This is a genomic window from Streptomyces carminius, from assembly GCF_002794255.1.
Taxonomy (GTDB): Bacteria; Actinomycetota; Actinomycetes; order Streptomycetales; family Streptomycetaceae; genus Streptomyces; species Streptomyces carminius.
In genome coordinates this window covers 2501-60171 of the sequence record NZ_PGGW01000018.1, presented here as the reverse complement: position 1 = coordinate 60171, position 57671 = coordinate 2501, and the positions used below count along the sequence as shown (strand labels likewise).

Annotated in this window: 43 protein-coding genes, 2 pseudogenes and 1 riboswitch (2 of these 46 running past the window's edge); of the genes and pseudogenes, 23 read left to right on the top strand and 22 right to left on the bottom strand. The window is 72.0% G+C overall.

The annotated features are described in order from the left end of the window. On the top strand, positions 1-153 hold the 3' end of the coding sequence (locus tag CUT44_RS06305) for a GyrI-like domain-containing protein (protein ID WP_199185631.1). It extends 402 nt beyond the left edge of the window; only the last 153 of its 555 coding nucleotides appear in the window; its start codon lies off the left edge, out of view; it ends in the stop codon at positions 151-153. A gap of 59 nt (positions 154-212) precedes the next feature. On the opposite strand, the gene CUT44_RS06300 is transcribed toward CUT44_RS06305, so the two are convergent. The 3 genes from CUT44_RS06300 to CUT44_RS06290 form a co-directional block, all read right to left on the bottom strand. Next, positions 213-1631, bottom strand: a complete 1419-nt coding sequence (locus tag CUT44_RS06300) for an Nramp family divalent metal transporter (RefSeq protein ID WP_456300516.1) — start codon at positions 1629-1631, stop codon at positions 213-215. Beyond that, on the bottom strand, positions 1624-1959 hold the full coding sequence (locus CUT44_RS06295) for a hypothetical protein (protein ID WP_100201164.1): 336 nt from the start codon (positions 1957-1959) through the stop codon (positions 1624-1626). Before CUT44_RS06295 ends, CUT44_RS06300 begins: the two co-directional genes overlap by 8 nt. Positions 1960-2058: 99 nt before the next feature. Further along, on the bottom strand, positions 2059-2967 hold the full coding sequence (locus tag CUT44_RS06290) for a manganese catalase family protein (protein WP_100201163.1): 909 nt from the start codon (positions 2965-2967) through the stop codon (positions 2059-2061). A gap of 270 nt (positions 2968-3237) precedes the next feature. Here CUT44_RS06290 and CUT44_RS06285 point away from each other — a divergent pair, with 270 nt between their 5' ends. The 4 genes from CUT44_RS06285 (at position 3238) to CUT44_RS06270 (ending at position 8419) form a co-directional block, all read left to right on the top strand. After that, a complete protein-coding gene (locus CUT44_RS06285) occupies positions 3238-4053 on the top strand; it encodes an AfsR/SARP family transcriptional regulator (RefSeq protein WP_100201162.1) in 816 nt (271 codons plus the stop codon). 160 nt (positions 4054-4213) lie between these two features. Continuing rightward, positions 4214-5551: an APC family permease gene (locus CUT44_RS06280; protein ID WP_100201161.1), complete on the top strand. Its 1338-nt coding sequence runs from the start codon at positions 4214-4216 to the stop codon at positions 5549-5551. Between the two features lie 90 nt (positions 5552-5641). Next, entirely contained in the window at positions 5642-6865 is a 1224-nt protein-coding gene (locus CUT44_RS06275; protein ID WP_233221261.1) for a PP2C family protein-serine/threonine phosphatase, read from the top strand. Positions 6866-7191: 326 nt separating this feature from the next. After that, positions 7192-7349, top strand: a riboswitch (cyclic di-AMP (ydaO/yuaA leader). Positions 7350-7360: 11 nt separating this feature from the next. Beyond that, positions 7361-8419, top strand: a complete 1059-nt coding sequence (locus CUT44_RS06270) for a M23 family metallopeptidase (protein WP_100201160.1) — start codon at positions 7361-7363, stop codon at positions 8417-8419. A 327-nt stretch (positions 8420-8746) separates the two neighbouring features. Here CUT44_RS06270 and CUT44_RS06265 read toward each other — a convergent pair whose 3' ends face one another. Further along, positions 8747-9493 carry an antibiotic biosynthesis monooxygenase gene (locus CUT44_RS06265; protein ID WP_100201159.1) on the bottom strand — a complete coding sequence of 249 codons (747 nt, stop codon included), beginning with the start codon at positions 9491-9493 and terminating at the stop codon, positions 8747-8749. 138 nt (positions 9494-9631) lie between these two features. Between CUT44_RS06265 and CUT44_RS06260 the strand changes: the two genes are divergently transcribed. Then, on the top strand, positions 9632-10822 hold the full coding sequence (locus tag CUT44_RS06260; protein ID WP_100201173.1) for an epoxide hydrolase family protein: 1191 nt from the start codon (positions 9632-9634) through the stop codon (positions 10820-10822). Between the two features lie 84 nt (positions 10823-10906). Here the strand turns inward: CUT44_RS06260 and CUT44_RS06255 are convergent, their stop codons facing one another. Continuing rightward, positions 10907-11395 carry a glutathione peroxidase gene (locus tag CUT44_RS06255; RefSeq protein WP_100201158.1) on the bottom strand — a complete coding sequence of 163 codons (489 nt, stop codon included), beginning with the start codon at positions 11393-11395 and terminating at the stop codon, positions 10907-10909. A gap of 286 nt (positions 11396-11681) precedes the next feature. Between CUT44_RS06255 and CUT44_RS06250 the strand changes: the two genes are divergently transcribed. After that, positions 11682-12269 carry an ATP-binding protein gene (locus CUT44_RS06250; protein ID WP_100201157.1) on the top strand — a complete coding sequence of 196 codons (588 nt, stop codon included), beginning with the start codon at positions 11682-11684 and terminating at the stop codon, positions 12267-12269. 90 nt (positions 12270-12359) lie between these two features. Here the strand turns inward: CUT44_RS06250 and CUT44_RS06245 are convergent, their stop codons facing one another. From CUT44_RS06245 to CUT44_RS06235, 3 genes are read right to left on the bottom strand one after another with little or no spacing between them, the layout of a single operon-like run. Beyond that, positions 12360-12566: a DUF397 domain-containing protein gene (locus tag CUT44_RS06245; RefSeq protein ID WP_100201156.1), complete on the bottom strand. Its 207-nt coding sequence runs from the start codon at positions 12564-12566 to the stop codon at positions 12360-12362. Beyond that, positions 12566-12778: a DUF397 domain-containing protein gene (locus tag CUT44_RS06240; RefSeq protein WP_100201155.1), complete on the bottom strand. Its 213-nt coding sequence runs from the start codon at positions 12776-12778 to the stop codon at positions 12566-12568. Before CUT44_RS06240 ends, CUT44_RS06245 begins: the two co-directional genes overlap by 1 nt. Then, complete coding sequence (locus CUT44_RS06235) at positions 12778-13623, bottom strand: helix-turn-helix domain-containing protein (RefSeq protein WP_100201154.1); 846 nt, start codon at positions 13621-13623, stop codon at positions 12778-12780. The genes CUT44_RS06240 and CUT44_RS06235 overlap by 1 nt, the downstream gene beginning before the upstream one ends. A 215-nt stretch (positions 13624-13838) precedes the next feature. On the opposite strand from CUT44_RS06235, the gene CUT44_RS06230 reads away from it, so the two are divergent. From CUT44_RS06230 to CUT44_RS06215, 4 genes are all read left to right on the top strand, one after another. Continuing rightward, positions 13839-14471 carry an ATP-binding protein gene (locus tag CUT44_RS06230; protein ID WP_100201153.1) on the top strand — a complete coding sequence of 211 codons (633 nt, stop codon included), beginning with the start codon at positions 13839-13841 and terminating at the stop codon, positions 14469-14471. 56 nt (positions 14472-14527) lie between these two features. Beyond that, positions 14528-14947 carry a very short patch repair endonuclease gene (locus CUT44_RS06225; protein ID WP_100201152.1) on the top strand — a complete coding sequence of 140 codons (420 nt, stop codon included), beginning with the start codon at positions 14528-14530 and terminating at the stop codon, positions 14945-14947. A gap of 59 nt (positions 14948-15006) precedes the next feature. Beyond that, positions 15007-16044 carry a DNA cytosine methyltransferase gene (locus CUT44_RS06220; RefSeq protein ID WP_269846169.1) on the top strand — a complete coding sequence of 346 codons (1038 nt, stop codon included), beginning with the start codon at positions 15007-15009 and terminating at the stop codon, positions 16042-16044. A gap of 155 nt (positions 16045-16199) precedes the next feature. Then, positions 16200-17315, top strand: coding sequence for a DNA cytosine methyltransferase (locus CUT44_RS06215; protein ID WP_100201151.1), 1116 nt, complete (start codon positions 16200-16202; stop codon positions 17313-17315). 141 nt (positions 17316-17456) lie between these two features. On the opposite strand, the gene CUT44_RS06210 is transcribed toward CUT44_RS06215, so the two are convergent. Genes CUT44_RS06210 through CUT44_RS06200 form a run of 3 tightly spaced genes read right to left on the bottom strand, consistent with a single transcriptional unit; the run spans position 17457 to position 21441 of the window. Continuing rightward, a complete protein-coding gene (locus CUT44_RS06210) occupies positions 17457-18353 on the bottom strand; it encodes a DUF6339 family protein (protein ID WP_100201150.1) in 897 nt (298 codons plus the stop codon). Then, on the bottom strand, positions 18353-19324 hold the full coding sequence (locus CUT44_RS06205; protein WP_100201149.1) for a hypothetical protein: 972 nt from the start codon (positions 19322-19324) through the stop codon (positions 18353-18355). Before CUT44_RS06205 ends, CUT44_RS06210 begins: the two co-directional genes overlap by 1 nt. Beyond that, positions 19321-21441 (bottom strand): helix-turn-helix transcriptional regulator, encoded by a 2121-nt coding sequence (locus CUT44_RS06200; protein ID WP_100201148.1) that lies wholly within the window; start codon positions 21439-21441, stop codon positions 19321-19323. The genes CUT44_RS06205 and CUT44_RS06200 overlap by 4 nt, the downstream gene beginning before the upstream one ends. An 850-nt stretch (positions 21442-22291) precedes the next feature. Between CUT44_RS06200 and CUT44_RS34815 the strand changes: the two genes are divergently transcribed. The 5 genes from CUT44_RS34815 to drmB all read left to right on the top strand — a co-directional run bounded on the left by CUT44_RS34815 (position 22292) and on the right by drmB (position 34698). Next, a complete protein-coding gene (locus CUT44_RS34815) occupies positions 22292-22579 on the top strand; it encodes a helix-turn-helix domain-containing protein (RefSeq protein WP_408646715.1) in 288 nt (95 codons plus the stop codon). Positions 22580-23002: 423 nt separating this feature from the next. Next, positions 23003-27685, top strand: coding sequence for a DEAD/DEAH box helicase (locus CUT44_RS06195; protein WP_233221260.1), 4683 nt, complete (start codon positions 23003-23005; stop codon positions 27683-27685). Next, positions 27682-29604 carry a UvrD-helicase domain-containing protein gene (locus CUT44_RS06190; RefSeq protein ID WP_100201146.1) on the top strand — a complete coding sequence of 641 codons (1923 nt, stop codon included), beginning with the start codon at positions 27682-27684 and terminating at the stop codon, positions 29602-29604. The genes CUT44_RS06195 and CUT44_RS06190 overlap by 4 nt, the downstream gene beginning before the upstream one ends. 8 nt (positions 29605-29612) lie before the next feature. Next, positions 29613-32843, top strand: a complete 3231-nt coding sequence (locus CUT44_RS06185; RefSeq protein ID WP_100201171.1) for a helicase-related protein — start codon at positions 29613-29615, stop codon at positions 32841-32843. Between the two features lies 1 nt (position 32844). Continuing rightward, a complete protein-coding gene (drmB, locus tag CUT44_RS06180; protein ID WP_100201145.1) occupies positions 32845-34698 on the top strand; it encodes a DUF1998 domain-containing protein in 1854 nt (617 codons plus the stop codon). 18 nt (positions 34699-34716) lie between these two features. Here drmB and CUT44_RS06175 read toward each other — a convergent pair whose 3' ends face one another. The 3 genes and pseudogenes from CUT44_RS06175 to CUT44_RS06165 all read right to left on the bottom strand — a co-directional run bounded on the left by CUT44_RS06175 (position 34717) and on the right by CUT44_RS06165 (position 37248). Continuing rightward, on the bottom strand, positions 34717-35970 hold the full coding sequence (locus tag CUT44_RS06175; RefSeq protein WP_233221259.1) for a PrsW family intramembrane metalloprotease: 1254 nt from the start codon (positions 35968-35970) through the stop codon (positions 34717-34719). Positions 35971-36110: 140 nt separating this feature from the next. Next, positions 36111-36284, bottom strand: a pseudogene (locus tag CUT44_RS33850) (alpha/beta hydrolase); the annotation flags it as partial. Positions 36285-36342: 58 nt separating this feature from the next. Next, on the bottom strand, positions 36343-37248 hold the full coding sequence (locus CUT44_RS06165) for a helix-turn-helix transcriptional regulator (protein WP_100201143.1): 906 nt from the start codon (positions 37246-37248) through the stop codon (positions 36343-36345). A 158-nt stretch (positions 37249-37406) separates the two neighbouring features. Between CUT44_RS06165 and CUT44_RS06160 the strand changes: the two genes are divergently transcribed. Genes CUT44_RS06160 through CUT44_RS06150 form a run of 3 tightly spaced genes read left to right on the top strand, consistent with a single transcriptional unit; the run spans position 37407 to position 38643 of the window. After that, positions 37407-38189, top strand: a complete 783-nt coding sequence (locus CUT44_RS06160) for an SDR family oxidoreductase (protein ID WP_100201142.1) — start codon at positions 37407-37409, stop codon at positions 38187-38189. 44 nt (positions 38190-38233) lie between these two features. Continuing rightward, positions 38234-38383 (top strand): short-chain dehydrogenase/reductase, encoded by a 150-nt coding sequence (locus CUT44_RS06155; RefSeq protein ID WP_100201141.1) that lies wholly within the window; start codon positions 38234-38236, stop codon positions 38381-38383. A gap of 29 nt (positions 38384-38412) precedes the next feature. Beyond that, positions 38413-38643 (top strand): tautomerase family protein, encoded by a 231-nt coding sequence (locus CUT44_RS06150; RefSeq protein ID WP_012013599.1) that lies wholly within the window; start codon positions 38413-38415, stop codon positions 38641-38643. A 354-nt stretch (positions 38644-38997) separates the two neighbouring features. Here CUT44_RS06150 and trmB read toward each other — a convergent pair. From trmB to thyX, 3 genes and pseudogenes are all read right to left on the bottom strand, one after another. After that, positions 38998-39723 (bottom strand): annotated as a pseudogene (gene trmB, locus CUT44_RS06145) (tRNA (guanosine(46)-N7)-methyltransferase TrmB); the annotation flags it as partial. Positions 39724-39898: 175 nt separating this feature from the next. After that, complete coding sequence (locus CUT44_RS06140) at positions 39899-41242, bottom strand: alpha/beta hydrolase (RefSeq protein WP_199185629.1); 1344 nt, start codon at positions 41240-41242, stop codon at positions 39899-39901. Positions 41243-41354: 112 nt separating this feature from the next. Further along, entirely contained in the window at positions 41355-42140 is a 786-nt protein-coding gene (gene thyX, locus CUT44_RS06135; RefSeq protein WP_100201140.1) for an FAD-dependent thymidylate synthase, read from the bottom strand. Positions 42141-42484: 344 nt separating this feature from the next. Between thyX and CUT44_RS06130 the strand changes: the two genes are divergently transcribed. Continuing rightward, positions 42485-43000 (top strand): hypothetical protein, encoded by a 516-nt coding sequence (locus tag CUT44_RS06130; RefSeq protein WP_100201139.1) that lies wholly within the window; start codon positions 42485-42487, stop codon positions 42998-43000. Here the strand turns inward: CUT44_RS06130 and CUT44_RS06125 are convergent. The 3 genes from CUT44_RS06125 to CUT44_RS06115 all read right to left on the bottom strand — a co-directional run bounded on the left by CUT44_RS06125 (position 42982) and on the right by CUT44_RS06115 (position 47267). Further along, the gene (locus CUT44_RS06125) at positions 42982-44103 is read right to left on the bottom strand and encodes a helix-turn-helix domain-containing protein (protein WP_100201138.1); all 1122 of its coding nucleotides are present in this window, start codon (positions 44101-44103) and stop codon (positions 42982-42984) included. The two genes, CUT44_RS06130 and CUT44_RS06125, sit on opposite strands and share 19 nt — an antisense overlap. A gap of 260 nt (positions 44104-44363) precedes the next feature. Beyond that, the gene (gene lhgO, locus CUT44_RS06120) at positions 44364-45656 is read right to left on the bottom strand and encodes an L-2-hydroxyglutarate oxidase (RefSeq protein WP_100201170.1); all 1293 of its coding nucleotides are present in this window, start codon (positions 45654-45656) and stop codon (positions 44364-44366) included. Between the two features lie 111 nt (positions 45657-45767). Then, a complete protein-coding gene (locus CUT44_RS06115; protein ID WP_100201137.1) occupies positions 45768-47267 on the bottom strand; it encodes an MFS transporter in 1500 nt (499 codons plus the stop codon). 655 nt (positions 47268-47922) lie between these two features. Between CUT44_RS06115 and CUT44_RS06110 the strand changes: the two genes are divergently transcribed. Then, entirely contained in the window at positions 47923-50178 is a 2256-nt protein-coding gene (locus tag CUT44_RS06110; protein ID WP_100201136.1) for an asparagine synthase-related protein, read from the top strand. 184 nt (positions 50179-50362) lie between these two features. On the opposite strand, the gene CUT44_RS06105 is transcribed toward CUT44_RS06110, so the two are convergent. Beyond that, positions 50363-52345 carry an NPCBM/NEW2 domain-containing protein gene (locus CUT44_RS06105; RefSeq protein ID WP_233221258.1) on the bottom strand — a complete coding sequence of 661 codons (1983 nt, stop codon included), beginning with the start codon at positions 52343-52345 and terminating at the stop codon, positions 50363-50365. A gap of 984 nt (positions 52346-53329) precedes the next feature. Next, positions 53330-54187, bottom strand: a complete 858-nt coding sequence (locus CUT44_RS06100) for a TetR/AcrR family transcriptional regulator (protein WP_100201134.1) — start codon at positions 54185-54187, stop codon at positions 53330-53332. A gap of 332 nt (positions 54188-54519) precedes the next feature. On the opposite strand from CUT44_RS06100, the gene CUT44_RS06095 reads away from it, so the two are divergent. Both CUT44_RS06095 and CUT44_RS06090 read left to right on the top strand, forming a co-directional pair. Then, positions 54520-55932 carry an NAD(P)/FAD-dependent oxidoreductase gene (locus CUT44_RS06095; RefSeq protein WP_269846167.1) on the top strand — a complete coding sequence of 471 codons (1413 nt, stop codon included), beginning with the start codon at positions 54520-54522 and terminating at the stop codon, positions 55930-55932. 232 nt (positions 55933-56164) lie between these two features. Further along, on the top strand, positions 56165-57671 hold the 5' portion of the coding sequence (locus CUT44_RS06090) for an ATP-binding SpoIIE family protein phosphatase (protein ID WP_199185628.1). The gene runs 275 nt beyond the window's last position; the window shows 1507 of its 1782 coding nt (coding positions 1-1507); it begins with the start codon at positions 56165-56167; its stop codon lies beyond the right edge, outside the window.

Below are 57671 nucleotides of genomic sequence, written 5' to 3'. Positions count from 1 at the left end.
TGGGCCGCCGGGCGGGGCCTGGAGTGGGACATGGCGGAGACGGCCGCGGGGCAGCGGTGGGGATGCCGGCTGGAGAGCTACCTGACCGATCCGCGGGTGGAGCCCGACATGAGCCGGTGGGAGGTGGAGCTGGCCTTCCGGCTGGCCCGCTGACGGCCGCCGGCCCGGTCCGGCCCCTCCGTGCCGGGCCGTGCCGTGCCGTGCCGGACGGTTCAGCCCAGCAGCACGTCCTGGACCAGGAAGAGGTTCAGCCCGGTGATCGCCAGGGCCACGACCGTGCCCAGGGCGGTGGTGACGGGCCGGTTCACCAGGGCGCCCATGATGCTCCGCCGCGCGGTGAAGACCACCAGCGGGATCAGGGCGAAGGGGATGCCGAAGGACAGCACCACCTGGCTGAGGACCAGGGCCTGGGTGGGATCGACGCCCAGGGCGAGCACGGCCAGGGGCGGGCCCATGGTGATCAGGCGCCGCAGCGTCAGCGGGATGCGGCGGCGCAGGAAGCCGCGCATGATGATCTGCCCCGCGAAGGTGCCCACCCCCGCGGAGGCCAGCCCCGAGGCCAGCAGGGCCAGGGCGAACGCCAGCGCCGCGCCGGTGCCGAGGGTGGCGCCCAGGCCGTGGTGGAACTGCTCCAGGGTCTCGTAGGTGCCGGACCCGCCGTGGAAGGCCGCGGCGGCGACGGTGAGCATGGTCGCGTTGACCAGGCCGGCGGTGCCCAGGGCGATCAGGATGGCGGTGCGGTTGGCCCGCAGCACCGTCCGCTTGCGCTCCGGCGTCGCGCGGCCGTACCCGCGGCTGAGGGAGGAGTGCAGGTAGATCACGTGCGGCATCACGGTGGCGCCGACCATGCCGGTGGTCAGCAGGACGCTCTGGGTGTCGGCGAACCGGGGCCGCAGCCCGGTCAGCGCTCCGCTCCACGATCCCGCCCGCAGGCTCTGGTAGAGGAACCCGGCGAGGATCACCAGGAGGAAGCCACCGATCACCAGCTCGAAGCGCCGCCTGCCCTCGGGGGCGAGGGCCAGCAGCACCAGGGAGGCGGCCCCGACGATGAAAGCGGCGGGCACCAGGGGGATGCCGAACAGCAGGTACAGGGCCACCGCGCCGCCGACGAACTCGGCCAGGTCGGTCGCCATGGCGACCAGCTCGGCCTGGACCCACAGGCCCCGGCACACCGGCCGGGGGGTGTGCTCGCGGCACAGCTCCGGCAGGTCGCGGCCGGTGGCGACGCCGACCTTGCAGGCCAGGTACTGGACGAAGATCGCCACCACGTTCGCCAGGGCGATGACCCACAGCAGCAGGGGGCCGTACAGGGCGCCCGCGGACATGTTGGTGGCGAAGTTCCCCGGGTCGACGTAGGCGACCGACACCACGAACGCCGGGCCGAGCATCGCGACCACGGTCCGCGCGCCGGGGCGGGGCGACCGGTCACCGGAACCGGGGCCCGGGCCCGGGCCGGGAGCGTCCGGAAGAGGCCGCGTGGTGGACGGTGCGGCGGGGGGCGCGGTGTCCGCCGCAGCCGGTGCCGCAGCCGGTGCCGGGTCGGGGCCGGGAGTGTCCGGCGGGTCGAGCAGCGGCGCGGCGGCGGGAGGGGCGCCCCGGAGGCGGTCGCGGGGCTGGCGCGGGTCAAGCACCGGTACCGCCCCCGTTCCCGCTCCCGGTGGAGCCGCCCCGGACGGCGGGCGGCGGGGCGGTCCTCCGCCGTGTCCCGGGCCGCGGCCGTGTCCCGGGCCACCGCCGCGGGACGGGCGGCCGCAGGGCGAGCAGCCGCAGGACGACGGCGGCGAGCAGGACGGCTGCCAGCAGGCGCTCGGCCGTCCCCCCGGCGCCGGCGCCGACGGCCGCGGCCGCGGCGTACAGCGCCAGGAGCGCCGCGGTGACCGGACCCGGGGTGTGCCGGACGGCCGTCGCCGGGGCCGCCCGGTCCGCGGGATCGCGTACCGCGGAGTCGCGTGTGCCCATGATCTGTTTCGCTCTCTCCTCGCGGGCGGCCCGCGGACCCGCGGTCCGCGGGGTGGAACGGGGGCGGGCCCGTCCCGCGCGGGACGGGCCCGCCCCGCCTCACTCGTCGGGCGAGAGCGCGCCCCTGATCTTGCCCTTCAGGCCCACCTCGGTGCCCAGGGCCGGGCTCTTGGGCTCGCCGTAGGAGCCGTCGTAGGTGGCGAAGAGCTTCGGGTCGGGCGGCGGGGGCGAAGCCTTCTCGCCCAGCGGCTCGGGGTCGGAGAGCACGGTGAACTCGTGGTCACCGTCCGGGGTCGGGCCGGAGGCCCACAGCCCGGCCGCGGCGGCGTCGCCGTCGGACAGGTGCCACAGGCTCGCGGCGTGCTCGCGGTGCTCCTCGTCCGTGAGGGTGCCGGGGACGACGACGTCCTCCAGGTTGTCCTCGCGGAGCTGCTCGATGGCGGCCAGCCACAGGTTCTGGTGGTAGGTGTCCCGGGCGAGGTTGAACTTCAGCATGTCCTTCACACCGGGGTCGTCGGTCATGTTGTAGATGCGCGCGGCCTGGAGCCGGCTCTGCGCCTCGGCGGCGACGTTGGCGTAGAAGTCGGCCAGCAGGTTGCCGCTGGCCACCGCGTAACGGCCGTTCCACGGGTAGCCGTTGCTGTCCGAGGGGAGGGCCGCGCCGCCCGCGATGATCGCCTGCTGCGGGTCCATGCCGCCCATGACGGCGCCCACGGCGGGGTCGGAGACGGCGACCTTGGTGGTCTCGGTGTTGGGAGCGCCCTCCAGGAGCCGGGCGACCATGGTGGCGAGCATCTCCACATGGCCGATCTCCTCGGTGGCGATGTCCATGATCAGGTCCTTGTACTTGCCCTTGACGCGGCAGTTCCAGCCCTGGAAGAGGTACTGCATCGACACGGTCATCTCGCCGTACGCGCCGCCGACGAGTTCCTGGAGCTTGCGGGCGAGAACGGGGTCGGGCTTCTCCGGCTTGGCGTCGAACTGCAGCCGCTGGGTGTGTCGGAACATCGGTGCTCTCGCTTCCCGGCCGGGTCGGGCCCGGCCTTCGGAGGGTCGGAACGCGCTGTGTACGCAGGTCCGTTGCGCACGGAACGCCGGTGCGCTCCGTCCCTCCGGACGCTAGGGAGCGCCCGTCACCGCGCCGTCTCCGCGGAACGGGGCGAGGGATATGTCAGAACATGGCAGCAGAGAGTGTGACAAATCGCCGGACGGGAACCTCCGCGTCCGACCGATCCGGAGACCGGCCGGGCCGGCGCCCCCACCCGGAGAGCCCCCACCATGACGACTTCCTTCACCCTCACCTCCTGGCAGCCGCACCCGGACCCGGTGGACCGGGAGGTCTGGCTGACCCTGCTGGGCCGCTTCCACCTGGAGATACGTTCCCGGCGCGTGGTCCTCAGCCCGTCCGTGCAGCGGCTGTTGGCCTTCCTGGCGCTGCACCGCGAGGGGGTGGCCAGGCCGGTCGTGGCCGAGACCCTCTGGCCCGACCTGGCCGTCCGGCGCGCCGGGGCGAGCCTGCGCTCCACGCTGTGGCGGCTGTCCCGGTGCAGCGGACCGTGCGAGCTGGTCCGCCCCGGCGACGCGACCCTCTCCCTCGCCCCCCGGGTCGGCGTCGACCTGCACCTGGCGGAGCGGAGCGCGGCCCGTCTCACCGCGCCGCCCGGCGGTGGTGACGCCGGCGGTGACGCGCGGGCCGCCGGTCCGGTGCCGCGGTACACGCTCGACTGCCTCGGGGAGGACCTGTTGCCGGACTGGACCGAGGACTGGCTGCTGATCGCCCGGGAGCACTTCCGCCAGACCCGGCTGCACGCGCTGGAGGCGGTGTGCCGACGGCTGCTGCGCGCCGGCCTGCGCACCGCGGCCATGGAGGCGGCCATGGCCGCGGTGGAGGCCGAGCCGCTGCGGGAGAGCGCGCACCGCCATGTCGTCCGGGTGCACCTGGCGGAGGGCAACGCCGCCGAGGCGCTGCGGCACTACGAGTTCTTCCGGCTGCTGCTGCGCAGGGAGCTGGGGCTGGCGCCGTCCGCCGAGTTCCGGCGTCTGATGGCGCCCTGTCTGGGCCGTCCGCTGGACCGCGGTCCGGCCGTGCCCTGACGGCCCGGCGCCCGGCGCCCGGCGCCCGGCGCCCGGCGCCCGGCGCCCGGCGCCCGGCGCGCGGCGCCCGGTGTGCGGCGTACGGTGCGGGCCGGATGCCGTTCACCGGGGGCGGGTACGGTCCTGCCGACGGGAGCGCGGACGCGAGGAGGAGCGGGCGATGGGCGAATCACCGGCGGTGCCGGCCGGGGCACCGGGAGCACCGGGAGCGCCGGGCCCGCCGGACGGCCCGTCCCCCCGGCTGCGGCGGCGGCTGGGCACCGGCGACGCGGTGGTCGTCGGCCTCGGCTCCATGATCGGCGCGGGCGTCTTCGCGGCCTTCGCCCCGGCGGCCCGCGCGGCCGGCTCCGGGCTGCTGCTCGGTCTGGCGCTGGCGGCGGTGGTGGCGTACTGCAACGCCACCTCCTCGGCCCGGCTGGCCGCCCGTTACCCGGACTCCGGCGGCACCTACGTCTACGGCCGCGAGCGGCTGGGCGAGTTCTGGGGCTATCTGGCCGGCTGGGCCTTCGTGGTCGGCAAGACAGCCTCGTGCGCGGCGATGGCCCTGACGGTGGGCCTGTACGCGTGGCCCGAGCGGGCGCACGCGGTCGCGGTGGCCGCGGTGGTGGCGCTGGTCGCCGTCAACTACGCGGGGATGCGGAAGACCGCCTGGCTGACCAGGGCGATCGTGGCGGTGGTGCTGGCGGTGCTGGCCGCCGTGGTGGTCGCCTCCCTCGCCTCCGGCGCGGCGGACGCGGCCCGGCTCTCGCTGAACGCGGACGGCGCGGACGACGGCGCGGGCATGACGCCCGGCGGGGTTCTCCAGGCGGCCGGACTGCTGTTCTTCGCCTTCGCCGGTTACGCGCGCATCGCCACCCTGGGGGAGGAGGTGCGCGATCCGGAGCGCACCATTCCGCGGGCGATCCCGCTGGCGCTGGGCATCACCCTGGCCGTCTACGCCGCCGTCGCGGTGGCCGTGCTGAGCGTGCTGGGCAGCGCCGCCCTGGGCGGGGCCACCGCGCCGCTGGCCGACGCGGTGCGCGCCGCGGACGCCGACTGGCTGGTGCCGGTGGTACGGGTGGGCGCGGCGGTGGCCGCGCTCGGTTCGCTGCTGGCGCTGATCCTGGGGGTCTCCCGCACCACCCTGGCGATGGCCCGCGACCGGCACCTGCCGCCCGTGCTGGCCGCCGTCCACCCGCGCTTCGGTGTGCCGCACCGCGCCGAGCTGGCGGTCGGCGCGGTGGTGGCGGTGGTGGCGGTCACGGCGGACGTGCGCGGCGCGATCGGCTTCTCCTCCTTCGGGGTGCTCGCCTACTACGCGATCGCCAACGCCTCCGCCCGGACCCTCACCCCCGCCGAGGGCCGCCCGGCCCGGATCGTCCCCGTCGTCGGGCTGGCCGGGTGCGCGGTGCTGGCCCTGGCCCTGCCCGCGGTCTCGGTGCTCTCGGGCGCGGCGGTGCTGGCCGCCGGTGCCGCGGTGTACGGGGTGCGCCGTACGGCCGCCGCCCGGCGGCGCTGACCGCTCCGGGCCGCTCCGGCCGGCACCGCCCGGCGCCTGCCCGTACTGATCGACTCGCCGGGCCGCGGCGGGTCGGGAAGAGTGGGAGAGGTGCACGGCGATCGACGGCATGCGACGGACAGCGGCCGGGAACGGGCCCGCGCCATTCCGGGTGTCGGCCGCCCGCCGTGGCTGCTGCCGCTGGTGCTGCTGGTGGCCGGGCTGGCCGTCAACCTGGCGACGTCGCCCAGTCTGCTGCTGGGAACGGCGTTCGGTGCCGCGCCCCTGGCCGCGGCGGCGCTGTGGACGGCGCGCGGCACCCTGCTCACCGGGATCGCGGCGGTGCTGGCGTACGCCGCCGTGCTGCTGCGGGGCGGCCCCGGCTGGACGGAGGGGCTGCTGAGACTGGGCGCGGTCGTCGCCTTCGGTGTACTGGCCCTCGCCGTCAACCACGCCCTGCGCCACGGCGAGCAGCGGTTCGCCTCGGTCCGCCAGGTGGCCGAGGCGGTCCAGTTCGCCGTGCTGCCGGTGCCGCCCGGCCGGATCGACGGACTGACGCTCGCGGTGCGCTACGAGGCGGCCCACGCCTACGCCCGGATCGGCGGCGACCTGTACGGCGCGCAGCGCACCCCGTACGGGGTGCGGCTGCTGGTGGGCGACGTGTGCGGCAAGGGGCTGGACGCGGTGGCCACGGTCACCGTGGTGCTCGGCGCCTTCCGGGAGGCGGCCGAGACCGAGCCGGAGCTGGCGGCGGTCGCGGACCGGATCGACCACGCCCTCCTGCGGGAGCGGTCCCAGCGGGCCGGGCAGCCGGACTGCCTCCCGGGCGGGGACGCCGGGCGGTCCGTGGAGTTCGTCACGGCCGTGCTGGCCGAACTCCCGCCGGGGCCGGCCGGGGAGCCGGAGAGCGTGCGGATCGTCAGCCGGGGCCATCCGCCCCCGCTGCTGCTGTCCGCCGGCGGGGCCCCGGTACGGACCCTGGAACCGGACTCGTACGCGCTGCCGCTGGGGCTGGGGGACATGGCGGGCCCGGCGGCCGTGCCACCGGAGGGCCCGGACGGCGGTACGGGCCCGGTCCCCTTCCCGCCCGGCGCGCTGCTGCTGCTCCACACCGACGGGGTGACCGAGGCCCGGAACGCCGAGGGCGTCTTCTACGACCCGGTGGCCCGGCTGCGCGGCCGCCGCTTCCCCGGCCCGGGCGCCCTGCTGGACGCCCTCGTCGCGGATGTCCACGCGCACGCGGACGGCCGCACGGACGACGACATGGCGCTGCTGGCGGTCATGCGCGGCCCCGCGCCGCCCCCGTCCCCGCCCCGCTCCGGCGAACCCGGGTGACCCCGTGAATCACGTGAACCCGGTGACCCTCGGTGCCATCGGTCGCGGCGCCGACGGTCACGCTGCGTATCCCCGTCGTGCACACATCCGTACCATCTGACCGACCCTCAGGCGAGTGACTTACGTCTCTTCGATCCGCAGGGGGTGGCAACTCGCCCGATTTGGGCGGGAGATGCCCCGTTAAATCCCTGTCGAAATTACTCACCATGTGAAGGAGGGACTTGGAATCCCGGCTGCCCCTCTATTAACGTTCGATAACGCAGCGCGGTCGTCACTGCCGTCGAAAGAGGCGGCACCGTGCGCCGTCGCCGAATCCTGACCGTGCGACTCCGCCACCGCGGAGCCCGCGCCCAGGGAACCGGGGAACCACTTATTGGGGTGAATCGGGCAAGCGCGTGCACGTGCATCCGCATGTGCGAGCCCGTAGGAGACCTTCCTGCTCCGAACCCGTCAGCTAACCCGGTAGGCGAGAAGGAAGGAAAGGAGAGCGCCTCCGTGGCGTCCAGCAGCCCGGCCCCCGAGGTCTCGTACGACCCGCACAGCGGCACCTTCACCCCGTTCGGCCCGGACGGCGACGAGGAGCGGCGGGTGTGGAACCCCACCGAGGAGTCGGTCCGCCCGGTCCGCGGCCGGCACCGTGTCGTCAAGCAGCGCAACGGCATGGCGCGCAGTGGCGCGGTCCTCGGCGTCGGCATGATCGCGGCGGTCGGCGCGGGCGGCATGGCCACGGCCAAGGTGAAGTCCCCGGCCGCCATCGCCATGCCCGACCTGGACCTGGACTCCGTTCCCGGCGTCGGCGCGCTGATAGACGGTGACGACACCGGCACCGACACCGTCCCGGTCTCCGAGGAGAGCACCGCCAACCCCCTCGACCTCGACCAGGCTTCGCCGCTGGGCACCAGGGACGCCGACCAGGACGCGCCGGTCGTCACCACCGCGAGCCTGACGACGGACGCCGGCGAGGCGCTCCGGGCCCGCATCCTCCAGCAGGTCGACCAGCAGCAGACGGGCGCCACCCAGGTCGCCCTCCAGGCCGCCGCCGACCAGGCCGCGGCCACCGCCGCCGAGGAGGCCGCCGAGGCCGAGGCCGAGGCGAAGCGCAAGGCCGCCGAGGAGGCCAAGCGCAAGGCCGAGGCCGAGCGCCTGGCCAAGCTCGCCGCCAGCCACACCCTCCCGCTCTCCTCGTTCCAGCTCTCCTCCCAGTTCGGCGCCTCCGGCTCGATGTGGGCGAACAACCACACCGGCCTGGACATGGCCGCCCCGTCCGGCACCCCGGTCAAGGCGGTGCACACCGGCGAGATCGTCGAGGCGGGCTGGGCCGGCTCCTACGGCTACCGCATCATCCTCCGGCTCGACGACGGCACCGAGATCTGGTACTGCCACCTGTCCTCGATGACCAAGACCAGCGGCAAGGTGACCACCGGCGACGTGATCGGCCGCGTCGGCTCCACCGGCAACTCCTCCGGCCCGCACCTCCACCTGGAGGTCCGTCCCGGCGGCGGCGACCCGATCGACCCGCTGACCTGGCTGCGCGGCAAGGGCCTCAAGATCTGAGCCGACCGGTTCCGGAACCGCAACCGTTCCGGACCCGGCGCGGGTCCTTCCGCTCCTTCCCCTCCTCCTCCCCTCCTTTTCGACCACCCCCCACCACCAGCGCCGCCGCCTCGCACACCGCCGGTGTGCACGTCGGCCGGCCCAGGAGGGGACGAGGCGGCGGCGTACGGGCACCGCACCTGCCCACCTGCCCCGGCGGCCCTGGTGATCCACCCCCCGACACCAGGGCCGTCGGTCCTCCCCGCGCCGCGGCCCGCCGGTCCGCGCCCCCGCCCTGCCACGGCCGTCCCTGCTGTCACACCCGTCCCAACAGCCCCGGCGCCCCGGTCATTCCCGGCCCGCGGGCCGTTCGGCGGTGAACGCGAGCCGGTAGCGCCGTACGTCGCTGCGCACCAGTCCGGGGAAGTTCCGGACCCGGTGCCACTGCGGGGTGGGCGAGCCGACCCCCTCGCCCGCCGCCGCCAGGGCGTCGAGGTGGGCCCGCTCGCTGACCCACTCCGCGTAGTTGACGACGCGGGTGCCGTCGGTGGAGAGGTGGAAGTGCCCGGAGATGCCGCCGGCCGGCGGGGCGGGATCGGTGGCCAGTGCCTCGCCGACGGCGTCCACCCAGGCCCGCTGCCGCGCCTCGTCGGGACCGTCGAACGTCACGTCCACGATCACCACGCAGCCCGGCTCGGGCCGTTCCCCGTGCCCGTGCCCGCTCCCGTCCGCGTCCCCGGCCGTCCCGAAGCCGCGGTAGTACCGGGTGCGGACCAGGTCGAGCCGCTCGATGCCCGGCACCGCGCGGTCGATCTCGTCGTTGCGGTGCGCGCGCCGGTCGCGCACGAAGTCCTCGTACGCCCGCTCGTCGGCCCACTGGGAGTAGTGCAGCAGCGTCCGGCCGTCGGTCCCGGCGTACACGCTGTACGACAGCAGCCCCGGCAGCGGCCAGGGCCGCCCCGTCCAGACGGCCTCGATCGCCGCGACGGCGGCGCGCTGCCGCTCGGGCGTGCCCACGTCCCAGAAGCTGAAGAACGGGGCGCCGACACCGGGGCGGGCGGGGTCGGGGTGGGTGAGCGGCCTGGTTCCGGGCATGGCGGGATGCCTCCTCGCTGAAGCGGTGGTCCTCGTCCGTACGCGCCCACCCTCACGCCTCAAGTACGCTTGAGGTCAAGCAGGTTGATCGGCCAACGAGGACAGAACCTTTCCGCAAGGCTCCGTAGCGTGCCGGACATGGCAGCGAACAGGACAGCCGCAACCACCGACCCCCCTTCCCTCCGCCCGTTCCGCGTCGAGATCCCCGACGCCGAACTGGCCGACCTGCGTGGGCGGCTGGCCCGCACCCGCTGGCCTGCCGACTCCCCCGAGCCCGGCTGGGGCCGCGGCGTGCCCCTGCCGTACCTGCGGGAGCTGGCCGAGTACTGGCGCACCGGCTACGACTGGCGGGCCCGGGAGGCAGAGCTGAACGCCGTCCCGCAGTTCACCACCGACATCGACGGGCAGACCTTCCACTTCCTCCACCGCCGCTCGCCCGAGCCCGGCGCCCTGCCGCTGCTGCTGTGCCACGGCTGGCCCGGTTCCCCGGTGGACTTCCTGCTGATCGCCGACGCGCTGGCCGACCCCCGCGCCCACGGCGGCGACCCGGCCGACGCCTTCCACCTCGTCGCCCCGTCCATGCCCGGCTTCGGCTTCTCCACGCCGCTGTCCGGGCCGGGCTGGGGCGTGCACCGCACCGCCGCCGCCTTCGACGGGCTGATGCGCCGCCTGGGCCACGACCGGTACGGCGTCCACGCCTTCGACGTCGGCAGCGGCGTCGCCGACACCCTGCGCCGCACCGTCCCCGAACGCCTGGCCGGCGTCCACCTCGCGCTCGCCGGGAGCGACGACATGCTGGGGGTGCTCTCCGCCGGGGGAACGGTCGGCGTCCGCCCCGGCCCGGCCTTCGGGGTGGACGGCATGGGCTCGTACCAGCTCCAGTCCACCCGCCCGCAGACCCTCGGCTACGGGCTGGCCGACTCCCCGGTCGCGCAGCTCGCCTGGATCGTGGAGAAGTTCCACGAGTGGACCGACCCGGCCGCCGAACTCCCCGAGGACGCCGTCGACCGCGACCAGCTCCTGACGAAGGTGACGCTCTACTGGCTCGGCGCCCTGGGCGCCTCCACCGCCCACTTCACCTGCGAGTCCCGCCGCGAGCTGGCGGGCCTGGCCGCGGTGCCGCCCGGACCCGGCAACCCGGCCACCGCCGGTGTGCCGCTCGGTGTCGCGGAGTTCGCGGCCGACCCGGCGGTGCGTCCCCTGGTCGATCCGGACGGCGTCACCGCGCACTGGTCGAGCTTCGAGCGGGGCGGCCACTTCCCGGCGATGGAGCAGCCCGAACTGCTCACCGCCGATCTGCGCGCGTTCTTCGCCGGACTGCGGGGGTGAGCCGTACCCCGCGCCGGCGCGGCGCGGCGCGGCGCGGCGCCCCGGACCACCGGTCCGGGGCGCCGCGCCCGCGTCCGCGGCTCCTCAGGCGGGCAGCTGCTCCTCGATCGCGGCGGTGACCTCCGCCGCCTCCGGGTCGGTGCGGGGCCGGAACCGGGCGACGGGCGTACCGTCCGCCGCGACCAGGAACTTCTCGAAGTTCCACTGGACGTCCCCGGCCTGCCCCCCGGCGTCGGCCAGCTCGGTCAGCTCGGCGTAGAGGGGGTGCCGGCCGTCCCCGTTGACCTCGGCCTTCTCCAGCAGCGGGAAGGTGACGCCGTAGGTGGCGGAGCAGAAGGTGCCGATCTCCTCGGCGGTGCCGGGCTCCTGGCCCGCGAACTGGTTGCAGGGCACGCCCAGCACGGTGAAGCCGCGGTCGGCGTACTGCTTCTGCAGCCGCTCCAGGCCCTCGTACTGCGGGGTCAGCCCGCAGCGGGAGGCGACGTTGACGATCAGCAGGACCTTGCCGCGGTACTCGGCGAGGGAGGTGGGCTCGCCGGAGAGGGTGCGCAGGGGAATGTCGTAGAGGCTCATAACCCCCTGTCTAACAGAGAGCGCACCCCCCGGCCGCCGTGAATTCCCCCACCCCGGGCGGGCATTTCCCCAACTCCCCACCCCGTACCGAACGTTCTACCGATTCCCCCAGGTCAGGAACTTCTTAACAGAAGGCGTCCTGGGTAGGAAGGTTTGTGAAGGTTCCATATTCAAGCAGCTCATGACAGTGTGTCCCGTGTCATACTCACGCTGCGTTATCACTCAGCGCACCTGATCGGTCACTCTCACCGGTGGGTCCTCGCCCGGGCTCGAAGGGACGGCATGCATGCGCCTCAGGCACTGTCTGGTCAGGAAACGGTGGGAGCTTTCCTTTCCGGCAGAGCCGCAGCGGGTGGCCGAACTCCGCCGCGCCCTCCGGAAGCAGCTGACGCTCTGGGGCTTCCCCGAACACGTCGACGCGGCCCAGTTGTGCGTGAGCGAACTCGTCGCCAACGTCATCCGGCACATCGGCACCGGCACACCGGTCACCCTGGCGGTCTCGGCGAGCCGGCGGCGGCTCCGCGTCGAACTGACCGACCCGGGCGTACGGGCGCTGCCCGCCTTCCCCGGTGAGTCCGCCGAAAGGGAGTCGGGGCGCGGGCTGGTGCTGCTGGACGCCCTGGCGGACCGCTGGGGGCTCGTCCTGCGCGAGGACGCCAAGGTGGTGTGGTGCGAGCTGGCGAACGCCCCGCAGGACCACCCCGCCCAACGGCCCCACGGCGAGGCGTCCCCGCACCCGGCCGCCGGCCGCGCCCGGCCCCGGCGGAGCCTGCGCATACGGCTCGCCCTGGCCCTCGGCCTCACCGACGCCCGCACCGGCCGGCTCCACCGCCCGCGCGTCCGCCGCCGGACGGCGAAGTTCCCCACGCACTGAGGCTCCCCCGCCCGCGCTCCCCGCCCGCGCCCGCACCGGTGGCCGCGCCCCACGACGGGGGCGCGGCCACCGGCGTACCGCCTCAGCGCCTCAGCGTCCGTCGGGCTCCTTCACCGCACCGAGGAAGGCGCCCCACGCCCCGGCGCCGAACGTCAGCACCGGCCCGCCGTGCTCCTTGCTGTCCCGTATCCCGGTCCGCCCGGCCCCGAGGAACGCCGCCTCCACGCATTCCAGCCCCTGCCCACCACTGTGGGAGGACTTGAACCAGTGGACGTCATTGGTCTTCGGCTGCCGCATCACGTCTCCTCCGCTCCCGCTCGTATGTCACCGGCGAACGCCTGCCATGCATCTGCCGTGAACGTCACCAGCCCTCTACCCGGCTCCTTGCTGTCCCGCACGGCCACGCCGTCCCGGATGAGCGCGGTCTCGACGCATTCCGTCGCTCCCGCGCCGCTGTACGAGGACTTGAACCAGGAGGCCTCCGGGATCCCCGGTATGGCTGGGCGCATCACATCTCCTCACGGACGCGTTCGATCAGGTCGGCAGAGGCCGCCATGTCCAACGCTTGAGCGCGAAGGTAGTCGAACGCAAGCCGGTACCGGTCCAACTCCTCCTCCTTCTCCAGGAAGATCGATCCCACATGGATGTCCACGTACACGACATCCAGCGAGGGCTCGGCGCCACCGATGATCACGAAGCTGCCCAGGGCGGCGGAGTGCGCTCCCTTGGCGAAGGGGAGCACCTGAAGAGTGATGTTGGGAGACTTGCCCACTTCCAGCAGATGCCCGAGCTGCTCGCGCATCACCTCCGGTGATCCCACGACCCTCCGGACGACCGACTCGTCGAGCACGGCCCACAGATGAGGCGGCCGGTCCCGGGTGAGAATTTCCTGCCGCCTCATGCGCAGGTCGACGAGCCGCTCGATCTCCTCTTCCGTGAGCCGCATTTCGGAAGCGTGCTGCACGGCTTCCGTGTATCTGCGGGTCTGCAGAAGGCCGGGGACGTACAGGCAGGCGAAGTGGTCCTCGCGTACCGCCTCGTCCTCAAGGGTGAGCAGCAGGTTCATGGTCTCGGGGAGCTTGTCCGCGATCGGGTCCCACCAGCCTTGCCGCTTGGCGTCTTTGGCGAGTCTGACGGCTGCCTCCCGCTCGGCATCCGTCACTCCGTAGTGCCGGCAGAGAGCGTCCACGACGAGCCACCGCACCGGCCCCTCCTGCGTCTCGTACCGGCTGACGGTGGCCTTCGAGACTCCGACGAGCCGACCCGCCTCCTCAAGCGTCATCCCCGACTGGGCGCGGAACTTCCGCATCATCACGCCGAGTTGGCGGCGTCGGGTCGTGACCCTCGACGGCATAACGGCACCCTTCCTGATCTGCGGGCGACTGCCCGCGCGCGGTCACCCAGGCTATGAGCGGTCTAAGCCGACGCTCCGTGGAATCACTCGATCGAGTTCTGTGAGAAGTTACACGAAGAGATATCCCATGCCATACTCGCAATCAGTCAGTCACTCAGCGGAGTCGCAGGGAGCGGCAGGCGCAGGCTGAGGTGACAAGAGGGGAGTGCGTTCCGATGGACGCATACGGCATCAGGGAGCCCCGGTTGCGCTCGGTACTGCCTTTCAGGGCGGTCCCCGAGGAACTGGGCAGGCTGCGGTCGGCGGTCAGGGAGCAGTTGGGGCTCTGGGGATTGACCGACTTGTTGAACGATGCGGAACTGGTCACGGGTGAACTCGCCGCCAACGTCTACAGACACGTGGGAGAGGGAGCCACTGCGTCGCTCGTCCTGATGATGGGCGACGGTCGGCTCCGGCTCGAGGTCCACGACGAGTGCTATGCGGTCCCCACGCTGCGCCATCCCGCAGACCGCGACGAGAGCGGCCGCGGTCTGCGTCTGCTCGCGGCGGTGACCGCCGGCTGGGGGACGCTCCTCACTGCTTCCGGTAAGGCTGTGTGGTGCGAGTTCCTGCTGGGAACGGGCGAGGAGTGTCTACGGCTCCGGCGAGCGGTGAGCGCTCTGGAGACCTACGGCTGCCTTGCCGGCCGGTTGACACCGGTCGGTGTGCGCAGTCTCGCGGCGCTTGAAGGATCGGCGACAGATCTCATCACTGATCTTCTTCACTGGCTGGCAAAGCAAGGACGTGACCCGGACGATGTCCTCAACCGGGCTCGAACGAGTCATGGAGAGGAGACAGGCGTTGCGTAAGCTCGGGCATTCTGCCCTGGCTGCAACACCCCTTCGCTCTGCGGCACGATGGCTGCATGCCTGCTCCCTCCTCTGCAGATGTGTCGGCCCGGATGAGCCGCCAAGCCAACCGCGACACCAGCCCGGAGGTGGCGGTTCGCCGCCTGCTGTATGCGGCCGGTTACCGCTACCGACTGCATCGGCCGGTTCCGGGCATGCCCCGCCGGACCATCGACATCGCCTTCCCCGGCCTCAAGGTGGCGGTCTTCCTGGACGGCTGCTTCTGGCACGGCTGCCCCGAGCACGCCACCCAGCCCAAGGCGAACAAGGACTGGTGGCGCCAGAAACTGGACAAGAACGTGAGCCGCGACCTGGAGACGACGGAACAGCTCACGAAAGAAGGCTGGACGGTACTGCGCTTCTGGGAGCACGAGTCACCGGACGCGGTGGTCGACCGAGTCGTCCAGGTGGTGACGGAACGCCGAGCGCGTTCCTGACGGGATCCCGTGGTCATCGACTGGCCCTGCGTGTGCGATGTCCCTTCCGAGTAGGGTCGGTGCCTGTCGAACAGGGGCAGCACACAGGGGAGAACGCGACCTTGAACTCCGCTCGCCTGACATCGCTGGAGATCTGCGCGGGAGCCGGAGGGCTGGCGATGGGGTTGGAGGCGGCCGGGTTCGACCCGGTGGCGCTGATCGAGAACAACCGACACGCGTGCGCCACTTTGAAGGCCAATCGTCTCGGGTGGCGGGTCCTGGAGATGGATCTGCTGGGCTTCGTCGCTCAGGAGCACCCGTACACGTACGACGTGGATCTGCTCTCGGCCGGGCTTCCGCGGGTCAAGTCCCTGGCCGCGGTCAGACGTGCTGAGGATCTCCACGAGAGGAAACTGCTGGAGGCGGCCGTGTGGCTGACCACCGAAGTACGGCCACGTGCGGTGCTGATCGAGAACGTTCCCGCCCTGGTGAACGACGGCGCGTTTGCCGAACTTCGAGAGTTCGTCGGGGCCGAACTGGAACACCTCGGATACGTGCTGCACTGGCGGATGCTCAACGCGTGCGACTTCGGGCTCGCACAGGACCGAAAAATGGGCCTGCTGGTCGCCATGGAAGCCGAGTCGGCGGCGCGCTTCCGATGGCCGGAACCATCGCGTGCCCCCGCCCCGACAGCGGGCGCCGTGCTGTGGAAGTCCATGGCCGCGCGTGGCTGGCGCGACGCGGTCACCTGGGCGGCCCGGGCCGACCGGCTCGCCCCCGCGATCGTCGGAGGTTCGGAGCGTCGAGGCGGTGCGGATCTGGGACCCACCGGGACCAAGAACGCATGGGCGCGGATGGGGATCAACGGTGGAGGCATAGGCGACGAGGTGCCCGACGCCGACTACCGGTGGGATCCGGACGGGGCTGTGAAGGATCTGCCGAAGCTCACTGTCGAACAGGTCGCGATCCTCCAGGGCTTCCCCCCACAGTGGATGCTGCAAGGCGGCAAGACCGCTCGGTACAGACAGTTGGGGCACGCGACCCCACCTCCCGTGGCCCAGGCACTGGGGGAACGAGTGGCAGCGGCCCTGAGCCCACTCGGAGGAGCGTCCTCATGAATCGTTCTGCGTATGTGGGCCGCCGTGGTCAGCCACTTTGAGCACAGCTATTCTGTCCGATCGGCATCGGCGACCCACCGACGGGTGAAGTGGGGCCATCGCGTTCACAACGTCCCGGTCGCTGCCCTCACCGCTCTCGAAAGCCAGGAGATCACGTGCCAGCCCACCGGATTGTGGATCTGTTCGCAGGGCCGGGGGGGTTGGATGTCGCGGCACGCTGGCTGGAGGTGCCCGCCACGGGGGTCGAGCTGGACTCGAACGCCTGTGCCACTCGGGATGCGGCCGGGCTGGCCACCAAACAGGGCGACGTGCGTGATTTCGGACCCTCGGACTTTCCCGACGCCACCGTCCTCGCGGGGGGCCCGCCCTGCCAGACCTATACCGTCGCCGGAAACGGGGACGGGCGTCGCGCTCTCCGTCAAATCATTGCCTTCGCCAGGCGTATGGCCAAAGGCAAGGCCGAGGATGTCGCAGCAGAGCTTTCCGAGGTGGCGACGGACCAACGGACCGTGCTGGTTCTCGAACCTTTGCGGTGGGCTCTGGCCGCGCTTGAGGACGGACGGCCTTATGAGGCGATCGTGTTGGAACAGGTACAGGCCGTCCTGCCGGTCTGGGAGGTGATAGGCGCCGTCCTGTACGAGAAGGGCTATTCCGTGGACTACGGCATTCTGCGTGCCGAGCAGTTCGGCGTTCCGCAGACACGGCGTCGTGCCGTCCTGATCGCCCGCCGCAGTGGCCCGGCGAATCTACCGGGAGTGACTCACCGCTGGTATCGAAAAGGTACTGGCCGTGAGGAGGGAGACCGGCGCCTGCACCCATGGGTCACCATGGGGGATGTGCTCGAACGGCCAAAGCCGTTCGAGGTGATCTCCAACTACGGCACCGGCGGGGACCCCAAGGCCCGTGGCCGACGTACGCACGACCAGCCGGCCTTCACGGTCACCGGCAAGATCAGCCGCAACCGGGTGGTGGCGCCCGGCCGGCCCGATTCGCGCTTCTCTCATGCCGAGGCGGGGCAGCTGCAGAGTTTTCCCGTGGATTATCAGTGGTGTGGCAGTGACATCGCCCAGCAGATCGGGAACGCGGTTCCTCCTGTTCTCGGAATCCATGTTCTGGTCGCCGCTCTCGGGCTTGGATTCGATTCCCGTGACAAGGCGTTGAAGAAGGCCGCTTCGCAACGCGCCACGATAATTCCCCCCGAGAATGATTCCGCAGCGTTCGTAGGAGAGTTCTCGACTGCGGAACGAGGCTTCGCGACAGAAGGAAACTGATTGATCGAGTGATCTCGTAGATCTCCTCGACCGGTGCTTCGAGTGGTTTTCTCCCTTGATCCCCTTACAGTGGGTTCGTGATTGTGCGAGTCGTGAGCCCCTCACCCCCGTCCCTGATGCTGTTGGTGACTCCGAGGCGGATCAGTCGAAAACCTCGGACTCTTCGTTGATTGACTCCTTGCCGCGCACGGGTGCGCCCGCGAAAAGCTTTTCGAACTGCTCGACCAGCACGCCCACCGAGTCGCGCGGGATCTCCCCGTCGTCGGGACCGTCCGGCAGGGATTCCGGGGAGACGGGCGGAGCCATGTCCCCCTCGCTGATCCAGTAGCGCAGTGCTTCCACATCCGGGCCCTCGTCCGGGGCGAGAACGTCATACATCAGTGTGCTGCCTGCGGCGTTGATCACGGTGGCCAGTGCGTTGACCTCGCGGCCCGTGGTGACGGCGCCCTGCTCGATGAGCCGGGTCACCGCCCGTGCGGTGGGCCGGTGGTCGATGACATCGAGCCGCAGCACCGTGTTGAGGACGTCCTGGTTGCGACACGCGGTGACGGCGGGGCGGTAGTCCTCGCCGTCGCGGAAGAGCTCGGCCGCCCACCACAGGCGCGCGAACGCCTGCTTGTAGTGCGGGCCGCAGAAGCGGTCGGCCGTGACCGCCGCCTTCTTGTCTCCTCTGCTTCTCGGAAGATGGCGCCAGACAACGTAGTCGGGGGCCACCACCAACGCGATGAAGTTCCACAGGGCGCTTTCCGCGGCCTCTGCGCGCGTCAGCCGCAGGGTGGCGTGCAGCCGCGGGGCGAGCCAGGCGTCGGCATGGGTGCGGTCGTCGGAGTGCAGTCGCATCGCGTCGTCGAAGAGCTCCCGCAGCGGTCGGGTGCTCCAGCGCGAACCGGGCTTGTCGACGGGCTCGGAGGAGCGGACGAGAGCCACCGGTGGCGGAGCCTCCTGACCGGTGAGCACACTCCGGGTGAGGTTCTTGGTCGCCACGGCGTCACGCAGCAGACCGAGACGCTCGGGGAGGTCGTCGATGTCGCGGCTCATCAGGAGGCCCTCTCGTCGGAGCGGTCGAGTACGCGGATCGCGGTGCCCAGGTTCCTGGCGACTCTCGCCCTGCGGGACGCCGCGTACTGGATGCGCGACTGGAGCTCACTCCAGCCGACGCTCTCCGCGCGCCGCGCGTGGATGTCCCACAGGGCGTCGGCGGCGGAGACGTCGGGCAGGACGTCGGGCAGCATGCCGCGCAGTACCGAGTCACGCCAACCGGAGGGCCACTGTGGGGTGCCGTCTTCGTCCGTCTCCAGATCGCTCACCGCCGCGTGGAACATCGCCGTCCAGGTGTCGGTGGCGATCTGCGCGGCGAGTACGCCGCGCACGGCCTTCTCCAACGGACTGCCGTTGGAGTCGAGGAGTTCGACAACACCCTCGAAACCGGTGTTGAGGTGCACGGTGGGCATGTCACCGGAGGTCTCGACGAGCCAGGGCGCGTCCTTGAACGGGCGGAGCCAGTCCTCCTCGCCGTCGCGGAAGTCGACCTCGTTGAAGTTGATTTCCCGCTGGCGTACCGGTGTGCGGGCGACCAGATCGACGATCCAGTCGTCCTCGGAGCTTCCGATGACGCGGCCGGCCACGCCGTCCACCGTGGCGACGACGTTCACCGACAGCTCGGCCCTGTTGCGGTAGGAGTCGCGAGCGAGCGTGATGCTGCCGTTCCAATCGCCGGCGGACGAGCGGTGCAGTCGCGTCACGGTGCGAGAGTTGGTGACCCCTTCGGTGAGTACGGCGACACAGGTGACGTCTGTCCATCGGTCCGAGGCCAGCTCGGAATCCGGGAGTTCGGCACGCAGTTCCAGCCGGGCCTCGTCCCAGGTCCGTCGCTCGGCCTGGTGGACGGCGACGACCCGTTCCTGCTGGGAGATCATCTCCAGCGGCAGTTCTCGCCCGTCCAGTTTGGCGGCGGTGACCTTGAACGTCACCTCACCGACGAGAGTCGAGTACGGCACCAGGATCCTCATGCCGCTTCCCCTCTTGCCTTCTGCAGATCGATGATCAGGCGCGCCATACCGGCAGTCACCGGATGACTCCCGACATCGGTGACGCCGTTGAAGGACGCGGTGCGTGCACCGGGACGGAAGTGGAGATGCCCGTTCTCCACATGGCAGTTCTCCCCGGCAACCAGTTCGGACCACCGAACAGTGGGCCTGCCTCCGGAGCGGACGTCGAACTTCGCCACCGGGGTCATCAGCCAGGGGTCGTCGCGTTGGGGCAGCTTCACCTCGACCTGCACCCGCCAGGCACCGGACGAGGTCAGTTCACCGTCGACGTTGCGGATCGTCGGGTGGCCGTCGGTCCGCCGGCCGGCACTGCCGCCCCCGTCGAGCCGCAGCAGCTCGCGCAGCACGGTCGGACCGCCCTGGAGCTTCTCCTCCCGACGGGCCACCAACTGCCGGACCGTGACGTTCATGTCGCGACGGAAGTCGAGGATCCGTTGGCGTGCTCCGCGGGCGTACCGGGAGGACAGCTCCTCCGTCTTGGTCCAGTCGTTGTGCTCGGGCGGCTCGGAGGTTCGCAGGAACGCCTCGGCGAGGTCGGTGTCGTCGGTGACGCTTCCCGTGGCACGACCGGCCAGGAGAACGGCCTGGAAGGGATTGGTGCCCAACGGCAGGTCCGGGACACGTCGGGTGCTGATGGTCATACGGCTACCGCGCATGCACACCAACTGGTTGGGCCTGGTGTCCTTGTCGTCGGCGGGAGTCACCAGCAGCACGGCGCGATGTTCTGTGACGGGCCCCTTCTCGCCGCGCAGCGGCGGAACGGTGAGAGGTACATGAGCGAGGGCGACCTGGTCGAGGCCGGCGAGCCGGTCGACGGTTCTCCCGTCCAGGTACGCCTTCAGAGCGCGGGAGCGTGCGGGTTCGTAGGCGTGGGGATCGACCCGCTCCTCCTTGATCAGGACCTGTCCGTTGCGCAGTGTGGTGACCGAGGCCTCCAGGAAGGCGGCGGACGACTCGCCGTAGGTCATGGCCGCCCAGAAGTTCTCCGCCAACGAGCGGACGAGCTTCTCGTGCATCTCCTGGACGGTCTCGGCGTCACCGGCCGCGTCGTGCGCACCGACGACGAGGAAGGACGTGCCCGGATCGGAACCGGTCCGGGTGAGGTGCAGCCGATCGGTGGTCTCCTCGTCCGCCCACCAGGAGCGGGCCACACCCTCGTACTCGGGTTCGCTGTCCTCCTCGCCCAACCAGGCCGGTCCGGCGAAGGCCTCACCGTCCACCTCGCGCCAGGGCAGGTCCAACCGGCCGATCACCCGGCGTTCGGTACGGCCCTCGTGGGGCTCGGAGAGGGTGCTGTTGATCAGGACGAGCCCGAGTCGGCTCGTCGCCCACAGGGTGACCTTGCCCAGGCCGTACGAACCGCTCGCGTGCCGCTTGGTCTTGTGACTGTCCAGCTGGCGCCGCACCACGGCGGCGAACCGTCCGTCCTCGTACTCGGGGCCGGTGAGGCCGGAGGCGTTGTAGTCGTCGACCCGCAGCAGAAGCAGGGTGTCCGTCTCGCGCAGTTCCCGCAGGCCCTCGGCGAGCGTCCGGCCGACCTTCTGTTCCTGGGCGGCTGCCGTCTCGTAGTGCGGCAGAAGCTCGTCCCAGTGCAGCGCCTCCAGGAACCTCCGCAGGTGTTCCCCACTCAGCTCGTGCAGGACGTACCGGACACGTACGGGCTCGGAGTCGAGGTGACGCTCGTCGAGGCTGTTCTGGGTGGCCTCACGGGCGAGCACCGAGACATCGGCGTCAAAGGCGAAGGCCGCGGCGTTCCCGAACTCACGGCCACCGTCGGCGTGGGCGGGACGGTGATACCAGACGACGGGCCTCTCGGACGGGGCATCCGAGGTACGCAGGTACACAGTTGCCTCGTCCGTGCCGAGGACCTGCGCGATAGCCCGTTTCTTCTCCTCGCGCGGCTCGGCCCGCCCGGTGATCCAGGCGGACACTCCGGCACGGGTGATGCCGAGCGCCTCGGCCAGCTCGGCCTGGGTCATGCCACGGCGCCGCAACTGGCGTGACAACCACACGCCGAAGCTGTCGGCTCGCTCGTCGTTCGCTTCCACCGGCTCCTCCTTCGCGGGTGCCAGCAGCATACAAGGTCTTTTGACAGGTGAGCTAGATGGATAATTTTGTTTGCCGACCCTGCCAGAGGACTCCTCTATGGGGATGTGAGGAGCGGACGGTGCGGACTCGTGGCCCGGTGGTTCGGGATGCTGACTCCTGTCGAGTCGCCGACTTGCCGTGACCGAACCTGCGTCTCGGTTGGGGGCCAACCGGTGTACCGGTTGGCCCCCAACCGAGACGCAGGTTCGGTGCGACTCGATTCGATGTCCTTCCGGTGTTCCAGTGCGTGACGCCTTCGTCGGGCGTTTGCTCGCGCGTCGAGCGATTGGACGGGCGGGGCCCGTCGCTGCGACCCTGTGGCGCCGACATGCGGAATCCCGCCCTCCTGTCTGTGGCGCGCGACTCCCGAAGAAAGGTGGCTCTCGACCGCCTGTCGGAGGGATGACCTGCCGCGCTCGTTCCCGTGCGACTTCCGCGCGGTGCATTTCGGAACGGAAGCGGGGTACGTGTCGCGATTGCTCGGTAGAACGAGCAATGGACCGGCTTGTCTCAAGGGTCTCGAATTTGTGTGCTAGGAATGAGAGAGGGCTTGCCTTCAGGGTGATCGGCAGGTAATCTTCGTGTGGCCGATCGGCGAGTTCACTTCGAGGAGTGCTCTCGAAGCAGGGGTATTCGTATGCCTTCATGCGGTACATGCTGAAGGTGTGGGGCGCTTCCATGTCGCCTGCAGCACGATTTTCCGGAAAACCTCGGCGGAAGGTGCTGTACTCTCATTATCGCTCAAGTTCCGAATGCTTCCTTCCGAGGATTGCGTCGAACTGAGGGGGGTGTCATCATGCCGGATGGCACGAGTTGTTTCATTGATTTCGGGGAGGGGTCATGCGTCGTCAGTACAGCGAGGACTGCAAGTTGATCATCGCGATGTTCGTTCTGGCTGGGGCGGTCGGGGTGAGGGAAGCGGCGGACGTCTGCGGGACCTCGGAGTCCTCGATCAGGCGCTGGGTGCACCTGTACTGCCACACGGCAGGGCGCACCTCGGCCAGGAGGAGGGGAACTCCCTGCACGGGAAGGCGCCCGGTGGGGGGGTCTGGTTCCCGCACGCGAAACTGTGCTTTCTGCACCTGCTACAGCCGCCGTCGATGCTGCCGCTGTGGGAAGCGCAGGTGATTCTCGGATAAAAGAGGGCAGGATCGTCGGGCAGGCAGCGGGCGCAGGCTGTGAAGGTTTTCTGCCATGGAAGCGAGAGGTGCGGCGATTGCGCGTCCCTCGCACGACAGGAAGCCGTCGGTTCCCCTGCCTCCTTTAATTCCTCACGGTCGAACTGTGGCCTGACCGAGAGGAAGTGTCTCCGTGCTGTCTCCGCCTGGGGTCAGTAGTTGGGCTGACTCCAGGCGGAGGCGTGGGTCAAGGGGGAGTTCGGAGAGATTCCGGGCCCTTGAGCATGTCCGTCGACTTGGCGAAGAAGATGGTTTCTTTTGTGTAACGCGGGGTCGTGGACAGGAAACCATGGATATATTCGAGGGCGCCCCCCACGCTGCCCTCGCTCGTTCACCAAGCACCTCGGGAGCCAGCAGCACGATGAGCAGTTCTATGTCCGAAGCCACGGACGTCATCGAGACCGTCCTCGCCCAGTCCCGCCGCATTCTCGAGGTGTACCGGGCCGATCCCGGCCATGTGCAGGAGCACGCGAACAACGAACGCCGTATCACCCAGGGGGGATACGGTGAGCGACAGATCTACGAGCTGGTGCAGAACGGGGTCGACGAGAACCAGGACTATGCCGGCGGCGGACGTATCCATGTCCTGCTCACCGACACACGCCTGTACTGCGCCAACACCGGGAACCCGGTCTCGCCCGAAGGGGCGGACACCATCCTGCGGATGGCCGTGTCCCGGAAGAGGGGCGGACAGATCGGCCGCTTCGGCGTCGGTGTGAAATCGGTGCTCAGTGTCACCGACACCCCCCGCTTCTACAGCACCTCGGGCTGTTTCGGCTTCGACAAGGCATGGTCCGCCACACGTATCCGTGAGGTCGTACCCCAGCTCTCGGACCGGGACGAGACGCCGGTGCTGCGCATGGCACAGCCGCTCGACCTGGCCGCGGACCGTGCTCAGGACCCGGTGCTGGACGAGTTGATGGGATGGGCGTCCACCACGGTCGTGCTGCCCCTGCACGTCGGCGCGGACCAGCGCCTGGGCCGGGACCTGCGCAGGTTCCCGGCACACTTCATGCTGTTCTCGCCCCATGTCGCCTCGGTCGTTCTAGAGGATCGCCGGAAGGGACATCGCCTGCAAAGGGTGCTGCGGCAGACCACGCACGACACCGAGCACCAGGTCATCGAGGAGATCGACGGGAGGCGGGAGCGCAACGAGCGGTGGGACGTCTTCCACGTCGACCACCAGCCGTCCACCGAGGCGCAGAAGACGGCCGGCGAACTGCACGAACGCCCGGTGATCAGGGTCTCCTGGGCCGTTCCCGGCAAGGGCGTCGAGGCACGGAAGAGGAGGGGGAACTTCTGGGCCTTCTTCCCCACCCACTACGACACCACGCTCACCGGCATCCTCAACGCGCCGTGGAAGACGCCCGAGGACCGGCAGAACCTGACCAAGAGCGACTTCAACGCCGATCTCGTCCAAGCGGCCGCGAAGCTGATCATTGCGTCGCTGCCACGTCTCATGGAAGCTGACGACCCCGGCTCCTACTTGAACTTGCTCACCGCGCGTGGCCGCGAGGCCTCCCAGTGGGGCGACGAGATGCTCAGCAAGGAGGTGCTGCGGGTCGCCGCCCGCGAGCCGTCGCTGCCCGATCAGCGCGGTGTCCTGCGCAAGCCCGGAGAGCTCCGCCTGCACCCCGAAGGCCTCCGGGAGAACTGGCTGAACCTGTGGGCCGAGCACCCCGGCAGCCCCGTCAACTGGTGCCACCACTCAGTGGAGAGCCGGGAGCGGCGTTCCCGTGTCCGCGACATCATGGAGATCGCCGGCGTGCGCCCGGCCTCGGTGGTCGAGTGGCTGGAAGCCCTGGTCGCGGACCGTATTCCCGCCGCTTCGGCCTTTGCCCTGCGCATTGTCGCCGACATGGAGGCTATCGGGTCCGAGCACGCCGCCGAGGCGGTCACCGCGCGTGTTCTTCTCACTGAGCGCGGTGATCTGGTGGCGCCGGCGCGCGGCAAGATCTACCGACGCAGCGCGATCGACGGCGGTGGCCTGCGGGACAACACCATTTATGTGCACCCGGACGTCGCCGCGGACGACCAGGCACGGCATGCGCTGGAGATGCTGGGCATTCCGGAGGCGGACGCCGAGGGGCGTCTCAAGGCCATTCTGGACCTCGGTTTCGACCACTACGGCAACGCGGAGTGGGAGGAGTTCTGGCAACTGACGCGGAGGGCGGGCGGAGGCCGGGCCTCGGTAGTGATCAAGTTCAAGGTTGAGGATCCCGGCCGGACCATCAAGATCCGTACGGCTGATGGTGTGTTCCGGCCGATCCGTGACGCCTTTCTCGGTGGACCGGTGGTGCCGGCCGATGGCGCCCGGGACCGTGAGCTGCTCATCGACCCCGATTTCCACCGTGTCGACGTCGCTCTGCTACGGGACCTCGGCGCCACCGACAGGCCCGTCCTCAACTACGACCCGCGTGAGGACGACTGGTTCCAGGAGTATCGCGACAAGGTGTACAAGGCGTACCTCCGGAGACTGCCGAGCACTGCACGCCGTCCCAGCTTCAAGACCGTTCATGTGGACGGAGCCAACCCCGCCGGCCCTCTGCATCTGCTGTCCAGACTGTCCAGGGAAGGTCGTGCCGCATTTGTCGAGCATCTGCCTCGGCACGGCCTGGTGGAGAACTGGACCCTGCAGGTGGGTGCCAACCGCAGCACCCAGGATCCGATGCCCTCACCCATCGTGTGGATGCTGCGCCAAGAGGGGGTGGTACCCACCTCGCTCGGTATTCGCAGGCCGCGTGAGTGTGTCAGCCCGGCACTCCGGGTCGACCGCAGACTGTTGCCCGTGGCGGAAATCGGTATGGAGACGGTCCGTGCCCTCCGCCTGACATCGGACTTCGACTCTGTGCCGGAGGCACTGTGGGCGGAACTCATCATCCGCGTGCTCGACAGCCAGGACGCCGAATTCGTCGGCAGCGCTTACGCCCTGTTGACTCGTTTCGACGTCGAGGAGATCCCGTGGCCCGAGGACACCCTCACCCGCTGTCAAGTGGGTGAGGAGTGGACGACCCGATCCGACGATGAGATCGCGGTCACTGCGGACCCCGAGCAGTACCGCATCCTTCAGCGGGAGAAGGTGCCGGCCATGCTGGTGCCCACCGCCGAGGACGCGGAACGCATGGTCGAGGAGTGGCCGTTGCGGGCGCCCTCCGAGCTGCTCCAGGAAGAACTCACCTTCGTCGCGCTGGGAACGCCGACCCAACTCACCGATCTCTACCCGCGACTGCGGCAGCGGCTCCCGCACGGCACGGACTGGCAGCTCACGCACTGCTCCGACCTGGCCAAGGTGGTGCGCACCCCGGAGGGCCGGCGGGAGGAGCCGCTCACCGAGGCCCGGGACGGCGACACCGTCCTGCTGTGCGGACCGGACGGTGCACTGGATGTGCTGTGCGCTGTCGACCGAGTGCTGGAGCTTCGGCTGGGCAGGTCCGGCTGTGAAGCCCTGCTGCGGCAGCAGGAAAAGGACAAGGAGGACGAGCGCTTCCTCAAGGTGCGCCGGGAGCCGGACCCCGCACGCAAGCTGCTGCTGGCGCTGGGGGCCGAAAGGCTGCGCGAGGAGCTTCCCCCCGGGTTGTTGATCGCCGATGAGGAACTGAACGGTGAGGCACCGGGCGACCTGCGCATCGCCCAACTCGTCATCGCCACCCATGGCGAGGAGGTGCTGCGTCAGCTCGCTCCTGCCCTGGTGAAGGAGGGCTTCGACGCACCGAAGCGGTGGGCTGGAGGGCATGCCGCACGGGCCTTCGTGAAGACCTACGGCTTTCCGGCCGAGTGGGCGGGTGACCAGGAGACGAGTCAGGCCCCACCGCCGTTCGAGACCGTGGCCGGTCCGCGCAAGCCGCTGCCGCTGCACCCGTACCAGATGCGGCTGGTCGCCAACATGTATCAGCACCTGGTTCAGGTGGACGAGAAGCGGGCGATGCTGCAGATCCCCACCGGCGCGGGCAAGACCCGTATCGCGGTGGAGGCGACCGTCCAGGCGATTGCCGACGGGGTCGTCAGGGCACCGGTTCTGTGGATCGCGCAGAGTGCGGAACTCTGCGAGCAGGCCATCGAGACGTGGAAGTTCGTCTGGTCCCAGACCGGGCCCGAACAGAGCCTGCGGATCAGCCGCATGTGGGGTGGCATGGCGGCGGAGCCGGCACCCGGTGGCCCTCAGGTCGTCGTGGCGATCGACGACACCCTCTCCCGCCACATGGCCACCGAGCAGTACGCCTGGCTGCGCGAGGCGTCCGTGGTCGTGGTCGACGAGGCACACTTCGCCGTGCCCAAGACGTACACCAGGATTCTGGACGCGCTCGGCATCGACCAGTACCGCACCGCACGGCACCTCGTCGGCCTCACCGCCACCGCGTTCCGCGGCAGCAGTGAGGAGGAGACCCGCCGGCTGGCGGCCCGGTTCGGTCACAAGCGACTGGACCATGGCGTCTTCGAGGGCGATGACCCGTATCCGCACCTTCAGGAACTCGGGGTGCTCTCCCGAGTGGAGCAGCGTGTTCTTACGGGCGGCAAGTACACCCTCACCCAGGAGCAGGTCGCACAGGTCGCGAGCAGCAACAGCATGACGCTGCCCGCCGCAGTGACCGCGCGGTTGGCGCAGGACGTCAGCCGTACGAAGCGCATCATCGAGGAAATTGAGCGGCTGCCGCAGCACTGGCCCGTTCTGGTCTTCGCCACCTCGGTCGAGCACGCCCATGTCCTGTCCGCGCTGCTCAATGAGAGCGGTATTGCCGCTGCCTCCGTGGACGCCAAGACCCCGGTCGGCATTCGCAACCGGCGGATCGACGCCTTCCGCAAGGGAAAGATCCAGGTTCTGACCAACTACAACGTGCTCACCCAGGGCTTCGATGCCCCTGCGGTCCGGGCGGTGGTCGTGGCCCGGCCCACCTTCAGCCCGAACACTTATATCCAGATGATCGGGCGCGGTCTGCGCGGTCCCCTCAACGGTGGCAAGGAGAGCTGCCTGATCCTCAACGTCAAGGACAACATCGAGAACTTCGGCAGGGACCTCGCCTACACCGAGTTCGAGTACCTGTGGGAGGGGAAAGCATGACTGCCGGCCCATACCTGGACAGCCCACCGCTGACCGAGGAACAACGCGTGATCGTGGAGCAGCCTGCAGACGCCATGGTGCTGGTCACCGCAGGCGCGGGAGCCGGGAAGACCCACACCCTGGTGCGCCGCGTCGAGAGCCTGGTATCCGACGAGGGGCTGGCCACCGGAGATATCCTGGTGCTCACCTTCTCCCGCGCCGCGGTGCGGGAACTGCGGGAGCGGCTGTCACGGCACGGCGACCGTTCCCGACACGTCAGGGTGACGACCTTCGACTCTTGGGCGTTGGAGATCCTCAACGAGGTCGCGGCGGACATCGAGTGGAAGACCCGTTCCTTCGACGAGCGCATTCGAGAAGCCACGAAGGTGGTGGCCGACGAGAACAGGGCACCGGAGTGGCTCGACGAGCTGCGTCATGTCGTGATCGACGAGGTGCAGGATCTGGTCGGTGATCGTCGCGAGCTGATCGAGGTGCTGCTGGAGTCCTACGACTGCGGCTTCACCATCGTCGGGGACCCTGCCCAGGCGATCTACGGCTACCAGGTCACCGACCCGGACGAGCGCACGATCGAGACCAACCGCTTCTTCGACTGGCTCCGTAGCTACTTCGTGGACGACCTGGTCGAGCTCTCACTCACGCGCAACTTCCGGGCGTCCACGGAGGAAGCGTGCTCGGCCCTGTCGTTCGAGAGCACGATGCGCGGGTGCCGGACTCTCGCCGACGCCGAGCGGGCACATGAGGAACTGAGACTGGAACTCGCGACGCGGATGGACTTCGGCGACATCACCGTGCCGTTCATCCGGGACTCCCTGTGCGTCACCGACATCACCACGGCCGTGCTGTGCCGCACCAACGGCGAGGCGTTGCTGATCTCCGAGTGGCTGCACGACGCGGGTATCCCGCACCAGTTGCGTCGTGCGGCCCAGGACCGTGCCGTCCCGGCTTGGCTGAACGAGCTGATGCACGCCGACCAGGGAGCACTGACCCTGGCCCGACAGCGCTTCGACGAGCTGTACCCGTCACTCCCTGCCGGCGCCGGCAGGGAGAACGATCCCGAACGGGTGTGGCGCCTGTTGTGCGCCAGTACCCGGGAGCGGGCGGGGCGCTCCGTTGATCTGTCGCGGCTGCGTGAGGCCATCTCCGCCGGTCGACTGCCGGACGAACTGACCGCCCAACCTCCACATCACCTGGTGATCTCCACCTTCCATCGAGCCAAGGGCCTGGAGTTCGATCGCGTCCTGGTGGTGGACCCCGGACAGATCACCGTGGAGAAGGATGATCTGTCCGCCGACGTGGCCGACCGCGCACGTGCGCTGTACGTGGCCATGACCCGGCCGCGCAAGGAGTTGTACCGTCTCGAACCTCCACCGGGTGCCCGACCCGTGGAGAACGGCTTTCGGCTGGTCCGCAAGGACAGGAGGACGGGGCGCTGGGCGCGCTTCGGCTACCAGTACTGGAAACGCTCGGGCCTGGAACTCCTCGGTGGCGACATTCACCCCCATCACCCGGCGGGCAGCCATCAGATCGACGGTGATCCGGTCTCGTTGCAGGAACACCTCCGCAGCCGGACTGCTCCGGGCGACTCGGTGGTGCTGGAGCGGATCGATGACGTGCATGAGGACCATGAGGAGCGACTCGGTCCCGGCTATGCGCTGACCCATGGGGAGCATGCCGTCGGCGTGGCCTCGGAGAGATTCCGTCGCGACCTCTACCGCCATATGCAGCAGTCCAGGAGCTACCAGCCTCGAAACTGGCCCCGCCGCATCACGGACCTGCGCATCGACAACGTGGAGACCATCGCCGGCGAGCGCGCCGCCGCTGTCCACGCCGGCCTCGGTGAACTCGGTGTGTGGCTCGCCCCCCGCCCGGTCGGCCTCGGGCGCTTCCACTACGACCGTACCGAGAAGGGAAAGGACTGATGGCGACGATGCCCGACATCGAGGAGCACTACCGCTTCCGTGCCGAACTGGTGGACCGGCTCAAGGCCGACCTCCTCGGACCGACCGGTGCGCGAGCCGAGTCCGCGGAGGTGCTGGACGACTGGCCCGTGACGTCCTACTCCACCGGCGTGCTCTTTCCCCGAACCGAGGACGAGGAACTCGCCCGTGAGGACGCGGACGAGAACGACTACGACGACGCGAGCTCGACACTGACCGTCGACGAGGTGCCGGACACCGGTGTCAACCTGGCGAGTATCCAGCGCCCCTCGGCGACAGGCATCACCTTCGCCGTGGACCCCTCCCGCAGCCGCACCGTACGGATCACTCCCACCGCCGCCGTGTACGACCCGGTGGACGGCCAGGGGAATCCCACCGTGCCCGCGCGGGCCGAGCGGCGCGCCGTTGAGGCGCAGGATCTCCACTGGCGACGGCGCCCGCTGGATCTGCCCGCTGTTTCGGTCGACGTCACCGAGCTTCACCAGGAACCGAAGAAGCTGGTCCCGGGTCTGGAGCTGAGGGTGCGGGTCCGTCGTCCGAGCGGCCCCCGGGGCACAGTGAGCATCACCGCGACCCTGGTGAACACCCACCTCGTCGGGAAGCAGGACATCCGCGACACTCACTGCTTCTTCCAGGTCGGCCTGCGCGTCGATGTCCCCGGCGAGGTTCCCGCCCTGGTCGAGCGCCCGACGGAGGGCGGAGTGGACGCGGAAGTCAGGCTCAACCGGCTGCTCCACCGCCACGTCCCCGCCTTCGCCACCGGCCATGGTTGCGCCGCCGACTGGAACTGGACCCCGCCCACCGTCGGCGAGTTCCCCGCGGGGACCGGATCTGCCGGGGTGTCCTCTGTTTGGACGGAGTTCGTTCCGACGTACGAGGTGCTGCTCACCGACTCCAACCCGGACATCGACGTGAGCCGGCTCGGGATGCGGACACTGGCCGAGGCGACACCGGAGCAGGTCACGACCTGGCTCGGTGATCTGGTCGAGGCATATGGACGCTGGATCGACGCACGAGAGGCAAACGTCGAGGCTCTGCGCGGCGGGCCGTACGGCAGCACCGAGTACCTTGACCTCGCCCGTGAGCAGATGCGGCTGTGCCGCGTGGCCCAGAAGCGCATGACGGCCGGCATCCGCCTGCTGGAGCGCGACGAGCGGGCGATGGAAGCCTTCCGGACGGCCAACAGAGCCATGGCGCTACAGCTCGGCCGCGGCCTGTGGATCAAGGGCGGTCGCCAGGGGCAACCCGAGCCGCAGGGCGTCTGGCGTCCCTTCCAGATCGGCTTCATGCTGCTCTGCCTGAAAGGGATCGTCGACCCGAACCACGACGACCGCGACATCGTGGACCTGCTGTGGTTCCCCACCGGTGGTGGCAAGACCGAGGCGTACCTCGGCCTGATCGCCTTCACGGTGTTCCACCGTCGCCTCCGTCTCGGTGAGGCGGGCGGCGGCGTCACCGTCTTCATGCGCTACACCCTCCGACTGCTCACCCTGCAGCAGTTCGAGCGCGCCGCCCGACTGATGTGTGCCATGGACCGTGTCCGCGCCGAGGACCCCGACCGCTTGGGCCACGAGCCGATCTCCGTCGGCATGTGGGTGGGACGGGCGGCCACTCCGAACAACCTGGAAGAGGCCAAGACCGCGCTGCGGAAAATGAACAAGGGCGAGACGTTGCAGGAGCAGAACCCGGTGCAGCTCCGGGACTGCCCCTGGTGCGGTACAGCCTTGCGGGCGGGGGACTACACGGTCGACGTGGACCGCGATCACATGTCGATCGACTGCCCGGGCAGGGGCTGCGACTACGGCGACGGGTTGCCGGTGCATGTGGTGGACACCGAGCTCTACCGAGTACGCCCCACACTGGTCATCGCCACGGTCGACAAGTTCGCGCGGGTGGCATGGCGTGAGGACGTGGCCGCCCTGTTCAATCGGGTGACCAAGGCGCCCAAGGGCACACCGCCGCCCGAGCTGATCGTCCAGGACGAACTGCACCTCATCTCCGGACCGCTCGGCACGCTCACCGGCCTGTACGAGGCGGCGGTCGACATCGCTGCGGACCGTCCGAAGGTCATCGCGTCCACGGCGACCATCCGCCGGGCGATGCATCAGGGCAGAGCCCTCTTCGACCGGGAGGTCGCGCAGTTCCCACCGGCGGGCCTCGATGCCCGCGATTCGTGGTTCGCAGTCCAGGCCTCTGCCGAGCGCAAGGCGTCACGCCGCTACGTCGGGCTGCTCGCCCCGGGAATCTCCCAGGCGACCCTGTTGATCCGCGCCTATGCCTCGCTCCTGCACCACGCGAGCAGGATCGACGGCGATGACGCGGTCCGTGACGCCTACTGGACCCTGGTCGGTTACTTCAACAGTCTCCGTCTGCTCGCGGCAGCCGAACTGCAGGTGCACGCCGACGTCAACGAGCGACTGAAGAACCATGCCCGGCGGGACGGCGACGTGGCCCCTCGTGAGGTCGTCCCGAAGGAACTGACGAGCCGTGTTCCCTCCAGCGAGATCCCCGACCGGCTCGGGGAACTGGGACGCACTCTCGCCTCCGGTGCCGCAGTGGACGTCGTGCTCGCCACCAACATGATCTCGGTGGGCGTGGACATCGATCGGCTCGGCCTGATGGCTGTGCTGGGGCAGCCGCAGACGACAGCCGAGTACATCCAGGCCACCAGCCGAGTGGGACGGCAACACCCCGGACTGGTGGTCACCCTGTTCAACTCCGCCCGCTCCCGCGACCTGTCGCACTACGAGGACTTCGTCCCGTATCACTCGGCCCTCTACAAGCAAGTGGAGTCGACCAGCGTCACCCCGTACTCCGCCCGCGCCCGCGATCGGGCCCTGCACGCGGTCTTCGTCGGGCTGGCCCGTCTGATGCTGCCGATCGCCCGCCCCAACAAGGCCGCGGCCAATGTGCATGCCTTCGAGCGGGATCTGCACGATCTGCGCACCGCCCTTGTCACCCGGGTACGCGGCATTGAGAAGGAAGAGGCAGACGCCACCGACGCGGAGTTGGAGGCGTTCATCGACGACTGGAACCGGCTCGCGGAGGAGAACGGCGGACTGCTGTACGAGGCACCGTACTCGTACAGCCCGAACCCGGACCGCCACCCCGACACCGCACTGCTCCGCACTCACGCCGACCTCGACCTGGAAGAGGCGTATCCCACGCTGTGGAGCCTCCGCGACGTCGATGTCGAGTCCGACCTGTACCTGGAGAGCTGAGATGGCACGTCGATCCACGGCCGGTGGTGCCGGCAACGCGGCGCGGCAGGAGAAGGTCCGCAAGTCGCCGTTGGGCGCGGTCCGACGCGCTCAGCAGATCACTACGTACGGTGTCGGGGCGATGATCGCCATTGGCGACCAGTCGTTCATCGTCAGCGGTTTGGACACCTGGGGCACTCGGGCCGACGACATCCTGTTTGAGCCGCGCCTGCAGGAGTGCTTGAAGGTGAACGGCTTCCGACTGCCGCCCGCCGCCCCGGCCCCGAGCGGCAACGGTGTGAAGGTGCGTCGCTTCCCGGAGACGTACTCCTGCCCCAAGTGCTCCGCCCTGAAAAGGTTCCGGGACTTCGGCGGCCGGCGCAACGACAACAACTGCGGTGACTGCGAGGTTCCCCTCGTACCCTCTCGCTTCGTCGTCGCCTGCGCCCATGGCCACCTGGACGAGTTCCCGTACTGGCAGTGGCTGCACGCCCGGCGTGGCGATGAGCGCAGGGCTCGCCGCGGCTGTGATCCGGCGAAAGCCCGGTTGTCCCTCCACAGTGAGGGGCGCACAGCCAGCCTGCGGGGCATCGTGGTCACATGCGACTGCGGCGAGAGCGGATCGCTGGAGGGTGCCTTCGGCCGGGATGCCATGGCCGCGTTGGGGATCACCTGCCGGGGGGGTCGTCCCTGGTTCGGCCGGGGTGCGCGTGAGGCCAACTGCACCAGCCCTCTCCGCGTACTGCAGCGTGGTTCTTCCGCCGCATGGTTCCCCAACGTCGCCTCCGCACTGTCCATCCCGCCCTGGCACCGCAAACTGATGCAGCTCGTGAACCAGAGCAGGAAACATCTGGTCGGCAAGAGCGACGAACGCATCGGTGAGTACGCGCAAGATGAGGGGTGGCTCGACCGCTACAGCGAGGAGGAGGTGATTCAGACCGTCCGGACGTTGGAGAGCGCGGGCGAGCAGCCGCAGGAGGAACCCGAGGACGAAACCGCTTTCGAGGCCGCGAGCAGGATCCGGCAGGAGGAGTACCGGCAGCTACGCAGGGAGACCCCGGAGCACCCGGACAACCAGCACTTCGTCTGCCTCCCTCCGAAGAACGCCGGAAAGGTGGAAGTGCCTGGAATTGACCAGGTCATGCTCGTCAAACGCCTCCGCGAGGTGCGGGCGCTCCACAGCTTCACCCGTATCGAGCCCCTCATGCGCGTCAAGGAGGACCGGGAACGCGCGGTCGACCTCGCGCTGAACAAGGAGGAAGTCAACTGGCTTCCCGCCATCGAGGTCATCGGAGAAGGGGTTTTCCTCTCCCTGGACCCGGAAAAACTGGCGACGTGGGAGGCACTCACCGGCCCCGACTCCCCGGAAGCCCGTGCGCAGCGGTTGCGCCGGAACCATGAGAGCCATCTCCGCAGACGGGTGAAGGACCGCAAGGTTCCGGTGGATTCCTCGCTGACCTCGCGTTTCGTCCTTCTTCACACCCTGGCACACGCTCTGATCAACGAGTGGAGCCTGGACTGCGGTTACCCCGCCTCCGCGATTCGTGAGCGCCTCTACGTCAACGAGGACATGGCCGGTGTGCTTCTCTACACCGCCACCAGCGACTCGGCGGGAAGTCTCGGTGGCATCGTCGCCCAGGGCGAACCACAGAGCCTGGCTGATTCACTGAAGTCGGCGCTCGAACGGATTTCGTGGTGCTCCGCCGATCCGCTGTGCATGGAGTCCGACGCCAGTGGTGTGAACAGCCTCAACCTCGCGGCCTGCCACGCGTGCGTTCTGCTGCCCGAGACGAGCTGCGAGATGAACAACATCTTCCTCGACCGTGCCCTGCTGGTCGGTACCCCCGACGACAAGGTGCCCGGTTTCTTCTCCTGACCGGACACCACACCGGCGTCAGCGCTGATACGCCTGGCCCCCGGCCCCGTGGGCTCCACGGGGCCGGACGGCGGCCCGGGCCGCCGAGGCGGTCGGGGGGCTCGCCACCGGGCGGCGGTGCCAGAGGGTGTGGAGCAGGGCGCGTTCGTGGTCGGGGAAGCCCGGGGGCGGGGCGCCGCGCTCCGCGCGGGCGCGGAGCAGCGCCAGGGACGTGGCCGCGCGGTGGTACTCGGCCACCGCGCGGGCGGCCCGCCGGCCGCCGCCGCGGCGGGCGAGGTCGCGGGCCAGGGCGCGGGCGCGCAGGCAGCCCAGGGCGTGCGGCTCGGGATCGGCGAGCCACCCGGCCGCCGCGTACCGCGGCAGCGTGGCCCGTACGGTGCGCAGCACGCGCCGCCGTGCCCACAGCGCCACCGCGGCCACCACCCCCAGCACCGGCGCCATGAAGGCGCCGTAGACCGTGAGGAAGACGTCCATGTCCCGGGACGCCGCGCCGTTCCACACCGCGTGCAGCAGGACGGCCGCCACCAGCCCCAGCAGCGGCAGCGCCGTGCGCAGTACGCGCCGGTGCCGGGCGGCCAGGGCCGCCGCGCCGAAGCCCAGCCCCACCAGCACCGTGAACAGCGGGTGCGCCAGCGGCCCCAGCACCACCCGCTGGACGAAGGTGTCCAGCGTCGTCGACTCCAGGCCCGTCTGCCCGAACGCCAGGTCCTCGCCGAAGGCCCGCCCCAGGTAGAGGATGTTCTCGGTGAAGGCGAAGCCGGTGGCGGTGATCCCCGCCGTGACGACGCCGGAGAGGAGCCCGCCGAAGTCCCGCGGCCGGTGCAGGTACAGCAGCAGCACCGCGCCCGCCTTCGCCGTCTCCTCCACCACGGGCGCGACGACGGTGGTGCCGAGGGTGTCGGCCCGGTCCGGGGCGCGGGGCAGGACGGAGGAGGCCAGCCACTCGGTCGCGAAGCCGTTCACGGTGATCGCCACCAGGGTGGCCGCGCAGGCGCCCCAGCCGAAGGCGAAGAGCAGGTTGCGCAGCGGGGTGGGCGCGGCCCGGTCCAGCCAGCGGAAGCCGGCCAGCAGCAGCGGTACGGGCACCAGGGCCAGGCTCAGCCCGACGAGGAAGCCGTGGGAGCCGGTCTGCTCGTGGACGAGCGCGAGGATCACCGCCCCGCACAGCCCCAGCAGCACGGTGAGGGCCGCGGCGGGCAGGACGCGGCGCGCGGCGGCGCCGCGCCGCGCTCCGTCCGCCGTCGTCGTTGCCGCCGGGAGCTCATGGTGCACCCGACGAGGATGAGCCCACCCGGGGGCGGATTGCCAGACTCCACTCCGGATCGGATGAGTATCGGCCGGGTATCGACCGGGGGCTGCGCCGTGTCTCCGGTGGCCTCCGGCGTTCTTTGGTGGTCCGGCGGGGGAGTGGGGGCCCGGCCCGGCGCCATGGCGACCTGCCCGCCCCGGGAGAAGCCGGTGGCGTACACCTCGCCGGTCAGCTGCCTGCCGAGCCGCCGCGCGGCGGAGCGGGCGGCGCGCAGCGCGTCCAGGGCGGCGGAGACGGCGGAGCGGGTGTCCAGGTACGGGTGGTGGCCCGGGCCCCTGTGGGGGTAGGGGCCGCCACGCCTTGCCGGGAAGGCGGTCCCCCCTCGGCGGCGCGGGTCAGGGCTGCGATCCGGATTCCGCCGCGGACGCCCCCTCCGGTGCCGTGCCCTCCGTGACGCCCAGGTTCTGGGTCCCTATGACGGACAGCAGTTCCAGTTGCTCGGCTCCCGGGCTTCCGGGCGGGGCGGTGAACCACAGCAGGCGTTGGCGTCCGTCTTCGCTGAGGAGGTTGTGGCAGTCGAGTTCGATGACGCCGAGCGTGGGGTGGATGATCTTCTTGTGGTCCATGCGGCGCACCGCGACGTCGTGGGTGTCCCAGAGGGCTGCGAACTCCTGGCTGCGGTGGCGTAGCACGGCGATCATCTTCGTGACCTCCGCGTCCCGGCCGCGCCTGGCGGCCGCTGCTTGGAGGTCGGCCACGAACACCCGGGAGTGGTGCGGGTGGTCCTCGGACGGGTACCTCTCGCGCGCCTGCGGGTCGGTGAACCAGCGGTACACGAAGCTCCCCGCCGGGCCGCGGTGTGCCGGGGACTTGCCGAGCAGGGTCAGGGCCAGGTCGTTTTCCACCAGGGTTTCGTGCAGGTCGGTGATGACGCGCGCGGGGGTGTTGGACAGCCGGTCCAGGAGTCCGAGGAGCGCGGGCTGCACGTGTGCCGACGGTCCGTGTACTGACGGGGGGACCGGCCGTTCGGCCAGGTGAAACAGGTGGTCGCGCTCGTCGCCGTTCAGGCGCAGGGCTCGGGCGAGGGCGGCCAGGGTCTGGGCCGAAGGCTGCACGCCGTTCTTCGCGCTGCCGCGTTCCAGCTCGGTGTAGTAGTCGGCTGACAGCCCTGCCAGCTGGGCGACTTCCTCGCGGCGCAGCCCGGGGACGCGCCGGCGCGGGCCTTGGGGGAGACCGACCTCGGCGGGGCGGATGCGGTCGCGGCGTGTCCTGAGGAAGGCGCCGAGTTCTGGAAGGTTCACCCCTTCATGGTCGCGCGCGCGCCGAGCCGTAGCCAGAGGGTGGCATCCCCTGGGTAATCGCAGCCCTGGCTAGGGGTGGGGGACCGGCCGATCGTGGATGACGCAGCAGGGCGACGGCGAGACCGCGGCCCGACCCGCATCCACCACAGGAGTCAGTTATGCCCATCTCCACTTCCCTCGACGGGACCGCTGCCCCGGCTCAGCCCTCCGCCTCACCCCGTGTCGCGATCGTCACCGGTGGCTCGCGCGGCATCGGCCGCCGGACCGTCGGCCGGCTGGCCGCCGACGGGTACGCCGTCGTGGTCGGCTACGCCGGCAACCGGGACGAGGCCGAAGCCGCCGCGAAGGAGGCCGTCACCGGCGGTGGCCGGGCGATCGCGGTGCGTGCCGACGTCGCCGACGAACACGCCGTCGCGGCCCTGTTCGACGCGGCCGAAGCAGAGTTCGGCGGTGTCGACGTCGTCGTGCACGCGGCCGGGCGGGCACACATGGCGCCGATCGCCCAGCTGGACCTGGCCGTCCTGGACGACCTGCACCGTACCAACATCCGCGGCACGTTCGTCGTCGTCCAGCAGGCCGCCCGTCGGGTGCGCCCCGGCGGCGCGATCGTGACGTTCTCCACGTCCGTGGTGGGGCTGGCCTTCCCGGGCTACGGCGCGTACTCCGCCAGCAAGGGCGCGGTCGAGGCGCTGACGATGATCCTGGCCCGGGAGCTGCGGGGCCGGGACGTCACCGCCAACGCCGTCGCGCCCGGCCCCACGGCCACCGACCTTTTTTTGGACGGCAAGGACGAGGAGACCATCGCCCGCCTGGCCGCCCAGCCCCCGCTGGAGCGACTCGGTACCCCGGCCGACATCGCCGAGGTCGTCGCGTTCCTGGCCTCCCCGGTCGGCCACTGGATCAACGGACAGGTCGTCCGCGCCAACGGCGGAATCATCTGAACCGCCCGCCCAGCGTCGCTGAAGCCGTCGCGCGACTGGTCGCGATGAAGCACGGCACCCGGCCCCTGCGCACCCACACAGACCCCAGCCGGGACGGCAGCGAAGTCGTCTCCGCGGTCGCCGACCGCCTCCGCACCGACTTCTTCCGCCGCATCGGACTGGACCGCCTGCTCACCGCAGGCAGCTCCCTGTAACACCCCACTGAGAGAAGGAACAACCAGCCATGCCTTTCGCGAACTTCAAGGTCCCCGAGAAGACCCTCACCCCGAAGCAGAAGGAGGAGATCGTCACCCGCACCACCGAGCTGTACGTCGAGATCTACGGCGAGCGCGCCCGCAACAACACCATGGTTCTGGTCGAAGAGGTCGCCGACGGCGGCTGGGGCATCTCCGGCAACGTGCTGACCCTCGCCATGCTCGGCGAGGCGACACCGACCGACACCAGCGACGCCTGACCGCACCGGCCGTCATTCGGCCAAGACAGCACCTTGGAACCGAGGGCCGCCGGGTCGAGCGTCCGCCACACGGCCTCGTTCGTCCGGGGGTCGGTGAAGATCAGCGAAGCCCTCATCGTGTCCCCGTACTCGATCGGTCGGCGGTGTCCGCCGGGGTGCGGGGACGGGGGCACGGCAGCGGTCAGTCCCAGGCCGAGCCGATTGTCCATGTCCAGGCGGAAGGTGCCGTACGGGTTGACGTTGGACCAGAACAGCGCGGTCAGGCCGCGCCGGTCCTCGTCGCTCAGATTCTTTGCCCAGACCGGCTCGGCCAGGACCTGCTGCATCAGTTCCGGGTGTTCCGGGTGCCGGGACGCGGCGGAAGAGCAGGTCGCGGACGACGTGCCCCTTCGCCAGGCCCTGCCGCTCGAAGCGGGTCGGCGGCCGGAAGTCCGGCCGGGGCGCGTAGCCGCCGCCCGGCTCCGTGTTCTCCAGCTCCGGGCAGCCGGACAGCACCTGAAGCATCCGCTCCGCGTACGGCTCCCAGTCGGTGGCGCAGTGCAGCAGCCCGCCCGGCCGCAGCCGGGAGGCGGCCAGCGACACGAACTCCGGCTGGACGATGCGCCGCTTGTGGTGCCGCTTCTTGGGCCACGGGTCGGGGAAGAAGACGCGGATCCCGGCGAGGACGCCCGGGCCGAGCATCTCGCGCAGCAGGATGATCGCGTCCCCGTTGGCGACCCGGACGTTCGTCAGCCCGTCCCGCTCCGCCAGCGCCAGCAGATTGCCCTGCCCCGGGGTGTGGACGTCGGCGGCGAGGATGCCGGTGCCCGGATCGGCGGCGGCCATCGCGGCGGTGGCCTCGCCCATCCCGAAGCCGATCTCCAGCACGACCGGGGCGCCCGGCGGGAGGGTGTCGAAGAGCTCGTCCAGGTCCAGCCGGCGGTCGCCGTCGATCTCCACGCCCCACTGCGGCCACAGCTTCAGCAGGGCCTTGCGCTGGTTGACGGTGACCCGGCTGCGGCGCGGCTGGAAGCTGCGGATGCGGCGCTCGTGGCGGTCCCCGGCGGGGTCGGCGGCGGGGCCGTCGCCGTCGGGGAACATCCGCCCGCGGCGCGGGGCGGGCACCGGCCCGGGCGCGGCGGTCTCTGCGGTGGTGTCCGCAGCGGTGTCTGCGGTGGTCTCTGGTGCTTTCTCGGACACAGTGGCTACGAGTCTACGGCCGCCCGCCCGCCGGGACGGGCGGGCGGGCGGCCGTACGCCGTGGGCGGCGGGACGGTCAGCGGACCGGGCGGCCGTGCCCCGGGGCGTCCAGGCGGGCGAACCAGCGCGCGTTGTGCCCGATCGCCGCCCGGTACGTGGCGCCGTGCCCGGCGTCGCCGTGGTTCACGACCCTGGCGCGCACCCCGCGCTCGGCCAGCTCCCGTACGCAGCTCACGGTGTTGCCGACGGGCACGTCGCGGTCGCCGTCGGAGGTGTGGAGCTTCACCGGTACGCGCGGCGCCCACTCGCAGACGCCGTCGTTGAGCCGGAGCACCTCCGCGAGGGTGCCGGTGGGGTGCCGCACCCGCTCGTACCACTCGTCGGTCAGCAGCTCCGCCACCGTGGCGGGGAGCTGCCCGACGATCTCCCGGTCCTGGTGGTCGTTGTCGAAGAGCTCCTCGACGCGGCCGGCGTACGGCTCGCGGAAGACCTCGCGCGGATCGGCGTAGAGCGGGTGCAGCCGGTTCTGGGCGACGAGGAAGTAGGTGAGGTAGAACACCCCGGACCGGCCGTCGATCCGCCCGTCGAAGAGCGCGGGCAGCTCCTCGCCCAGCAGGTCGTACGGCCCGGCGACGGGGGCCAGCGCCCGCAGCCGCCAGTGCCGGTCCGCGCCCCGGGACAGCTCCTCGCCCAGCGCCATGGCGACCTGGCCGCCCTGCGAGAAGCCGGTGACGTACACCTCGCCGGTCAGGTGCCTGCCGTGCCGGGCGGCGGCGGGCCGGGCGGCGCGCAGCGCGTCCAGGGAGGCGGAGACGGAGGAGCGGTTGTCCACGTACGGGTGGGTGCCCGGGCCGGTGCCCAGGCCCAGGTAGTCGGGGGCGACGGCGGCCCGGCCGCCGGAGGCGTACAGCAGGGCGCCCAGGACGGAGACGTTCTCGCCGGTGGAGGGCGCGTTGTCGCGGTGGGCGGTGGTGCCGTGGAGTTCGGCGACGGTGGCCAGGTGTGCGCCGCCGCCGTCGGGCAGGGCGAGGAGGGCGGAGGCGGTCGTCGGGGCGCCGTCCGGGGTGATGGTGGCGTAGGTGACGCGGTGGGTGGTGACGCCGTGGCGTACGGCGGCGGCGTCCGCGCCGTTGGCCGCGACGAACTCGCTCAGCTCCGCGGCGGTCCACTCGGCCAGGGGCGTGACGGACAGCAGCGCGCCCCGGGGGTGGTCCGCGGCGGTGTGCGGCGCGGCGGCCCGCGGTGCGGTGTTCTGCGGGGGCGCGGCGGGGGAGGCCGCCAGGGCGGGGGCGGCGGACAGGGACAGCAGGAGCGCGGTGGCGGCGGCCACCGCGCCGCGGCGTGGATGGCGTACGCGCCGGATGCGCGCGGTCGGCCGGGGCGGGACGGTGGCGTCGGCTCGCTCGTCGGTTTCCGTCATGGGGGTGATCCTCGGACGGAATCCGGCATTCCGGAACAGGGCCTTCACCAGGGCCCGGGTGGGGCTGTCCCCACCCGGGCCCCGGCGGACGGCGACGGGGGACGGGGGACGGTCAGACCTTGCGCCAGCCCGGCACCCAGGCGCCGTCGGTGACCGTGTAGTCCCCGAACAGCGCCGGGGCCTCGCGCCGCATCAGCTCGCCCACCTTGGCGAAGACCAGCCGGATCTCCTCCTCGGCGCCCGGCGCGGTGCGGTTCTCGATGACGTGCCGCAGGGTGCGGACGTTCGCCGTCCACACCAGGCCCGTCGCCACGCCCTCGGGGGCGAAGCGGCGCATGAAGGAGGTCTTCGCCTTCTTCTCGGAGAACTTCACGCCCTCCTCGTCCAGTCCGAAGTGCCCGGCCATCCAGCCCTGGAACTCCTCCATCCGGCCCAGCAGGTCGGTGGCGCGCTCCATCAGCTCCTCGTCCTGGCGGGCCCACTCCGGGAACCAGAAGGGCAGGTCGTCCAGGCGGACGAAGCGCAGCGACTCCTGCGAGACGGCCGTACCGGCGCGGTGCCGCACGAGCTCGTGGGTGGCCACCCGGCTCACGTTGTGCAGCACGAAGGAGAAGCTGAGGTGCTCCAGCACCGAGCCGTGCGCGGAGGCCAGGATGTTGGACAGGTACTTGTCCTGCTCGGTGCGGATGCGGGTGACGTTCGGGTTCAGGCCCGGCTCCCAGGAGCGGTAGCAGATGCGGCCGGCGAACTCGGCGAGGTTCTGCGCGTCGTCCAGGTCGCCGCGGTCCAGGCGCTCCAGCCAGCTCTCGCCGCCGACCTCGGCCAGGTAGGCCGCGACCTCGCCGTAGTCGAGGCTGGGGCGGGCGATCAGGCGGATCTCGGGTTCGACGGGGCGCAAGACGGTCTCCGTTGGGGTCGGGAGTGTGCGGGTCAGTGTCCCATTTCGTCCTGCCCGGGGGACAGCCGGGCGCCGGTTGCCGGGTTCGCCCGCGCTTCCACGAGGGTTCCACCGGCGGAGCGGTCGGCCGGCGGCGGACCACGCGGACCGCGCCGTCCGGCTCCTTCATTGCCGATCGGCGACAGGAAGGCGCCGGGAATTGACGATCCGCGCCGAGGGCCCCGACCGGAGCGCCGCACGGTCCGCCGCCCAGCCACCATGGCGTTGTCAACGACCGACCAAGCCGGTCGCGGGGCACGGCACGACGGCCGTCGCCGGCGACCGAGAACGCGGAGAGCACACGTATGCGCATACGGCGAAGGACAGCGGCACTCACCACCGGAACGGCTCTCGCGGCCGGGGCGCTGCTCGCCACCGTCGCGGCCCCCGCCCAGGCGTACAACCCCAACCCGGCCGCGTATGTCAACGTGGTCCCGACGGACAACTGCCCCTGCACCTACGGGGACCTGATCGACGGGACCTACTTCCAGAAGGACGCGGGCGGCAAGGGCGTCAAGATCCTGGCGACGTCGCCGAACTCCTCCTCCGACATCCTGGGCAAGGTCGAGTTCCACCCCCTGGGCGAGAAGCTCTGGATCTACGACACGAAGAACGACGGGGACGCCCTCTACGCCACCGTGGAGTACTACTCCGGCGGCAACAAGATCACCAAGGGGCCCTACAAGGCTCCGGGCACCGCGAAGAGGATCGACATCCGCACCGTCGACCTGAACATCGCCGAGGGCGCGGGCGTGGTGGTCAGGCTGTACGACGGCAACGGCACGGACCTGGTCCGGGCCGTCTACTCGGGCCGCGCCTGACCTCCGGCCGACGCCTGCCCGGGCCGGGCCCGGCGGCCCGGCCCGGGCAGGCGCTCGTCCCCCTTCCGCGACAGGGCCCCGCCGCGGGCCGTGCCCCGCCTCCCGGTGTCCGGCCGCGGGGCGAACGCCCGACGCCGGTAGTCGCCCGGCGGGGCACCGTAGGCGGCACGGAAGGCCCTGCTGAAGTGAGCCGGGGACGTGAAGCCCCAGTCGGCGGCGACGGCATGGACGGGGACCGCCCGCCGGGCCGGGTCGGTGAGGGCCCGGCGGGCGGCCTCCAGGCGGCCGGCGCGGATCAGGCCCGCCACCGTCTCCTCCTCGGCCTCGAAGAGGCGGTGGAGCTGGCGGGTGGAGAGGTGGTGGGCGGCGGCGACGGTGACCGGGGACAGCCCGGGGTCACGCAGGTTCTGCCGGACGTACTCACGGACGCGGAGCACCAGGGTGCGGTCGCGGGTCCCGGCCGGAAGCCCGGCCGTGGTCTCGGACTCCTGGGCCAGCATCCCGGCCACCAGATCGGCCAGCAGGGCGTTCAGGCGCGGGACGTCCGAGGGGCGGTAGCCGGGCTCCCCGCCGACGAGCTGGACCAGGGTCTGCGCGAGCAGCAGACCGAAACCGCGCCGCCCGGAGATCTGCCGCCCGAGCAGCCGGTCGACGTGCGGGCGGAGGAGCGGCGACAGCGGTACCAGTGGTTTGGGGATCTCCATGCCGATGCCCACGACCGGCGAGCCGCCGGGCGGTGACCACACCTCGCACGGCCGCGAGGTGTCGATCAGGTAGATGTCACGGCCGTGGCTCGCGTCGCTGTTGCCCGCCTGCGCGGTGGCCAGGGTCCCGCTGCCGGGCAGGACCAGGGTGAGGTGGTACAGCTCCGGGTCGGAGCTCCGTATGTCCCGGGGGCCTCGCCGGTAGCGGCACGGCTGGACGGTGCTCGCCCACACGGACAGCCGGCCGAGGTGCAGCAGACGCTGGGAGGCCGCGAAGTCGGCGAGGCGGTGGCTGGTGACCTCCATCGGCGCGACGGTGCGGCGCATGCACTCCCGCCAGGCGTCGAACCGCTCCGCCCGCCCCAGGTCCTCGGTCCGGAACACCGTCTCGGTCAGCACGGACGTCAGGCCCCCTCCACGATCCCGCCCCCGGTCTGTCCTGCTGTCTCGGCCATGATCGGCCGGCGGCCCCAGGCTCGCAGCTCACCCGCCGTCCCGGCAAGCAGCGGCGCCCCGACGGGGCATCCCGGGGAGCCGCAGACACTGACCTGGGGGTTTCCGCGGGGGAAGGGGGACGGCGCGGTACCCGCGGCCGGGAGACCCGGCACCGGCGGCCGGAGCGCGGGCGTGGGCGGAACCGCCCGGGGCCGGGGGCCGGGTCAGCGCACCGCCGCGTCCAGCTCCGCCAGGGCCCGGCGCGCCACCTCGCGGCCGATCGGCAGGGCGGCCGTCGCCGCCGGGGACGGGGCGTTGAGGACATGGACGGTGTGCGGACCCCCGGTGATCAGGAAGTCGTCCACCAGCGCGCCGTCCGGCCCGACCGCCTGGGCCCGCACGCCCGACGGGGCCGGACGCAGATCCGCCGCGTCCACCTCCGGCAGCAGCCGCCGCACCGCCTCGGTGAAGGCCGTCTTCGACAGCGAGCGGCGCAACTCGCCCGCGCCGTACCGCCAGTGGCGGCGGGCGACGCGCCAGGTGCCAGGCCAGGCCAGCGTCCCGGCCAGCTCGCGGGGGCGGAGGGTGCCCCGGCCGTAGCCCTCCCGGGCCAGGGCCGGCACGGCGTTGGGCCCGAGGTGGACCGAGCCGTCCACCCCGCGCGTGAGATGCACGCCCAGGAACGGGAACGCCGGATCCGGCACCGGATAGACCAGGCCCCGCACCAGCCCGGCACGCTCCGGGGCCAGTTCGTGGTACTCGCCCCGGAACGGCACGATCCGCACCGGCGGTACGTCGCCCGCCAGGGCGGCGACGCGGTCGCAGTGCAGCCCCGCGCAGTTCACCATGGCCCGGGCCCGCACCACCGCGCCCGCCGCCGTACGGACGGCCACGCCGAGCCCCGGGCGGCGGTCCACGGCCGCCACCTCGGCGCCGCAGCGCACCTCGCCCCCGGCCGCCGACACCAGCCGGGCCAGCTCGGCGGCGACCGCGCCGAAGTCGCAGACGCCGGTGGTGCCCACGTGGATCGCCGCCAGGCCGCGCACATGCGGCTCGTACTCGATGATCTGGGCCGGGCCCAGCTCCCGCACCGGGATGCCGTTCTTCCGGCCGCGCTGCACCAGGGCGTGCAGCCGGGGCAGCTCCGCCCGCTCGGTGGCGACGATCAGCTTGCCCGTGATCCGGTGCGGGATGCCGTGCTCGGCGCAGAACTTCACCGTCTCCGCCGCGCCCCGCACCGCGAACCGCGCCTTGAGCGAGCCGGGCCGGTAGTAGACGCCGCTGTGGATCACTCCGCTGTTGCGGCCGGTCTGGTGCCGGGCCGGGCCGGGCTCCTTCTCCAGGACCACCACCTTGAGGCCGGGCCGGAGCCGGGTGAGCGCGTACGCCGCCGCCAGCCCGACGATGCCGCCGCCGACCACCAGCACGTCGCAGTCGTACGCGGCGCGCCGCGCGGGGGCCGCCGGGGAGCCGGGGGAGACCGTGAACGCCGAGGAGACAGTGGACACGTCTTCCATCATGGCCCGTGGCACTGACAGGCAACCCTCACCGGACGCCCCGGATCACCCGCCGCCCGGTGCAGCCGCCCGGTGCAGCCGTCCTCGCCACGGCACCCGTCACGGCACCCGTCACGCCTGCGCCGCCAGCAGCGGGCGCGCCCGCTCCCGCAGCTCCGCCACCCGCGGCTCGTGGCCGTACGGCTCCAGCCGGTGCATCAGGTCCCGCACGTACTCGTTCGTCCGTGCCGAGGAGATCCGCCCGGCGACCTCCACCGCCCGGGTGCCCGCCGCACAGGCCGCGTCCAGATTGCCCGACTCCAGCTCCGCGACCGCCGAGACCACCAGCCGCAGTCCGTGCGAGCGGGCGTACTCCTCCGTCGGCCGCGACAGCGCCTGCGCGGTGAAGCGGCGCACCTGGCCCGGCGCCTTCAGGTCGCGGTAGCACTCGGCGGCGTCGGCGGCGAGCCGGTCGTAGGAGTAGAACTCCAGCCAGGACGGGTCCGGATCGCCGTCCCGGGAGCGCTCCAGCCAGCCCTCGGCCGCCGCCAGCGCCGTACCGCAGGCCGCCTCGTCGTCCGCCTTGGCGTGGGCCCGGGCCTCGACCAGGTGGAAGAAGCTCATCGTGCGGGCCGTGGCCAGGCCCCGGTTGCGCTCCAGCGCGGCCTGCGCCAGGTCCACGCCCTCGTCGGCGAAGCCGCGGTACGTCGCCTGCAGCGACATCGACGCCAGGACGTAGCCGCCCAGCGGTACGTCGGCCGCCGCCCGGGCCAGCCGCAGCGCCTGGATGTAGTAGCGCTGCGCGGCCTCCTGCTGGCCGGTGTCGAAGGCCATCCACCCGGCCAGCCGGGTCAGTTCGGCGGTGGCGCCGAACAGCGCGCGGCCCACCTCGTCGCTGTAGGAGCCCAGCAGCAGCGGGGTGGCGTCCACCCGCAGGCACTCGGGCACCATCGACGAACGCCAGTCGCCGCCGCCGTACTTGGAGTCCCAGCGGCGCGCCTCCTGGGCGGCCTCCCGCAGTTTGGCCACATCGCTGTGGCCGACGCGCAGATGCGCCGGGGCGGGCGGTGGGAGGGAGGAGCCCGGGCACGGGGGATCCGACGAGGACCTGGTCCGCCGCCGGTCCCGCTCCGCGGCCTTCGCCAGGGCCGCCGCGTCCCGCGCGACCGAGCTGTCGGCCGGGGTTATCAGCCAGCGGGAGGTGGGGAGGGCGTAGGCGTTCACCGAGAACGAGCCCGCCAGGGACTGCCAGACGCCGCCGCCGCCACCCCGCCGGCCGGCCGGGTCGAGCCGGTACAGCTCCGTCGCCGAGCGCACCGCCGCGCCCACGTCGCGCGGGAAGGCCAGGCCCACCTCCGGGGTCGGGTCGGCGTCCGCCAGCCCGATCTCGTGCAGCGGAACGGGACGTCCCAGTTTGCTGCCGATCGCGGCGGCGATGAGGTGCGGCGCGGCGCCCTGGGGCACCATGCCCTTGGACACCCACCGGGCGACCGAAGTCTTGTCGTACCGGAGGCTCAACCCCCGCTGTGCGCCGAGGTCGTTGACCCGGCGGGCGAGTCCGGCGTTGCTGATTCCCGCGAGGGCGAGAACGGCGCCGAGTTTCTCGTTCGGACCGCGTGGCTCCCTGGACATGCGCGCACCCCTGACCCACAGCCGACGGCCGCCCCGTGCCGCGCACGGGGCATTCCGTCAACCCAGCGTAGTTCGCCGCATCCCTACCGTTAAGGGGCGTCCGAGGGGATGGCGGGATTCGACTCCGTGCGGGAGTACGCGATCGGCAATGTGCGAACGCTTTCCGGGCCGCCGCGGGGCGGGTTCGGGAGCGTCCGGGCCCGGTCGGGCATGCACGTGCGGCGTGTGCTCCGGGTGTGTGCCGGTGCGCCGGTCCGTGCGCTCTGTGCGGCGCGGAGGGGAAGCGCTTCCATGGGTGCTGCGTGGGTCGGCCCGCTGAACTGGACACAGTGGGCTGGGGGAAAGCCGTCGCCCCATTCCCCGCGGGCGGCGGTACGGTCCGGGAGGCGACGATGCCTCCCGGACTGCCGAGGACGTTCGCACGAAATTTCGTGCGGCATATTTCACGGCAAATATTTGGCCGAATGACGCTGTTTGCGATGCGACCGTTCGGCAACCGGTAAGGGCGTCGACGACCGACGCCCGACATCCGCGCGTCCGCGCACCGGTACGTCTCCCGCGCGCCCATCCCGTGGCAGCATGGTCCGCAGCGACGGCAGTTGACAGCCGGCGGCCGGCCGGCCGCCGGCGGCTCTGGGCCCATGCGGAGGCGGGGATGCGGTGGTTGGTGGGATGGGCCGCGGACAACGCGCGCGGCTCGGGCACCGTGCCGCGGCCCGGGCGGGAGATCCGGCCGGTCGGCGCGCAGCAGCTGTGGGACGGCCCCGACCCGCTGTGGGCGGTCGGTGACTGGCGCCCCGACGAGGTGCGCGTCGTCGAGGTCGACGGCGGCAACCGGCTCGCGGTACTGGGCTGTTGCGGCGCCTCCGACGAACAGCTGCGCGTCGGGCTGTTCGCCGCCCGCGGCGGCGCCCTGCGCCATCTGACCGCCTGGCCCGGCAGCTACACCGCCGTGGTGCGCATCGGCCGCCGTATCACCGTCACCACCGACCTCGCCGGCGCCCGGCCCGTCTTCCACACCCCGTGGGCGGGCGGCACCGCCTACGCCACCGCGGCCCTGCCGCTGGCCGACCTGATCGAGGCCCAGCTCGACGTCGGACACCTCGCCGCCCTGCTGGCCTGCCCCGACGTGCCCGAGGCACTGGGCGACGGCACCCCGTACGCCGGGGTGCGGCGCGTACCGCCCGGCCACGCCCTGATCCTGCGCGACGGCAGCAGCCGGGAGACCGTCGGCTACGAACCCGCCGTCCCCACCGTCGTCGCCGCCACCCCGGTCGACGCCGACGACGCGATCGCGGGCATCCGCGACGCCCTGGTGGAGGCGGTACGGGTACGGCTGGCCGCCCCGCGCCACGCCCCCGTGCCCGACCTCGACGACCTCGACCCCGGCCCGGTCCCCGGCATGGGCCCCGCCCAGCGCCGCGCGGGCCGCCCGCCGCGCGGCCCCGCGCCCGGCATCGGCGCCGACCTGTCCGGCGGCAGCGCCTCCGCGACACTCGCGCTGCTGGCCGCCGGACTGCCGGGCATGCCGGGCACCGTCTTCGGCACGGCGGGGACGGCGGCCGGCGAACGGCTGCTCGCCGTCACCTTCAACGACCTCACCCTCGGCGCCCTCGACCCCCTCGACACCCTCGGCGCGCCCGGCACCCAGGGGCTGCCCGCGGGCCGCGCGGCCGAACTGGAGCGGGCCCGCAGCATCGCCGAGAACCCGCGGCTGCACCATGTCGTCGTGGCGCTCGGCGAGGAGGCCCTGCCGTACGCCGGACCGGACGGCGGCCCGCTCGTCGACGGGCCGCTCACCGACGAACCGGGCCCCTCGCTGATCACCGCCGAACGGCACCGGCGGCGGCTGGCCGCGGGCAGCGCCGACCAGCTCGGCGGCTACGGCGCCCGGCAGGTGCTCGACGGGCACCCGGCCCGGCTGGCCGACCTGCTGCTGGACCGGCGCCGCCGCCACCTGCTGCGGCCCGTCACGGCGCTGGCCAGGGCGGAGGGCCCGCCCGGACGGTCGGTGCTCGTGCCGCTCACCGTCTACCGGGCGGCGCGGCGGCTGGCCCGCACCCCGTACCGGGACGGGATGCTGGACGCCGCGCGGCGGCTGCGCGAGCACGAACCGGCCGTGGTCGGGGCGTACGGCGCCGGACCGGACGGCGCGGGCGCCGGTGCGGGCGCGGGCGCGAGCGCGGGTGGCGGGACCGGTAACGGGGCCGGCGCGTACGGAGCGCTCGACGCCTCGCTGGCCGCCCTCGCCTGGTGCCGGCCGGGACCGGCCGCGCGCTGGCTGACGGGTGAGGTGCTGGCGGAAGTATCGATTCGGCTGGAGCAGGCCGCGCTCCGCCCGGTGCCCGACGAGACCGGCACCCGGCCGGGGGAGCGGCGGGCGCGCGCCGCACTGGGCCGGCTGGCCGCCGACCACCGCCTGCTGGAGCAGGCCGCCGAGGTGCGCAGCCAGCGGCTGCACGCGCCCTTCCTGGACAACCAGGTCGTACGCGCCTGCCGGGCCCTGCCCGAGGCCCTGCGCGTCCAGCCGGGGGCGCGGGCCTCGGTGCTGCGCGCCGTCCTGACCGGGGCGGGCATCCGCGAACTGCCGCCCGGCTGGGGCGTTCCCTCCCAGGTCACGGACACGGCGGCGGCACGGACCGGGCTGCGGAGCCGGGTCGGTGAGCTCATCGACCTCTTCGACGCCCCGCTGCTCGCCGACGCCGGACTGGTGGAGGCCCGGGTCGTCCGCCGGGCACTGCGGGCGGCCGCCGAGGGCGAGCCGCTGCCGCTGGACGGGCTGGCGGAACTGGTCTCCACCGAGGTCTGGCTGCGGCGGCTGCTGGCCCGCCGGGGGAGCTGCTGGACGGGCACCGCCGCGCCGCGTCAGCGGGCGGTGGCCGGCGGGGTGCCGCAGCGTCCGAGCCTGTGACGTCCCGCCGGACACCGGACGGTGTCCGGCGTCCGGCCCGGCACCTTTCCCGCGTTTCCCGTATTTCCCGCGTTTCCCGCGTTTCCCGCGTTTCCCGCGTTTCCCGCGTTTCCCGCGATCCGGCGGTCCCTTTCCGCGGTGCCCGGGGTGCCACGGGCGCGTGCGGTGCGACCGGACGGGACGGTCAGCGGCAGTGGAACCGCGCCCGGGCCCAGTCCGCCAGGACCGCCTGGTCCACAACGGTGGGCGCCTCGACCACCAGCCGGACCGTGCGCCGCCCGGTGAGCGGCACCCGTACCGGCACCGGCGCGTCACCCCTGCGGAGGAGGTCCGACCGCCACAGCCGGACCCCGTCGGCGTGGACGGCGAAGCGGACCGCGCCCCGGCCCAACGTCAGATCGTCCACCCCGGCCAGCGCCTCGAACACGGTGCAGGCCCCGCCCACCTCGACCACCACCGACGAACCGGCGCGCACCGTCACGCCGGGGCCGCGGTCCCGCCCGTCGACGTACAGGTGGGAACGGGGCCACAGCCAGCCGCTCTCGTCCCTGCGGACATCGGGCCCACCGGCACCGGGCCCGTCCCGGTACAGCCGCTCCAGCCGGTGGACGGCGGGCCCGGAGCGCGCCGGAGGCCGTGCGGACGGCGCGGGCGGCGGGGAGACCAGCGGGCTGCCGACATCCGGCCGGACGGACCCCGGAACGTCCGGAACGACGCCCCGGCCCGGGGAACCCGGCGCAGCCGGGGGGACGGACGCGTTCCCCGCCGGATCACCGGGCCGGTCCGCCCGGCCGGCGGGCGCACCGGCCCGTCGCCCCGGACCCGCCACTCCCGCACCCACCACCGCATCCGCGTCCGGCTCCGCGGCCGCCACCTCCAGATCACGTAACCGGGAGCCCTTCACCTCCGCGCCCGTACCCGCGCCGTCCGCGGTGTCGGGCAGAGTCGCGGCGGGACCCGGGCTTCCCGTGCCCGGCTGCGGTCCGCGGGGCCGCTGGCCGTCGCCGACCAGCGCCAGCGTCAGCGCGGTGGCCACCGCGGCGGCCATCACACCCGCGGTGACACCGGCCTTCGCGGTGGCACCCAGGCCGTCGGACACCGTCGTGCCGTCCGCGCCCGGCCGGCCGCCCGGTGCGTCGAGCAGGCACCCCCGGCCGGCCGGACCCTTTCCGCGGGCGGCCCTCGCCGACCCCGGCGGGCCGGCCCACCCCACTTCGCCCGCCGACCCCGGCACGGCACCCTCGTCCAGGACGCCCACCACCGCGTAGCCCGCCGCACCGGCCGTCTCCGCCGGACGCGGGTACGGCCCCATCCGGTGGAAGCCGTACTCACCCGCGGCCGAGTACGCCGAGCGGGCCGAGTACCCCGGGTGCGCCGAGTACTCGGCCGCGCCCCAGCCCATGACCGCCACCGGCAGCAGCAACCGCAGCCGTTCGCGGACGTCCCCGGCGTCCCACGCGGCCGACCGGCAGTCCACGCACTGCTCCAGGTGCCTGTGCACTCCCCGCCCCGGCCGCGTCCGCCGGCTCCGGCGGGTGTACGCGCCCAGCCGGTCGACATGGCGTGCGCAGTCCCCGCCCGCCGCCCGCGCCCGGCCGATGTGCGCGTGCAGGTACGCCTGCCGCAGTCCCTCCTCGGCCCGGTGGGCGAGCCGCTCCGCCGCCCGTGCCGTCAGCCCCAGCAGCGGCGCGGCCCCGCGCGGCGGCTCGTTCTCGACGACGGTGTGCCACAGCACCACCTGCCAGCGCTCGGGCAGGCGGCGGAAGGCGTCCACCACCGTCGAGCGCTCGGCCCGCCACATGGCCCGTACGTCCGCGTCCGACTCGAAGGACTCACCGCTGCCCGGCGAGTCGGCCGCCACGGCGAACACCGCGAACTCCTCGGCCAACTGCTCCCAGCAGGCCGTACGTCCCCAGGCCGCCGCCACCTGCCGGACGACCGTCAGCAGCTGGACGCGCATCGCCGTGTCCGGGCCCGTGCCGTCGCGCACGGTCAGCAGTGTCCGCGCGAAGACCTCGTCGGCCAGGGCGTCCGCGGCGGACGAGGTCCGGCAGCAGTGGCCGGTGTAGCGGCGCACCGCGCCGTAGTGCCGCCGACGGAACTCCTCGTACGCGGTGGTGTCCCCGCCGCGCATCCGCGACACCAACTCGGTGTCGCTCGGTGACACCTCCTCCCCGTCCTCCCCGCTCCCCCTGCCCTCTCCGCCATCCGGATCATCCGGGTCCTCTGCGCTCGCTGGGTTCCCTCCGCTCGCAGGACGTTCGGAGTTCTCCGAACGCCGCCGCGGCACAGGTCCGCCCGCCTCGTCCGGCCCGTCCGTTCCGTGCGCGCTCCCCGGACCGTGCGACTCCTCCCACTCGTCAACACCCACAGCGAGGACCCCCGTACACACCGTTGCCACCGAACACCGGCAAAGCGTGTCACAACGGTGGTGGCGCGGGCTTCGAGGAAGCTTCTCAATCACCCGTCCGGGGCGGCGAACCGCGAAGTGGCGGGTATGAACGGCCTCCACGCTGTATAGGAGCGCTCCCACGGAGCGCGGGGTCGGTCGGGACCTACCGGCGCCCGACCGAAGTTGGCCGGAAAGCATCTCTACAGCGGTCTGCTGCCGGACCCAACGGATCGGCAACGGGCAGAAGGTGGCCGATAAGGGCCCGGAAAGCGAGCCGGGAGCGACCGGCACGCCGCAAACGGGCAACCGAAGCCCCTGCGGCGAGTCCGCTTCCGCGCCGCCCCTCCAACACCTCCGGCCACCCCGAAGGACCGTTCCGGCTGACCACAGCGGGGAAACGAGCACTCCGAAGGGCTGTTACGGATACTCCGCCCGACCGCACCGCCCGACCGCACCGCCCGACCGCACCGCCCGACCGCACCGCCCGGATCGTCCCGGCCCTGTGGCGGCCGGCCTCGGCCGACCGCCACAGGAGGGATCCTTCCGTTCCGACAGCGCCCGGCCCGCCCCGACCCCCGTCGACCGGCTCCGGGCCGTCCCCCGGCTCGCCCCAGCCCTCCGGTCAGGTGGTCTCCGGCCCGGCCGCCCCCTGCTCCGCCCCGTCCGGCCCGGTCACGGCGGACGACCGCAGGCGCCCGGGAAACCCCGGAAACCCCGGAAACCCCGGGAACCCCGGAAACCCGCGGAGCCTCGGGAACCTCAGAAGTCGGTCCCGCCGACTCGTCCGGCCTTCGCGGGCCTGCCGGTCCGCGGCCTCAGTCCCTCCAGCAGGATGTCGAGCAGCCGTTCCGAGGCCGCCGCCTGCTGCGCCGCGTTCGGCAGGGAAGGCGCCGCCGTCGCTATCACCAGCAGTACGTCCGAGACGGTCACGTCGGAGCGCAGCTCACCGGCCGCCTGGGCCCGCTCCACCAACTGTCCGACCACGTCGAGCAGCGCCGCCGCCCCCGCGTCGTCCTCGTCGTCCCGCCGGCCGGCCGTCTCCGGCCCCGCCCCCGAGGCCATCCGGTCGTCCACCAGCCGAAGCCCCGGCTGCCCGTGCCCGCTGCCCCGCGGTGTCCGCGACCCGCCGCGTTCACCACCGCTGCCTTCGGCCGACTCGTCGTCCGACGAGTCGACCCGCAGTATTCGGGGCGGCAGCAGCCGCCCCGCACCCGAGGCCACCGAGGTGCGCAGGAACCGGGAGAGCGCCGGCCACGGCTCCTCCTCCTGCCGCAGCGCCGTCCGCGCCTGCTCGGTCAGCCGCGCCGTCTCCTCCTCGGCGATCCGCCGCACCAGTACGTCCTTGCTGGGAAAACGCCGGTAGACCGTGCCGACTCCGACCCGAGCCCGACGCGCCACGTCCTCCATCGGAGCGCCGTATCCCGACTCGCCGAAGACCTCGCGCGCGGCACGCAGAACGTGCTCCAGATTGCGCTGGGCGTCGACCCGCAGCGGGGTCGTGCGCCCGCCTCCCCCGACGCTCCCTCCGCCGACCGCGTGAGTGGCGCCGCTCTCCGCGGACGAGTCCGAGACGACGGCGGTCGACCAACGAGAGCCCTGAATGCCCTGAATATGCATGTTGTGTTCCCCCGGTAATGAGCAGTCTCCCCCCGGAGACTCCCCGCCCTTGCCGCCGGGGCTACGGTCATGACTCCGCCCCGGCGTCCTACGAACATAGTTGAGGCCCGGTCACCAGAGAAAGAGCGTTGTTCCGCCACGTCCCCACTCTGATCGGAGTACGTCGCGACCGCCTCCTCCGGCACCGCGCCGGCATATGCGCATTCCTGCCTCCACCTGCGGTTTCACTCGCCGGGCAGGCGAAGGGAACAGTCCGGGCCCCGCCCTTCCGACGGTCATACGATTCTCCCGACCTGTGGACAAACGTGCGTCCGCGGGTGCGTCATGGACAGGTGACGAAGGAACCCGCGCGCATTCTCGTGGTCGGCGGCGGCTACGTAGGCATGTACACCGCCCTGCGCCTCCAGCGGCGCCTGAAGAAGGAACTGAGACGCGCGCGGGACGGGAACGGCGGCGTGGAGATCACCGTCCTCGGCCCCGAGCCGTACATGACCTACCAGCCGTTCCTGCCCGAGGCGGCCGCCGGGTCCATCTCGCCTCGCCATGTCGTCGTGCCCCTGCGCCGGGTGCTGCCGCACTGCCGGGTCCTGGTGGGCGAGGCGAAGGCCGTCGACCACGCCAGGCGCGTCGTCACCGCCGAGACCCCCGCCACCGGGGAGGCCGGCGCCGGCCCCGTCGAGCTGCCCTACGACGAACTCGTCCTCGCCCCGGGCTCCGTCTCCCGTGCCCTCCCGGTCCCCGGCCTCGCCGACCACGGCATCGGCTTCAAGACCATCGAGGAGGCCATCGGCCTGCGCAACCACGTCCTCGAACAGCTCGACATCGCCTCCTCCACCCGCGACCCCGGCATCCGCGCCGCCGCCCTCACCTTTGTCTTCGTCGGCGGCGGCTACGCGGGGGTGGAGGCCCTCGCCGAACTGGAGGACATGGCCCGCTACGCCTGCCGCTATTACCACAACATCCGCCCCCGGGACCAGAAGTGGATCCTGGTCGAGGCGGCCGATCGCATCCTCCCCGAGGTCGGCGGGGCACTGGGCCGGTACGCCGTCCGCGAGCTGCGCGGCCGCAACATCGACGTACGCCTCCGGACCCGGCTGGAGAGCTGTGCGAACCGGGTCGCCGTACTGAGCGACGGCTCCCGCCACCCCTGTCGCACCCTCGTGTGGACGGCGGGCGTCAAACCCCATCCCGTGCTCGCCGCCACCGACCTCCCCCGCGACGACCGCGGCCGGCTGCGCTGCACCGCCCGGTTGCGCGTCGAGGGGACCGAGCACGTCTGGGCCGCCGGAGACGCCGCCGCCGTCCCGGACCTGGCGGCGGAGGACGCCCCCCGGACCGGAGGCGTGGGGGACGGTGAGGGGGAGCCGGCCCGGATGTGCGCCCCCAACGCCCAGCACGCCCTGCGCCAGGCCCGTGTCCTGGCCGACAACCTGGTGGCGTCGCTGCGCGGCGAGGAGCTCGGGGAGTACCGGCACGCCCTTGCCGGGTCCGTCGCGTCGCTCGGCCTCCACAAGGGTGTCGCGCATGTCTACGGCCGCAAGCTCAAGGGCTACCCCGCCTGGTGGCTGCACCGTATGTACCACCTGAACCGGATGCCGACCGCCAACCGGAAAACGCGCATCCTCGCCGAATGGACGCTGGCCGGACTGTTCAAACGTGAGATCGTCTCGCTCGGGTCGCTGGAACATCCGCGTGCCGAGTTCGAGCTCGCCGCGGGCACCGACCGCCGTCCCAGGGGATCCTGACGGATGTCGGCCCCGTCGGCCACACTGTGCGTGTGACGATGGGCGGGCCCGCGCCGGTGAAGGGCAGCCGGCCGGCGCCGGTCCGGCCGTCACACGGACGGACGCCCGGGCGGAACGGCGCACGGCTCCGCGGACGTTCCCGCGAGCGGATCCCACCGGCACCCACACGCATCGCAGCAGCAGACACAGACGCATACGCAGACTCATCGGAACTTGGATCGGACCGCACGCAGTGAACTTCACGCGCTGGAGCGCCCGGCTGCCCGGCACACCGCGGCGTATCGCCGCCGCCCGGGCGGTACGGCGCAGGCCCCAGGCACCGGCCGGCCCGCCCGGCGCCGTACCGGCCGCCCGGAACGAAACCCGGAACGAGCAGGACGGCGCCTCCGCCCCGGAGACCGACGGGGCGGAGGCGCCGGACCGGATCGGTACGACGGCCGCCGTCACGGCGGTCACGGCCGGGGCAGCCGCGACGACCGCGGCCGGCCGCGGCATCGGCGCCCTGTCCGTGCAGGACCTGCTCGGACACCTCCCGGCGCTGGTCGCCCTCGTTCACGGCCCCGGCCACCGTGTCGCGTTCGTCAACGGCGCCTACACCGACGTCTTCGGCCCGCGCACCCCCGGCGCGCCCGCCGCCGAGGCCCTTCCCGAACTGGCCGAGCTGGGCCTGCTCCCGCTGATGGACCAGGTCCTGCGCAGCGGCAGACCCCGCACGGTCAAGTCCCGCCGCGTCCCCGCCCGTCCCGGCCGCACCCGTCCGGGCTACTACACCTTCACCTGCACCCCCATCGAACTGCCCGGCCCGGAGCCGGAGCGGGGCGTCCTCGTCTTCGCGGCCGAGGTGACCGACCAGATCGAGGTCGCCGAACGGCTGCGCGCCAGCGAGCGGCGCCAGCGCGAGGCCGCCGTCACCCTCCAGCGCAGCCTGCTGCCGCAGCAGCTGGAACAGCCCGACGACCTGCGGGTCGCCGCCGCCTACCAGCCGGGCGGCACGGAGGCGGCGGTCGGCGGCGACTGGTACGACGTCATCACCCTCGGCGCGGGCCGCACCGCCCTCGTCATCGGCGATGTGATGGGCCGCGGGGTACGGGCCGCCGCCGTCATGGGCCAGCTGCGCACCGCCGTCCGCGCGTACGCCCGGCTGGACCTGCCGCCCCACGAGGTGCTCCAGCTCCTCGACGGACTCGCCGCCGAGATCGACCCCAACCAGATCGCCACCTGCGTCTACGCCGTCCACGACCCCAACGAGGGCCGTCTGGTGTACGCCTCCGCCGGCCACATGCCGATCCTCGTCCGCGACCCGGACGGCACCGTCCACCGCGCCGAGGCCGCCACCGGCCCCCCGCTGGGCACCGGCGGCTGGCTGCACACCTCCGCCCCGGTCGCCTTCGGCCCCGGCTCCGCCGCCGTGCTCTACACCGACGGCCTGGTGGAGCGGCGCGACGCCGACATCGACCAGGGCATCGACGCCCTGGAAGGAGCCTTCGCCGGAGCCACCGGCACCCCGCAGATCGTCTGCGACCGGCTCCAGCGGGCCCTGGGCATCACCGCGGAACACGACGACGACGTGGCCCTCCTCGTCCTCCAGCACCCGGTCCGCACCGGTCATGACGCGGAGCTCTTCCACAACGCCGCGCTCGACCTCCTCGGCGGCAACGAGGCCGCGCCCCGGGCCCGCGCCTTCGCCTCCGGAGTCCTGGCCAGTTGGCGCTTCCCGGCGGAACTGCACGACCTGGGTG

Coding starts and splice junctions, on each gene's coding strand:
- CUT44_RS06295 (WP_100201164.1), bottom strand. CDS start 1,959: ATGGGCACACGCGACTCCGCGGTACGCGATCCCGCGGACCGGGCGGCC.
- CUT44_RS06290 (WP_100201163.1), bottom strand. CDS start 2,967: ATGTTCCGACACACCCAGCGGCTGCAGTTCGACGCCAAGCCGGAGAAG.
- CUT44_RS06285 (WP_100201162.1), top strand. CDS start 3,238: ATGACGACTTCCTTCACCCTCACCTCCTGGCAGCCGCACCCGGACCCG.
- CUT44_RS06280 (WP_100201161.1), top strand. CDS start 4,214: ATGGGCGAATCACCGGCGGTGCCGGCCGGGGCACCGGGAGCACCGGGA.
- CUT44_RS06265 (WP_100201159.1), bottom strand. CDS start 9,493: ATGCCCGGAACCAGGCCGCTCACCCACCCCGACCCCGCCCGCCCCGGT.
- CUT44_RS06260 (WP_100201173.1), top strand. CDS start 9,632: ATGGCAGCGAACAGGACAGCCGCAACCACCGACCCCCCTTCCCTCCGC.
- CUT44_RS06255 (WP_100201158.1), bottom strand. CDS start 11,395: ATGAGCCTCTACGACATTCCCCTGCGCACCCTCTCCGGCGAGCCCACC.
- CUT44_RS06250 (WP_100201157.1), top strand. CDS start 11,682: ATGCGCCTCAGGCACTGTCTGGTCAGGAAACGGTGGGAGCTTTCCTTT.
- CUT44_RS06245 (WP_100201156.1), bottom strand. CDS start 12,566: ATGCGGCAGCCGAAGACCAATGACGTCCACTGGTTCAAGTCCTCCCAC.
- CUT44_RS06240 (WP_100201155.1), bottom strand. CDS start 12,778: ATGCGCCCAGCCATACCGGGGATCCCGGAGGCCTCCTGGTTCAAGTCC.
- CUT44_RS06235 (WP_100201154.1), bottom strand. CDS start 13,623: ATGCCGTCGAGGGTCACGACCCGACGCCGCCAACTCGGCGTGATGATG.
- CUT44_RS06230 (WP_100201153.1), top strand. CDS start 13,839: ATGGACGCATACGGCATCAGGGAGCCCCGGTTGCGCTCGGTACTGCCT.
- CUT44_RS06225 (WP_100201152.1), top strand. CDS start 14,528: ATGCCTGCTCCCTCCTCTGCAGATGTGTCGGCCCGGATGAGCCGCCAA.
- CUT44_RS06210 (WP_100201150.1), bottom strand. CDS start 18,353: ATGAGCCGCGACATCGACGACCTCCCCGAGCGTCTCGGTCTGCTGCGT.
- CUT44_RS06205 (WP_100201149.1), bottom strand. CDS start 19,324: ATGAGGATCCTGGTGCCGTACTCGACTCTCGTCGGTGAGGTGACGTTC.
- CUT44_RS06200 (WP_100201148.1), bottom strand. CDS start 21,441: ATGCTGCTGGCACCCGCGAAGGAGGAGCCGGTGGAAGCGAACGACGAG.
- CUT44_RS34815 (WP_408646715.1), top strand. CDS start 22,292: ATGCGTCGTCAGTACAGCGAGGACTGCAAGTTGATCATCGCGATGTTC.
- CUT44_RS06195 (WP_233221260.1), top strand. CDS start 23,003: ATGTCCGAAGCCACGGACGTCATCGAGACCGTCCTCGCCCAGTCCCGC.
- CUT44_RS06190 (WP_100201146.1), top strand. CDS start 27,682: ATGACTGCCGGCCCATACCTGGACAGCCCACCGCTGACCGAGGAACAA.
- CUT44_RS06185 (WP_100201171.1), top strand. CDS start 29,613: ATGCCCGACATCGAGGAGCACTACCGCTTCCGTGCCGAACTGGTGGAC.
- drmB (WP_100201145.1), top strand. CDS start 32,845: ATGGCACGTCGATCCACGGCCGGTGGTGCCGGCAACGCGGCGCGGCAG.
- CUT44_RS06160 (WP_100201142.1), top strand. CDS start 37,407: ATGCCCATCTCCACTTCCCTCGACGGGACCGCTGCCCCGGCTCAGCCC.
- CUT44_RS06155 (WP_100201141.1), top strand. CDS start 38,234: ATGAAGCACGGCACCCGGCCCCTGCGCACCCACACAGACCCCAGCCGG.
- CUT44_RS06150 (WP_012013599.1), top strand. CDS start 38,413: ATGCCTTTCGCGAACTTCAAGGTCCCCGAGAAGACCCTCACCCCGAAG.
- CUT44_RS06140 (WP_199185629.1), bottom strand. CDS start 41,242: ATGACGGAAACCGACGAGCGAGCCGACGCCACCGTCCCGCCCCGGCCG.
- CUT44_RS06130 (WP_100201139.1), top strand. CDS start 42,485: ATGCGCATACGGCGAAGGACAGCGGCACTCACCACCGGAACGGCTCTC.
- lhgO (WP_100201170.1), bottom strand. CDS start 45,656: ATGGAAGACGTGTCCACTGTCTCCTCGGCGTTCACGGTCTCCCCCGGC.
- CUT44_RS06115 (WP_100201137.1), bottom strand. CDS start 47,267: ATGTCCAGGGAGCCACGCGGTCCGAACGAGAAACTCGGCGCCGTTCTC.
- CUT44_RS06110 (WP_100201136.1), top strand. CDS start 47,923: ATGCGGTGGTTGGTGGGATGGGCCGCGGACAACGCGCGCGGCTCGGGC.
- CUT44_RS06100 (WP_100201134.1), bottom strand. CDS start 54,187: ATGCATATTCAGGGCATTCAGGGCTCTCGTTGGTCGACCGCCGTCGTC.